The organism is Methanosarcina sp. MSH10X1 (assembly GCF_004099695.1).
Lineage (GTDB): Archaea > Halobacteriota > Methanosarcinia > Methanosarcinales > Methanosarcinaceae > Methanosarcina.
The window spans coordinates 230,687-272,762 of record NZ_SCHL01000003.1 but is presented as its reverse complement, the minus strand read 5'-3'; the positions used below and the strand labels follow the sequence as shown (position 1 = coordinate 272,762).

At 43.9% G+C, this 42,076-nt stretch carries 36 protein-coding genes (1 of these 36 only partly in view); 16 read left to right on the top strand and 20 right to left on the bottom strand.

Translation table 11 applies throughout. The features are described 5' to 3' along the window. Positions 1 to 83: 83 nt before the first annotated feature. The 10 genes from mtbC to cobD form a co-directional block, all read right to left on the bottom strand. Positions 84 to 734, bottom strand: a complete 651-nt coding sequence (gene mtbC / locus EQO05_RS04485) for a dimethylamine corrinoid protein MtbC (RefSeq protein WP_128504153.1) — start codon at positions 732 to 734, stop codon at positions 84 to 86. Between the two features lie 588 nt (positions 735 to 1,322). Next, entirely contained in the window at positions 1,323 to 2,837 is a 1,515-nt protein-coding gene (locus EQO05_RS04480) for an APC family permease (protein ID WP_128504151.1), read from the bottom strand. A gap of 397 nt (positions 2,838 to 3,234) precedes the next feature. Beyond that, a complete protein-coding gene (locus EQO05_RS04475; RefSeq protein WP_370273566.1) occupies positions 3,235 to 3,609 on the bottom strand; it encodes a hypothetical protein in 375 nt (124 codons plus the stop codon). Between the two features lie 124 nt (positions 3,610 to 3,733). Further along, positions 3,734 to 4,696 carry a SufD family Fe-S cluster assembly protein gene (locus tag EQO05_RS04470; protein ID WP_128504149.1) on the bottom strand — a complete coding sequence of 321 codons (963 nt, stop codon included), beginning with the start codon at positions 4,694 to 4,696 and terminating at the stop codon, positions 3,734 to 3,736. A gap of 2 nt (positions 4,697 to 4,698) precedes the next feature. After that, entirely contained in the window at positions 4,699 to 5,382 is a 684-nt protein-coding gene (locus tag EQO05_RS04465) for an ATP-binding cassette domain-containing protein (RefSeq protein ID WP_240664321.1), read from the bottom strand. 76 nt (positions 5,383 to 5,458) lie between these two features. Then, positions 5,459 to 6,064 carry an NTP transferase domain-containing protein gene (locus tag EQO05_RS04460; protein WP_128504148.1) on the bottom strand — a complete coding sequence of 202 codons (606 nt, stop codon included), beginning with the start codon at positions 6,062 to 6,064 and terminating at the stop codon, positions 5,459 to 5,461. Continuing rightward, positions 6,049 to 6,891: an adenosylcobinamide-GDP ribazoletransferase gene (gene cobS / locus EQO05_RS04455; protein ID WP_128504146.1), complete on the bottom strand. Its 843-nt coding sequence runs from the start codon at positions 6,889 to 6,891 to the stop codon at positions 6,049 to 6,051. Before cobS ends, EQO05_RS04460 begins: the two co-directional genes overlap by 16 nt. Positions 6,892 to 6,908: 17 nt before the next feature. Further along, positions 6,909 to 7,451 (bottom strand): alpha-ribazole phosphatase CobZ, encoded by a 543-nt coding sequence (gene cobZ, locus EQO05_RS04450; RefSeq protein WP_128504145.1) that lies wholly within the window; start codon positions 7,449 to 7,451, stop codon positions 6,909 to 6,911. Between the two features lie 139 nt (positions 7,452 to 7,590). Continuing rightward, complete coding sequence (locus EQO05_RS04445; RefSeq protein WP_128504143.1) at positions 7,591 to 8,577, bottom strand: cobalamin biosynthesis protein; 987 nt, start codon at positions 8,575 to 8,577, stop codon at positions 7,591 to 7,593. Beyond that, on the bottom strand, positions 8,574 to 10,064 hold the full coding sequence (cobD, locus tag EQO05_RS04440) for a threonine-phosphate decarboxylase CobD (protein ID WP_128504141.1): 1,491 nt from the start codon (positions 10,062 to 10,064) through the stop codon (positions 8,574 to 8,576). The genes EQO05_RS04445 and cobD overlap by 4 nt, the downstream gene beginning before the upstream one ends. A 546-nt stretch (positions 10,065 to 10,610) precedes the next feature. Here cobD and hisS point away from each other — a divergent pair. Continuing rightward, on the top strand, positions 10,611 to 11,840 hold the full coding sequence (hisS, locus tag EQO05_RS04435; RefSeq protein WP_128504139.1) for a histidine--tRNA ligase: 1,230 nt from the start codon (positions 10,611 to 10,613) through the stop codon (positions 11,838 to 11,840). A gap of 599 nt (positions 11,841 to 12,439) precedes the next feature. Here the strand turns inward: hisS and EQO05_RS04430 are convergent. Then, complete coding sequence (locus EQO05_RS04430; protein WP_128504137.1) at positions 12,440 to 13,336, bottom strand: C39 family peptidase; 897 nt, start codon at positions 13,334 to 13,336, stop codon at positions 12,440 to 12,442. Between the two features lie 1,137 nt (positions 13,337 to 14,473). On the opposite strand from EQO05_RS04430, the gene EQO05_RS04425 reads away from it, so the two are divergent. The 6 genes from EQO05_RS04425 (at position 14,474) to EQO05_RS04400 (ending at position 19,761) form a co-directional block, all read left to right on the top strand. Continuing rightward, positions 14,474 to 15,241: an SDR family oxidoreductase gene (locus EQO05_RS04425; protein ID WP_128504135.1), complete on the top strand. Its 768-nt coding sequence runs from the start codon at positions 14,474 to 14,476 to the stop codon at positions 15,239 to 15,241. A 564-nt stretch (positions 15,242 to 15,805) separates the two neighbouring features. Further along, positions 15,806 to 16,300, top strand: coding sequence for a hypothetical protein (locus tag EQO05_RS04420; RefSeq protein WP_128504133.1), 495 nt, complete (start codon positions 15,806 to 15,808; stop codon positions 16,298 to 16,300). 19 nt (positions 16,301 to 16,319) lie between these two features. Beyond that, entirely contained in the window at positions 16,320 to 17,015 is a 696-nt protein-coding gene (locus tag EQO05_RS04415) for a hypothetical protein (RefSeq protein WP_128504131.1), read from the top strand. After that, positions 16,990 to 17,613, top strand: coding sequence for a hypothetical protein (locus EQO05_RS04410; RefSeq protein WP_205793686.1), 624 nt, complete (start codon positions 16,990 to 16,992; stop codon positions 17,611 to 17,613). Before EQO05_RS04415 ends, EQO05_RS04410 begins: the two co-directional genes overlap by 26 nt. A gap of 106 nt (positions 17,614 to 17,719) precedes the next feature. After that, a complete protein-coding gene (locus EQO05_RS04405) occupies positions 17,720 to 19,021 on the top strand; it encodes a hypothetical protein (protein ID WP_128504129.1) in 1,302 nt (433 codons plus the stop codon). Between the two features lie 281 nt (positions 19,022 to 19,302). After that, positions 19,303 to 19,761 carry a 30S ribosomal protein S15 gene (locus EQO05_RS04400; protein ID WP_128504127.1) on the top strand — a complete coding sequence of 153 codons (459 nt, stop codon included), beginning with the start codon at positions 19,303 to 19,305 and terminating at the stop codon, positions 19,759 to 19,761. Between the two features lie 198 nt (positions 19,762 to 19,959). Here the strand turns inward: EQO05_RS04400 and EQO05_RS04395 are convergent, their stop codons facing one another. The 6 genes from EQO05_RS04395 to nadC form a co-directional block, all read right to left on the bottom strand. Beyond that, entirely contained in the window at positions 19,960 to 20,742 is a 783-nt protein-coding gene (locus EQO05_RS04395; protein WP_128504125.1) for an ABC transporter ATP-binding protein, read from the bottom strand. Next, complete coding sequence (locus EQO05_RS04390; RefSeq protein WP_128504123.1) at positions 20,739 to 21,821, bottom strand: iron ABC transporter permease; 1,083 nt, start codon at positions 21,819 to 21,821, stop codon at positions 20,739 to 20,741. The genes EQO05_RS04395 and EQO05_RS04390 overlap by 4 nt, the downstream gene beginning before the upstream one ends. Positions 21,822 to 21,837: 16 nt before the next feature. Beyond that, positions 21,838 to 22,980, bottom strand: coding sequence for an iron ABC transporter substrate-binding protein (locus tag EQO05_RS04385; protein WP_370273564.1), 1,143 nt, complete (start codon positions 22,978 to 22,980; stop codon positions 21,838 to 21,840). A 679-nt stretch (positions 22,981 to 23,659) separates the two neighbouring features. Continuing rightward, complete coding sequence (locus EQO05_RS04380; protein ID WP_128504119.1) at positions 23,660 to 24,775, bottom strand: cell division protein FtsZ; 1,116 nt, start codon at positions 24,773 to 24,775, stop codon at positions 23,660 to 23,662. A 129-nt stretch (positions 24,776 to 24,904) separates the two neighbouring features. After that, complete coding sequence (locus tag EQO05_RS04375) at positions 24,905 to 26,164, bottom strand: BatD family protein (RefSeq protein WP_128504117.1); 1,260 nt, start codon at positions 26,162 to 26,164, stop codon at positions 24,905 to 24,907. Positions 26,165 to 26,499: 335 nt separating this feature from the next. Beyond that, a complete protein-coding gene (nadC, locus tag EQO05_RS04370; protein WP_128504115.1) occupies positions 26,500 to 27,324 on the bottom strand; it encodes a carboxylating nicotinate-nucleotide diphosphorylase in 825 nt (274 codons plus the stop codon). A gap of 249 nt (positions 27,325 to 27,573) precedes the next feature. Between nadC and EQO05_RS04365 the strand changes: the two genes are divergently transcribed. Beyond that, a complete protein-coding gene (locus EQO05_RS04365) occupies positions 27,574 to 28,389 on the top strand; it encodes an aspartate dehydrogenase (protein ID WP_128504113.1) in 816 nt (271 codons plus the stop codon). Positions 28,390 to 28,829: 440 nt separating this feature from the next. Beyond that, positions 28,830 to 29,744: a quinolinate synthase NadA gene (gene nadA / locus EQO05_RS04360; protein WP_128504111.1), complete on the top strand. Its 915-nt coding sequence runs from the start codon at positions 28,830 to 28,832 to the stop codon at positions 29,742 to 29,744. Between the two features lie 122 nt (positions 29,745 to 29,866). Here the strand turns inward: nadA and EQO05_RS15425 are convergent, their stop codons facing one another. Beyond that, positions 29,867 to 31,525: a PGF-pre-PGF domain-containing protein gene (locus EQO05_RS15425; protein WP_164888462.1), complete on the bottom strand. Its 1,659-nt coding sequence runs from the start codon at positions 31,523 to 31,525 to the stop codon at positions 29,867 to 29,869. 756 nt (positions 31,526 to 32,281) lie between these two features. Here EQO05_RS15425 and EQO05_RS04340 point away from each other — a divergent pair. Continuing rightward, the gene (locus tag EQO05_RS04340; RefSeq protein ID WP_128504103.1) at positions 32,282 to 33,151 is read left to right on the top strand and encodes a geranylgeranylglycerol-phosphate geranylgeranyltransferase; all 870 of its coding nucleotides are present in this window, start codon (positions 32,282 to 32,284) and stop codon (positions 33,149 to 33,151) included. An 84-nt stretch (positions 33,152 to 33,235) separates the two neighbouring features. Here the strand turns inward: EQO05_RS04340 and EQO05_RS04335 are convergent, their stop codons facing one another. Together EQO05_RS04335 and EQO05_RS04330 are read right to left on the bottom strand one after the other, a co-directional pair. Next, positions 33,236 to 34,468: a methionine adenosyltransferase gene (locus EQO05_RS04335; protein ID WP_128504101.1), complete on the bottom strand. Its 1,233-nt coding sequence runs from the start codon at positions 34,466 to 34,468 to the stop codon at positions 33,236 to 33,238. A 277-nt stretch (positions 34,469 to 34,745) separates the two neighbouring features. After that, positions 34,746 to 35,495, bottom strand: a complete 750-nt coding sequence (locus EQO05_RS04330; RefSeq protein WP_128504099.1) for an RNA ligase partner protein — start codon at positions 35,493 to 35,495, stop codon at positions 34,746 to 34,748. Positions 35,496 to 36,001: 506 nt separating this feature from the next. Between EQO05_RS04330 and EQO05_RS04325 the strand changes: the two genes are divergently transcribed. The 6 genes from EQO05_RS04325 to iorA all read left to right on the top strand — a co-directional run. Continuing rightward, entirely contained in the window at positions 36,002 to 36,436 is a 435-nt protein-coding gene (locus EQO05_RS04325; protein ID WP_205793684.1) for a hypothetical protein, read from the top strand. A gap of 656 nt (positions 36,437 to 37,092) precedes the next feature. After that, positions 37,093 to 37,485, top strand: coding sequence for a co-chaperone YbbN (locus tag EQO05_RS04315; RefSeq protein ID WP_128504097.1), 393 nt, complete (start codon positions 37,093 to 37,095; stop codon positions 37,483 to 37,485). A 320-nt stretch (positions 37,486 to 37,805) separates the two neighbouring features. Next, complete coding sequence (locus tag EQO05_RS04310; protein ID WP_128504096.1) at positions 37,806 to 38,759, top strand: deoxyhypusine synthase; 954 nt, start codon at positions 37,806 to 37,808, stop codon at positions 38,757 to 38,759. A gap of 4 nt (positions 38,760 to 38,763) precedes the next feature. After that, entirely contained in the window at positions 38,764 to 39,429 is a 666-nt protein-coding gene (gene pyrF, locus EQO05_RS04305) for an orotidine-5'-phosphate decarboxylase (protein WP_128504094.1), read from the top strand. A gap of 642 nt (positions 39,430 to 40,071) precedes the next feature. Then, positions 40,072 to 40,875 carry a zeta toxin family protein gene (locus EQO05_RS04300; RefSeq protein WP_128504092.1) on the top strand — a complete coding sequence of 268 codons (804 nt, stop codon included), beginning with the start codon at positions 40,072 to 40,074 and terminating at the stop codon, positions 40,873 to 40,875. Between the two features lie 591 nt (positions 40,876 to 41,466). Then, on the top strand, positions 41,467 to 42,076 hold the 5' end (the start) of the coding sequence (gene iorA, locus EQO05_RS04295; protein WP_128504090.1) for an indolepyruvate ferredoxin oxidoreductase subunit alpha. The gene runs 1,193 nt beyond the window's last position; 610 of the gene's 1,803 nt are visible here — the first part of the coding sequence; the start codon lies at positions 41,467 to 41,469; its stop codon lies off the right edge, out of view.

Below are 42,076 nucleotides of genomic sequence, written 5' to 3'. Positions count from 1 at the left end.
ATCTCTTCCATGATTTTCTCTTTTGTGAGGAAGACGCGTTTGCCGTCTCCCATACGCAAAGCATATTCAGTTGCCATCGATTTTCACTTCCTGACCAGCAGTTCCTTTGCCCTGGCTACAGCTTCGCTGGCATTTTCAGCGTAACAGTCTGCCCCGATCTTGTCAGCCCAGGCCTGGGTTGCAGGAGCTCCGCCTACCATGACCTTTATTCTGTCCCTGAGGCCTTCTTCTTTGAGGAGTTCGATAACGTCCCTCTGGCCCTGAAGAGTGGTGGTCATAAGAGCTGAAAGCCCTATCATATCAGCATCGACTTCCTTTGCCTTCTCGATAAAGTTCCTGACCGGAACATCACGCCCGATGTCGTATACTTCAAAGCCGGCAGACTGGAGCATTGTGGACACGATTGATTTGCCTATATCATGGACATCGCCTTCGACCGTACCGTTTACGATAACTCCCAGTTTCTTTGTCTGAGTTCCTGCAGGCATTTCAGCTTCAAGCAGTTTTACCCCTGCCGTCATCGCATCGGCTGCCATCATCACATGCGGAAGGAAAAGTTTCCCCCTCTCAAAAAGAGCTCCTACCTGGTTCATCCCTGCTGCAAGCCCCTTATCAATTATTTCCGAAGGCTCCATTACTTCTTTTGCCTTATTTACGGCATCAATCACTCTATCCTTTTTACAGGAAACGATCGATTCTGAAAGTTCCTGAAGTAACTCTTCTTTACTTGCCATTTCAACCCCATTTTCCAGATCTTTGTTTTATTTTTAAAAGCCTTTATGAATCTTTATAGCCCTCATAAAATAGAGGGCGTGGTCTTTCCAATTCTAGTTATAGTTAGAAAATTATGCACTGCAGAGCTATGTTTGTCAGGATCTAAGATTTATGCTTGTCAGGATCTAAGCTTTTCAGCTTCAGCATGCATTACTGGATTTAATGATCGAATATTTTCAATCGAGTTATTCCCGAACTACAACTTATATAGCCCCTTACTGCCTGTACAAAACTCTACGTCTGGTTTTCACCCCCTTCTAACCAGATCATGACGTTCTCAAGTGATTCTCTCTACGGGAAAATTCAGTTTTTAAAATCTTCAAGCAAGCCATTCTATTTTAATCCGATTTGAACTGGCAGGACGACGGATTTGATAAAAATTAATATTCTTCTGAAACTCCCCACGTATTATTTTAAATTTATATATTTATTCTTATCTTAGAAACCTTTTTTATGTATTAATTAAAGCTTCCAACCTAAGCAGGTACAATAAAATTTTATTCAGACAGGAATTATCAAGCTTTTTCCGAGGGATACAACTAATCAGGTCAATGTTCCGATCTGGCTTCCTCTCTGTGGGATTCCTGCTGTGTATAAAACCAGAGTGGAATGTATAGTGCCAGCACAATAAAACCGACAAACGTGGATGTCCATCCTATTTCAAGGCTGTTCAGAAATACGATACCTATAAAACAAAGGGGAAGGTTGAAAAATCCGAAAGCTAGCGCAATGAATTTCCAGCCTCCCGGAGCTTTGAAAGGCCTTTCGAATCCCACAAGTTCTGGATCCAATTTTGCTTTCACGTACGCAAACAGGCTGATACCGTTGGCACAAACATATCCTATGGCTGATGCAGCCAGAATTGCTGTAGGAGTCTTAAAGAATATAAGTGCCATATTAAATATCGCTATGACCAGCATTGCGAGAATGGGAGTGCCATGGGAATTTAGTTTCCCGAATATCTTCGGCAGGTTGCCCTCTATTGCCATTGAGTGCATTGCCCTGGCAGACCCAAGAAATGCTGTTTGTATAATCAATATCATAGCCGCAACCAGCATGATAATAGCTGCCAGCGTGCCTATCGGGCCAAAGGCTGCCCGGGCCACAGGAAGCATTGGAGAAATCGGTTCTGCAAGGATCCCTTCAACTCCCAGTGTTCCGGTAACTGCTGCCTGGACCAGGACGTATGAGAAGAAACATATAATGCCACAAGAAAACAGGGCTTTTGGCACGTCGGAATTCGGCTTTTTATACTCGGGACCATAGATAGCTGCCGTTTCCCATGCACATGCACTCCATTGAGCCATTGCAAAAAGTCCCAGCAGAATAAGAATATGATTCAGATCCCATGCCCAGTCTGCCGGGAGCCAGGTGTCTGTTATATTGGCAAGCTCAAAATCTCCAGTAATGAACGGAGCCAGTGTAATTGCAGCAAGTGGAATTAGGGAAACAGCTGCCAGTATATACCCAATAAACGCTCCGGTGGAAAGCCCACGATAACTAACAAGGATAAGAGCAGAAAAGATCACAGCACCCGATATAAGTGATAGATGAAACTCAGTGAATGTTGCAGCAAGTGAAGGGATCAGGCCGTGGAGATAGGTTCCTATAAGGATGGCAAAAATAGCAAGCACGGGATTCCATGCAAACCAGTAGCTCCAGGCACTAAAACCTCCTATGAGTTTCCCTTTGTCATATTTTTTTTTCTCTCTGCTTTTAAACACATTCTGTGCGAAGCCCGGGAGACCCGAAGCCTCAGGAAATGCTGTTGCGAGTTCCCCGTAAGCCAGATTCTGCATGAAACCCTGAAAAACCGATAATCCCCAGATTATAATTGCAAATGACCAGACCCAGTTAGCAAAATATCCGATAGATGGCAGTATCAGCAACGGGACGCCTATAGCAATAGCCAGTCCCTGCTTCCAGTCGATTGTTCTTTCAAGCGTACCGGGCTCACAGACAACTTTGGCACATTGTTCGGCGCGGCTCCGGTCAATACCTTCCCCGGTAGCCTTGCCTGTCTCCCCTGCTTTTTCTTCGTCATTGATAGTTAATTCCCCCATTTACTTACCGGTAATTATCATTGTACCTGTATTCTTATTATTCTATTTTTTCATTTATATTTTAATCCAATAAAATCAAATATAAGACTCTCAGATGAATGATTTGGGCTGCACCTTTAATGTTAAAATTGCCAAAAACAAGACCATTAGTAAGGTATTAAATAGCGATAAAAATAACGTACTCTATCAGGGGCACGTTCTATCAAGGATAATATGGCGATTTAAGGAGTATGAAAAATAGCAGGATAAGTATTACTCGTTAACACCTGTAAAATTGCCTTGAAAATAATTAATGAAAATAAAGTGTCAGTAATAGCTGAAGCAATAGGGTGGCCAGGGAGGCAGCATTCGGGAAGGCGGCACAGCCTGGTAAATCGTTTACAGCGGGCTGGACTAATCAGTCGTTATCCATACCCACGGTTTCTCCTACCGCAAGCATAAGTTCTCCATAAAGCAGTTTTTCAAGGGTCTCGGCTACGTATTTCCTTTGCTGGTATTTCTGGATATCTTCATGCATCCTGAGGTCAGAATCTACCTGGACGCGCAGGAGAGCAAAATGAAAGGCTTTTTCGTTCTTTATCTGCGCGGTATAGAAGGTTTCCAGCAGGTAAGGGAGTTTATGAGGATCTTCTATAGCTTCACTTAAAAGCAACATCTCTTCAGGAATATCCTGGTGATGTGAGGATATATCTTTTTTCCCTGTAATAAGCTGCAGGTTTTTTTCGGAATAGCTTTTCTCGAGGATAATAATTTCGCCAATTATATTTCCCACCTCTTCCCAAAATTAAGTTCAGGTTCATGGAGCGGGTTCCGGGATAAGCTCTCAATAGTCCCGGACTCTCATACTCAAAGAATTACTTTTAAGCAAGGTTCCGTGAGAAGGGAATAAAAAGGCTTCACGCCAGCATTCCCTTCACAATTACATCAATCGCGTCGTCTTCTTCAAGACCGCGAGCCATGAGGGTTTCAACTTCTTTTTTATCCACACACCCGATTGCAGCCTCGTGGGTTACCTTTGCCAGAGGGTTATCAACACGTACAATGGGAACAGCTTCGGCTCTAGCATTGCCCTGGATAACCTCCATACAGTCCACATGCCCTCTGGCTCTCGGGGCATGACCTTCGGTAATCCCCCTGAACTCCGATTCTGCGTTATCGGTAATTGCCAGCCGGCTTTTAATTACGCTTCTGGCATTTTCCCCATTAAGGGATATTTTTTCTAGGATTTTTATTTTGTCATCCTTTTTCCCGTAAACCTTGGTAACCATCTCACAGATAGCGTCTTTTTCGGCATCCACACTGTAGTCGAACTCCAGATACCCTACTCTGCCCGAGATCAGCGAGAAGTTAGTATAGTAACTGCCTCCTTCTTCTATCCTTACATGAGCTTTCGGAATCACCTGAATTCCTCCATGGGGGCCGTGGAAGTGGGTTTCCGTATACTTCAATGAGGCATTTTTCCCTATAAGCATTTGAGCATCCATTCTATGAATAACTTTTACAGCATTAGGGAATGTACAGTGTGCGATAAGCTCAACAGCCGAGTCTTCTTCGGCTACGAAGTTCATCTTTATTTCCTGAAGCCCATCCTCAGGGATAAGCCCGAAGCAGAGGTGGACAGGAAGCGGAATCTTGTACCCTTTTTTAATGGTCATTTTAATGTCCACTCCGTGTTCTGTCTCCTGTCTCTCGAGCACGATTCCTTCTGTCCCGTTCGCATTGAGCACCTTATTCCCGCTTACCACAAGGCTTGCAAGTTCATGCTTATGCAGGACTGCAGCATCTCCCCCGGCTGCCGAATAGGCTGCGTCCATATTTTCGATTTCGCTGGAAAGCGTATTAACGGTTATCTGGGTCATTTTCAGGCCGCCTTTGGTGGAGATACCCTGTTATCGCAGGGTATGCACCTGTTTTTGAAAAATTCGCTGATTTCCAGGGGGTCTCCGCTCCTCAGGATAGACCCTTCACACATCAGGGATGCTTTATCGGAAGCGGCTGCGATTTCCTCCCTGTGTGTAATCACAAGTACCGAGGAACCGTTTTCCTTTAAGGTCCGGATCAGAGCCACGATCTCCTTTAAGGAGACAACATCGATCCCGGAGTCAGGTTCGTCGAGAATAGCAAGTTTCGGTTTCATTGTAATTATGGACGCCAGTTCTATACGCTTCCTTTCGCCTCCGCTGAGCGCCTCACCAACTTCCCGATCCAGGTATTTTTCGGGCTTAAGGTCAACTTTCCTCAGGGCTTCTTTCAGTCCCTCTTCAGTTATGCCTCCATTGGCTTTTGCACCGATTGCCAGGTAATCCCTGACCCTGAGCCCTTCAAAACGGGCAGGCTCCTGCCAGGCAAGGGTAATGCCTTTTCTTGCACGTTCGGTTATTGAAAGCTTCGTAACATCTTCCCCATTAAAAATGAGGCTTCCTTCCTCGTGTTCATAACCCTGGAGTCCCATCAGGGTGTAGGCAAGTGTACTTTTTCCGGCACCGTTTGCACCGATAATGCTGTGAATTTCCCGGTCGCCTACCTCAAGATTGACCCCACGCAAGATTTTCTTCCCATCACGGCTCAGCACCAGGTTTTTTAAAGATAGAATCTACAACACCTCTAGTAAGTTTTTAGTTTTATTCCTGCAGCAAATCCCTGCAGCGCTGCAGATCTTTGACGGTATTTACATTTATTGCTAGTCTGGGATTATCAAGTATCAGATTAAAGTCTTCCTGTTCGTTTCGGATTTGAGAACTGTCCAGAATATTAATTCCGGCAGGTACTATCAGCTTCCCATCCTTATTGAAAACCGTATCCGGCCTGATTCCGGCTCCCTTGCAGGTGTTGATCGGAACATATACCGACAGTGCCGGCTTTCCTTCCTCTCTATATTTCTCAATTACCGAATCGATGAGTTCGGGATTTATCAGGGAAAGGTCTGACATAATAATCATTACAGGGCCAGTTGTTCCTGCGGTTTCTACCGCATAGATCATATCCCCTACGTAGTTTCCGCCAAAAGTCCTGATTACGGGGACTTCTCCTTTGTAGCGCTCCTGAAGCATGATTTCGGTCTTCGGGGTAACAGGTGAGACCGCTACAAAAACCCTGTCTATGCCCTTTGCGGCTCTCAGGGTATCTATTACGTAGGCTATGAGTGGTTTTCCAAGCAATTCAACACACGGCTTTTCTCCCATTCCAAGCCTCTGTCCGAATCCCCCTGCCATTACAATAGCGTCCATTCTAAACCTCCCATATATCCGTTAAATGAAAGTTTGAGGATAACTGCGAGAATAATGAGAGCAGTCACCCTGCCGATTTCGTTTGCAGTACCGATTCCGTCGCCATTCAAACCGCCGAAATGGGCATAGCTCCGGTTAAGGATTACCAGAGCCGAGATACAGGCACCCAGATAAGGCAAAAGTCCTATCCATCCGAAGGGCAGAAAACAAACAATGGCTCCGAATATGAAGCCTATCAGGAAATTTTTTCTTGTTGCTCCGTTTATAGTCATGGCTCCAAGGCCAGGGTAAGCCTGTTTTTCCCGTGGAGGTATTGGCTTCCCGAAGGCAGCGATAGTTAGCATGGATTGCTTTGCGCTGACCTCTGCAATAAACATTGACGCAAACATTAAAACCGGAAGGTCGGGCCCGAAAATAGCCAGACCTCCTTCCTGGACTGACCTTATGGAGCCGTAGAGGGTAAGCAGCAGCAGCATACAAAAGGCTGCTCCTCCTGTCCCAAGGGTTGTATCCTTCAGGGCTTTGAGCTTTTTCTCAATGGACCCATGAGCCATAAAACCGTCCCCGATATCAGTAACTCCATCGAGATGGTTAAAGCCTGTAATATAATATATGAACCCCATAATAAGGGCTGCAAGCACAGGTCCGGGAAATACCACCTGCCCTATATACGCAATCGACCCTATGAGAAGCCCGAGGACAGCTCCCACTACAGGATAGAAATAGATCTTCTTCATGAGCTCATCGATCCCTTCCATGCTGATTCCTACAGGAATCGTAGACAGGAAGCCAAAGCCCGATTTAAAAGCCAGCAAATATGAATTCATTGAATATCGCCTGTTTTTCAATCCTTTCTTTCAAACTCTGCCATACCTCTTGAATACATGCTGGAGGAGACGCCTCCTATAAGGCCCCCGATGACATCATCCATAAAAGGCCCGAGCTTTGCAAGGATTCCGGGCTTCTGTTTGTCATACCTTACAAACTCAAACGCCCCTTTGGAGCCGCTGATATAAGTTGCAATACTGGTGCCAAGCACTTCATCTGCAATTATAAAAGTAAGGTCCTTTTCATAGGCACTTTTGCTGAGATTCGGGAGGGTTCCTGCCCTGCCTTCTCGTTCCAGCAGGATCCCGGAATAGATCAGAAGGCAGAGGTTCGGGTCCGAGAGCGCGTACTTGAGTTCCCTTTTGAACAGAGCGTCGGCTTTCTCCCTGGTTTCAAGCCCAGGATGGGGGATGTACATTTCCAGAGCCGTATCTGTAAGATCCTGAATACTGATGCCTTCTTCAGCCAGGATGTCGAGGATATCGACTGTAGCTTTTCCTTCTACTTTCTCAGGCTGCCCTTTTTTCAGGTCCCTTTCCTCAATATCGGATAACTTCATATGATCACTTCGGGGTTGTTAAAACGGTTATATTAAACTTCGAAAATCTTTAACAACATTACATGGCTTTTCCAGGAGACCTGCTTCCACATGAAGTTCTGGTTATCTAACGGAACTGGCTCCGGCGGCAAAGGAAAAGTCACGGATACAGGTGTATCCCTGCTATCTGGATTACTGCCGCAAAGGCAGCAAGCGAGAAGCCTGATGCAACTGCTATTAGTTGGGATACCCTTTTTATATCTTTTACTTCGGTAGGGGGATATAAGGCCCCAAGTATGTAATTCTCAGGTTTTTCAAGTTTTACTCCGAGCGCTCCAGCAGTAGCTGCCATGGGATAGCCGGAATTGGGGGACGGCGTCTTCATTCCGTCTTCAAGGGCGCTCTTTATGCTATTCAGGGGGGAAATTCTTCCCAGCTTTTTCGGGAGCAGAGCCACTATAAAGGCTGCCGCAAAAATGAATATAACGGAGATCCGGGCAGGAATCCAGTTCAGTACATCATCGGATTTTGCCGAGAAGTATCCGAGTTCCCTGTAAGGTTCGGTTTTGTATCCTACCATGGAATCCAGAGTACTTATAGCTTTAAATGCATATGCAGCCACAAGCCCGAATTCTCCGAACAGGGCATAATAGAAGAGTGGACTCAGGATGCCGTCAACATAGTTCTCGGATACGGACTCAATAACTGCGGAAGACATCTGGGTTCTGCTCAGTTTAGAAGTGTTCCGGCTTACATATATCGGCAGCAGTTCCCGGACTTTATCAAGCCTGTTTGCTTCAAGGTGCCCATAAATCTCCCTTGCAGGGCTGAGCAGGCAGTTAATGGCAAAAGTGGCTTTCAGAAAATAAGCTTCGAGAAGGAGTGCAAGCACCCCTGGAATCCCCGGAAGGGCTGCAATGTAAAGCACGGAGTAACCCAGCAAAGCTGCAAAAAAAATGCAGCATAGAGCCATTGCAACTCCATAGATTTTCCTGTGGGTCTGAGGAGCTGCGTTTTTCAAAACATTGATTAATTTTCCTATCCATACGACCGGATGTACGGCAGCAGGCGGTTCCCCGAAAACTACGTCTATGGCTGCTGCAAGCAGAAGTACGAGAGCAAGGTGCCCGCTGTCCGGCACAATCATAGAATGGGCTCCATAACTTTCTTCCAGGCAACTTTTACAAGTTCGTCCGTGTCTCCTTCCTGCATAAGGCAGTCAAGAATTTTCTGGGCTATTTCCGTATTGTGAACCAGATGGCAGTCAACGCAGCTCCACACCCTGCCGCCTCTTGAGCTCTGGATCCATTTTCCTCCTGTGCGTTCGTTTTCACAGGGATAGAACGGACAGAAGCAGAAGGTACAGTTCTGGCCTTCGAAATGGCAGGGATAGTATTCGCAGGTTTTCCTGCCTCCTATGCCTTCTTCAGAAGCCTTTTCTATCACATTCTTCAGTTCGCTTTTCGCCTGTTCTTTGCCCCACTGGGTAATCACATCCCCGATTGCGGCAATCAGCCTGTCATTTTCTTCTGCGGTCCGGACCGCGACTCTTATATAGTCCTTTCCAAGGCCGTGGAAGGACGAACAGTCCCTTACAAGAACTCCGCGAGCTGCCAGGCGTGCACTTAACTCAGTCGAGTCAAGCATGAACTTACTGATATTGACAAAGATAAAGTTTACATTTACTTCTCCGGCTTTAAAACCCCTTATCCTGTCGAGTTTCGCTTTAAGTTCCTCTCCTTCTTCCCTGATCATCAACCTCGCTTTTTTCAGGTACGGGTTTTCGATTCCGCCTTCAATATTAAGAAGCGCAGTTCCCATAGCATTTGCCACGGTTCCCAGGTTCCAGGAAAGCCTTGCAGTATCCAGGATTTCAGCCACTTCAGGGGAAGCTATCCCGAAGCCCATTCTGATTCCGGGGATTGCAAAGTCCTTTGTAAGGGAACGCATGACAAAAACGTAATTATTGCTTGCTGCCAGGTCGGCAACGCTCTGTGCAGGGTCGGAAAGTTCGATAAAAGCCTCATCCACGAAAAGAAGGGTTTTATGCCGCATGCAGCGTTCGGCAAGGGCTTTGATTTCTTCCCGGGTACGGATTTTTCCTGTGGGGTTATTGGGGTTGCAGATATACAGAATTTTTGCTTTTTCCAGAAGCTCGTCAGGAAGGATTTCAACCTCATCCTGGCTCGGGTATTGCAGTTCTGCTCCCACAATCCGGCACTGCATCTCATATTCTCCGAAAGTGGGCCAGGGGAGAAGGGCTATATCTCCTTTCTCAAGCACACATTCCGCTACAAGTCTGACAATTTCCGTTGAACCGTTGCCCGGAATTATGTTTTCCGGGGTTATTCCGAGCCCTACGAACTTTGCAGCAGCTTCCTTAAACTCAGGGTACCTGTTGTCAGGGTATTCGGCAAGTTTCTTAAAGCCGTTTTTAAGAATTTCATCAAAGTTCAATCCGCTTTCCGGATGTTCAAAAGGGTTTCCCAGGGGATTAAAGTTGGCACTGAAGTCAAGAATTTCGCTTTCAGGAATCCCGTAAGTTTCAGATGTTTCCTGAATTAACCCTCCATGCCTGCAGGGCTTCAGGTCCAGCAGATGCTTCCTTAAAGGTACACTTCTTTGCTCTGACACGTTGATCGCAAATATTTAGTGTGAATCATGTATATTAAGCTGCTTATTATATTATTCAAACTAAACATGCCTTTATTTGCTTTACGATTATTTGATTGCGAAAACTTCTGCTTCTGGAATCCATTCTACTTTATTTTACAGAATAAATATATTAACCTAGCCTTGTTTCTTTATTACTCAGTGCTTTTCTCAATATTCTTTTTCTTGCTGATTTCATATAGTATCGAAAAAGTAAAATAGCTTGCTTTTAACTAGTACAATCCAGAATCATCCAGAATCATCCAGAATCATCCAGAATCATCCAGAATCATCCAGAATCATTCAAGACCATTCAAAACCATTCAAAATCATTCAAGACCATTCAAAACCATTAAAATCGTTCAAAATCGTTCAAAATCATTCAAAATCGTTGAAAAAAGAGTTTATCTTTCATTAGCAAAGAGCATATCTTTCATTAGCAGCATGCCATAAATTAAAAATTTATAAACCCTGATTTGAAATTCAGCAAATCAGGAATATATTTGAGACCATCAGGTGCATTTAAAAATGACAGTCAACAGACCAAGAGGGACCCGGGACTTTTTACCTGCCGATACTGCCCGGAGAAGGTACGTGGAAAGTGTTATGCGAGATGTTGCCCGCAAATGGGGCTACAGTGAGATCATTACGCCCACGTTTGAGCATCTTGACCTTTTCACCCTGAAGTCAGGGGAAGGAATCGTAGGGGAACTCTATAACTTTAAGGATAAAGGCGGCAGGGAAATGACCCTCAGACCCGAGCTTACCGCCCCTGTCATGCGCCTGTACGTGAACGAACTCCAGTCCTTCCCGAAGCCCTTAAAGTTATTCTACTTCGAAAACTGCTTCCGTTATGAGCGCCCCCAGAAAGGTCGTTTCAGGGAATTCTGGCAGTTCGGGATCGAACTTATAGGCAGCGGAAAACCTGATTCCGATGCCGAGGTTATCGCCCTTGCCGACGCCCTGTTAAAAGCCGCAGGCGTGAAAGGCGACATGAAACTCGGAAACCTTGCAGTCATACGCACGCTCCTGAACGGGCTTGAATCCGAGATCGTGAGCAAGGTCATGCGCCTTGTGGACAAGAAAGAGTATGCAGGCCTTGAAGCCCTGCTTGAGGAAATCGGAGCCGAAGAACAGCTTAAATCTGACCTCTTCCACCTGATCAAGCTGGAAGGCAAATATATCCTCCCGGAAGTAATAAAAATCGTCGGAAATATCCCTGAACTGGTAAGCTTTGAGAAAACCCTCCGGCTTCTCGACGCCTACGGGGTAGATTACTCCCTTGACTTCGGGATCGCCCGCGGGCTCGACTACTATACAGGCATGGTTTTTGAAGTCTATGCCGAGGGCCTCGGCGCCCAGAAACAGGTCTGCGGCGGCGGCTCCTACCAGCTTATCCAGCTTTTCGGCGGCGGAGACGTCCCTTCAACCGGCTTCGGAATCGGCTTCGACCGGATTATGGAAATCTGCCCCCTTACCCCGCCTTCCCCAAAAACCCTTGTCCTCATCTCGAAACCTGACGTCCATCTCGAAGCCATAGGCTTTGCAAACGAATTAAGAAAACACGTCCCTGTCCACATAGACCTCATGGAACGCAATTTCAAAGCCCAGCTTTCCTATGCAAACACCATCAACGCCGACTATACGGTCATAGTCGGGGAAAAAGAACTCGAAGCCGGAAAACTTACGCTGAGGGATATGGTCTCAGGAGAACAGGAACTTCTGACGCTGGAAGAGATTATTGAGAAGGTTGCTTAAGAGTCGGGATAAGACAATTCTTTTGAGATTGTCTTAAAACTCGATTAATTTCTACAATTGGATACTGGATATTTGACTTAAAATCGTAGAAATGTTCCAAGCTTCAGGTGTGAATTTATCGCATAGTCAAATACTCTCTAATACCCCAATTGTGGATCAAATTTAGGTTTTACACTATATGTAGTGCCTTTTTGGTACTTACTAATCTCATTTTCAAGAACTGCTCATTCCATCAGCCACTTTCCTATATTCTTTATTTTCTAATTAGAGAAACCTAAAACATAGCAATAAGACTCAAAAATATTGCTAAAACGAATCTTCTAAGTCCGAAATATTATAAAAAAACAATCAAAGAAACAGCAACGTTAAAGATTATTAATTGTAAATGCATACTTCAGAAAACAAGAATTTCAAAGGGTTAATCTTGAGATACTTGACTTTAAAAAATATTGACCTTCAAGGAGCTAACCTTTGAGAGGTTAATCCTCGAAGGGCTAATTTTTAAATGGCTAAACTTGAAGGAACCGACTTTTAGAGATTGGTCTTAAAGCCAAATTCTCAAGAAACTACTTTTAGGGTAACTTATCTTTATTGACAATTCAATGATATATCCTGATACCGTAGATTGCTTTTGCAGGGTCCTTATTATAATGATCACTCAATTTTGATTTTCCGTAAATTGGATCATTGATATAATAAGTCGAACCTGAATAACCTGTGATCACAACGAAATGAGGATTACTATCAGGCTTAACTTGTGCAATAACAGGGTGGCCATTATTAATCTCTGTATTAATTTTATTTAAATCTGCGGGGATGCGTTTGTAATCAATTCGGCTTATAAACTTAACTTTTCCTTTACTTATACCTGGAGCATTCTCCCAAATAACGTCCCCTCCGCTGTATCCATTATTTTGTTTTAACCAAGTGTTCAGATTCTTGGGATCCGTCTGAACTGCATAATACTTGAACACCATTGAAACAGATGTAATTGCACATCCTGCACTTCCTATCGTATTTCCTTTTTGCGAATATCCCAGCTTTTCGGCAGACCATCTGGAGTCCGTTTGTAGATAAAGGGGAACATTAAGCTTTTTTTCTGCCGTTGTAGAAGTATCTACAGTAAATCCATACTTTTGTCCAAGCTTGGTCAAGTCTTTCTGTCCTGGTATTCCGTCACAATATCTTGCCGCGGAACCAAGGGACTCCTGCCATTTCTTATATGCTTTGATAGTAGTGGTACCATAGCTTCCATCATATGCATATTTACTGCTAAGCAATCCTTCTTCAGCCAAAGCGACTTCAACGATCTTCACATCATCAGCTGCCCCTGGAGTTGTTCCACCCTGAGCTCTGGCGGGATCAAGTTTTGCAGCTTGTTGAAGAGCTGACAATGAAACAACTTCGGCTGCGCTTGCTGCCGAAACTGTTAATGATAATACAAAAAGGACTAACAGTCCAGCTGCCATTATTTTCTTGGTTCTTTTGTCAACCATTTTCTTAATTCACCTTTTACTGTCTTTATAGAATCCATAACATTTCTCTATGGGTTCTTCTCTAGTCACAATATTTGTAAGAGAATTGTAATGCTAATCACAGATTCGATGGAGTAACTAACAAAGTCATTATTCGTTCAGATGCAATCACAAAAGCCAATCTCAACCACTGTTGTCAAGATCAACTCTTCAGGAACAAAACTTAGCTAGACTTTGATAATTTTCCATAGTTAACACTAGGTCAGAATCGATACGCAAAGATCTTTTTAAAAAATAGACATTCGTATATTGTTTTCCCTTTAAAAATTCTAAATAGAAATTAATTTTTTAAAGGAAAGTGATTTAAACTTTAGGTATTATAACGAATATTGACTACGTTATACGACGAAGATCTATTCTTTGTCCAGAAGTCTTTAGGCAGGCATCGGGTCCGGCAACCTGATGCCGCTAAACTCTTTTACTCATTTTTGATTTTTTTTCAAATCACCTCAAAAAATGTTTCTGTGAAATAACTATAAAGATCCTTCGGTCTTAAAAAGATAAGAATAAATATATAAACGATTACTTAATTATTCAAATAGTATTTAGGAATTTTTTATGAAATGGTTGATTATAAATAGCTTAATATATGGGCCTTAACCAAAAGATTAAATATCTATTAACGAATATGAAAAATAGAAATAATACTGCGTATTGGATTTCAAAATTCTCCACATGTCTAGTTTTTTTATCTTTACTTCGAGTAAATTCCCTTTGAGGTTCATCTCTCCATTACCTTATAATGCATGCAAACAATCTATAAGGCTTTTAATATTTAAAAAAGATCTATGTAAACCTGTATTTTTTCCAGTTTTTGCATATGGTCGGCCAGAAAGCTTTTATTTCTGTCGTCTATGTAATATCTGACTTGACAAATGACTTCACAAATATAGATAAAATAGCCTATCATTAACCTATATACAGACTCATTCCATTTCTAAAGGCCGCTAAACGTGCGTTATTTATAAAGAATTTATAAAAATTTACTCTCAAAGTTTATATAGAGCCGATACCAGATTTTATAAAGTCTCTGAATAAAATGTAATTTTGGGGATTAATACAGAGTCTATATTTTACCTAAAAATAAGGGGAGTTGTAATGAAAAATCTATTTGATTTAACAGGAAAAGTTGCAATTGTAACAGGGGCTTCTTCTGGGCTTGGAGTGGAGTTTGCAAAAGCCCTGGCAAATCAGGGTACAAATCTTGCTTTAGTCGCACGCCGGGAAGAAAAATTAAAGGAAGTGCAGAAAGAAATAGAAAAACTCGGTGTAACCTGCCGCTATTACGTATGTGATGTAACGCAGACCGATCAAATTAAGAATGCTGTTGAGCAGGTGGAAAAAGACTTCGGTAGAATCGATATCCTTGTAAATAATGCCGGGCTCGGGCTTGTTGATAGTGCCGAAAAAACAACAGATGAAATGTGGCGCCAGATGGTTGATACCAACCTGAACGGGGTTTATTTCTTTGCCCGCGAGGCCGGGAAGGTAATGTTGAAGCAAAAATACGGAAGAATAATTAATATCGGATCGATCCACTCAACCGTGTCAATGAAAGGGTTACCGGTTACAGCTTATTGCGCTACAAAGGGCGGAGTATTAATGCTTACTAAGGCCCTGGCAACTGAATGGGCAAAAGAAGGCATTACGGTTAATGCAATCGGTCCCGGATACTTTGCGCTTGGAATGGCCGAAGGAATTGTCGCTGATCCGGAAATTTCGAAAGTCATTGAATATATGTCTCCGATGGGTCGTGCAGGAAAATCAGGGGAGCTTGATACGACAGTTCTTTACCTGGCATCCGATGCGTCGACATTTACTACAGGTCAAATAATTACAGTTGACGGCGGCTGGACTGCACTTTAACGCAAAAAGCTATTGTTTTCAAATGTATAAAATGTTACAGGATAAAAACTGGAGGATTCTCTTCCAGACATTACTTTATTTACTTTTCTAATATTCTGCCCGAAATTAAGTGATTTTCTAAATACTTTTGGAGACACAGTACATGATTCTTGTATTTTTTAATTGTTAACCTGAACAGTAAAAATTTTTTTATACTAAGGCAGACTAAATTCATTATCTCCGAACTTGGAATTTTTCCGATGTTCGTGATAGGAGGCTAATAAACGGCTAATCACAGTCTACTAGGCTTCTTTGGTCAAGCTTTCTTTTCAAGAAAGGTTGGGAGGCAAATTTACGGCTAATAACAGTCTACTAGGCTTCTTTGGTCAAGCTTTTTTTTCAAGAAAGGTTGGGAGGCAAATTTACGGCTAATCACAGTCTACTGGACTTCTTTGGTCAAGCTTTCTTTTCAAGAAAGGTTGGGAGGCTAATTTACGGCTAATAACAGTCTACTGGACTTCTTTGGTCAAGCTTTCTTTTCAAGAAAGGTTGGGAGGCTAATTTACGGTCAATGAAAATCCTGTTTTGCCTCGTCGGATTGGAACTGACGAATCCGCTGTTACTTCGCTTCCTTTCAGGCTTACAGTTTCAGGCATCCTTTTTGCTGTAATTTTACTTCTCTCCTCCGTTTACCTTTTTGATTTTCTGGAAGAGGCAAAGGAAAATGCAGCTCTGGATGAGATTTCGAGGCTCACGGCTGCTGCCGAACAGCTCTCGCTGCATGGGGAAGGAAGCGAAGTTTCCCTGGATCTCAGACTGCCTGAAGGTGTGAGCGTGGATTTCGGAATTCTGCCCGGCCGGCAGGACAAATGGCCTGAGGATGCTAATGATTACTGTGTCCGTATGGGAGAAAAGGCCACTTTCTATTGTTCGGACGCCTCTTTCTCAAACTCTGGGCTCAACGGGCCTGTATCCCTCAGTTCAGGCAAGCACAGGCTTCTTCTCTCAACGGAACTCGAACCAGGTTCAGGAAGGTTATTCGTGCTTATCTCTGAAAAAGAGGCTCTTAAGAAACTCTGAAATCTGAAGGAGGTCTACTGTGAGGGATTTTACTCGTGACAACTCGGCATGGGCTGATTTTCTAATTTCAAAGGCAGCCCTCATTCTCGCAAGTGCTGTACTTTTTATGGCACTTTTTCATCTGGTAGCTGGCTTTAAGGAACTTGAAACGCAGGAACAGCTCGATTTTCTGGCCCGGGACTTTAAAGCCGCAGTAGACAAAGTCGGATCAGGGAATTCGGAATCGGATTATTCAGGGTCGGATTATCTCAAAGTGGGCGCTCAGCAGGATTTTCAGGATGAGTTTCGCGGCTTATCCCTGGATGAATTTCAGGATAAGTCTCAAGAGTCTTCCTATTGTTTTGAGAATACGGAAATTTTCAGGAACCTGCCTTTTTCGGACGATATATTGGTAAGAGTCTCGGGAGAATATGTCTGTGTTGAAGCTGTATCCGGGGAACGGAGCTTCAGGGCTGTAAGGCCCTTTGCTTTCAGGGTCTTGCCTTTTAACGAATCCGTGCTCCATGAGAAACTCAACACGAAGTTTGGAGCCATGGGTGATGAAGATACTCCTCTTACAGCCGATTATTCAGAAATTGAATTTTTTCTTCAGACGCTGGGAACAGAAGGAGCCGTCCTTAACCCGAATGAGAACATCTCGTTAAAGAAAAAACTTATTTATATAAAGGATGGAGAGGAGGTCGCTGCTTTTGGTTGCGTTCTTGTGTATCAGTGACCGGTTTGAAAATTTGCTTAACGAGCTGTCCCAAAGTCCACTGCTGGCTGTAAACCGATTCAAAAATATCACAAAGCCTGCAAAGAAAACGTGCACGTTACTGTTCAGGGATGAGCGAGGAATGCTTGAACCGCATGCCGATCTGCTCTCCGTAGCCCTTGCAGTAATAGGTTTTATGGTTTTTGCAACCCTGATGTCGCAGACCTATTTCGGATATGAAGACCGTTCGTTTGCCCTGGAAAATTACGAGAGCGCTTCCCTTCTTGCCCAAAGCCTGGCAGACGACCCTATGTTGAGAGCGGGAGGCTCAGGCTTGCTTTCGGCAGCAGCTATTGATACCCTTTCTGGCCCCGCCGGAGCAAGTGAAAGAGCAAGGCTTTTTGCAGCTTTTTCCGGAAATTATCGGTTTCTGGTTGAAATCAAAACAGGGGATGGTCAGTGGAGCTGGCAGATCGTACCTGACAACATCGAACCTGAAGCCTATGCCGGCGGCAAGGAAAAAGTCGCAGCCTCTGTGCCCATTGTTATCAAGCTGAATCCAGCACAATCCGTGCCTGGAATCCTCACGGTGGTGATCTACAAGGCTGCATGGACATGACGAAAAGTAAGTAAAAGACATAATTTCTTAGAGGTCAGGCTGTGGCATGAAAGTAAGAGAAAGTAAGAGAAAGTAAGAGAAAGTAGGAGAAAGTAGAAGGGATCGCATGAAGGAGAGAAAAGCCGGAAAGTCAGTAAACGGGAATCGGAAATCGGGAATCCGAGAACAGAATGAGGTGAGAGATTTAAGGATCGCTGAAAGCCCGGAAGAACCCCGAAGGAAAAAAGGAAATTTGGCTGCGGAGTGCTCAGCTTATTCCACGGTTTTTGACGCCCTCTTTTTGCTTGTTCTGATTTCGCTTGCCAGCATTGTGCTGATGCCTTCCATGCAAGCCGAAAAACAGTATTATGCAGCCGGGTATACCACTTCTTCGGAACTTGATGTTTATCTGCTTGAGTCGTTTCTCTCCTGTAAACTTGAAGATTTCGAATACGGAATCTCTCCTCTTGAAGCTCTTAATATCTCTATACCGCAAAATTCGGTTGTGGAAAATTCTTCTCACGCCCTCTTCGGGAAAGAGCAGAAACACAGGACTTTTGCCGACCTGGTCTCTGAATATCTTTCCCTCTCCCTGACGGTCCGAAATAATGATTCCTCAGTTTTTCTAAATCCTTTTGCTTCTGACTACTCCTCGCAGGATATGGAAGCCATCTCGGCATATCTTGACCAGAAGGCTGCAGGAAGATTTTCTTATCGATTTGAAGCTTACTGGCGCCCCTTAGAAGCTTTTCCTCTGCAAAGTGAACTTATCATAGGAGAAGAACCTCCCGCAAATGCAATCCGACAAAGTACAGAACTTTCCATGCCCCTTTACGCCAGCGCTCCTTCAAAAACTGTCCTGCTTGCCTGTATCAACGACTCCGTGCTTGAAGCTTCTTTTAACTCCTCAGATGAAAACGCCGGTAAGATGCTCTTTGAGGCTTTCAATGCCTCTCTTGACGTGGCAGCCCTTGAAGGAGCAGAGGCGGTCACTGGATTGCTTTTCCCCTCGGATTATTTCGGGTCGGTTTTCGGGGAGGAAACCGAGGAATCTTTCCAGACCATGCTTTATGGAGTATCGGAAGAGCCTGTACAAGGAAAATCCGGAGAAGAGGCTTTTGCAGCTTATTTTTCAGATATCCTCAAAGCCGGATTTCCGGTTGAACCCACAGCTTTCCCCGAAAACGCAGCAACGGCTGATCTTCCTTTACTTCAAGACCTGATAACCGGGCACATAAGAGATCAAATCAGAACCGGACTTGAACAGGAATTTTCAGGTGAGATCAACGAAACAGTTTCTTCCATCCTTGAAGCTGAAAATATTCAGGAAGCCCGGAAATATAGGGACGAGCAAGTTGAATCCCTTCATGGGCAGATAAGTCCTGACGGGGCAAGAATAGTTTTGAGCTTCTGGGATTCTGATTCATAAAGATCAAAGGCATCTTTTCCCAGAGTTTTTCCAGCGCCAAAGAAAGCCCAATACCTCCTCTTCTCAACACAAAGTATATATGTCATGGTGCGTTCTCTAGTGATGTTTTTACCGAGAAATTTACGCTTTTGCAGGAGTTCCTGAAAAGCCACGCAGCAGTTTGCTGTGGCGGATTAAAATCTCCCGATCGATGTATTGGTCCGTTATAGTCGGTAAAGATATAACTTCAGCCCGAAGACTTCTCTTCAGGCATCGATCAATTGATATCAGGAGAAATAATTATGGCAAAAATGCATACCAAAAGAAAAGGTAAGTCCGCATCCACCAGGCCAAACAGAACCGAGCCGCCTGAGTGGTGCAAGATAAGTGCAGACGAAGTTACTACAATCACCCTCGATCTCTGGAAACAGGGTGTCTCCACCGCCGAAATCGGAATGACTTTAAGGGACCGCTACGGAGTTCCTGATGCCAAGCTTATCACAGGCAAGAAAGTCACAGCCATTCTTAAGGAGAACGATGTCGCTCCGAACGTTCCTGAAGACCTTACCAATCTTATTGTAAAGGCTCTGAGACTCAGGAAGCACCTTTCCATTAACAAGAAAGATGTCCACAACAAGCGTTCCCTTAACCTTACTGAATCCAAGATCAGAAGGCTCGTTAAGTACTACAAGCAGGAAAAGGTACTTCCGAGAGACTGGTTCTACAAGCCCGAGACTGCAGAAATGATGATTACCAGGTAAAACCTGGAAATCTTTTTTTCTCTTTTCTGTTTTTCTGTTTTGTTTTTCTGTTTTTCTTTTCTGTCTTTTCCGACAGGCGTTACTTCGCTGGAAAGTCGCACCGAAATTTTAAGACTGCTGGTTTATTTTCTTCCTTTCCCGATTGCTTTTGAAACGATTGCTGACTTTTTCTTGAAGGAATTCCAGTTCTGCCCGATTTTAAAGGTTATTTACGAGTGCCACTTCAGGGCTTTCGGGAACCACGCACCGCATACCTGCAATCTCTCCGATAACTACAGGCAGACCGTATACCTCCTCGATTACCTGAGGCGTAATAACTTCGGCTCCTCCGTGTGCGTGAACCTTTCCTCCCTTCAGGAGAATAAACCGGTCCGCATATCTCAGAGCCTGGTTAAGATCGTGCATGGTCATTACAGCTGCAATCCCGTGCTCAAGGACAATCTGCCTGATAATGGCAAGAATCTCAACCTGATTTCTCAGGTCAAGGCTGCTTGTTGGTTCGTCAAGAAGGAGGACTTTTGGTTCCTGTACGAGTGAACGCGCGATTGCGACTTTCTGGAGTTCGCCCCCGCTCATCTCATCGATATAAGACAGGCGCAGTTTTTCCATGGAAAGCAGCCTGAAGACCGAATCTACTATTCGAAGGTCTTTCTCAGTAATATCCCATTTGATATGTGGGCGTCTTCCGAGCAGGACTGCATCAAAAGCGGTAAGCCTTCCGGTTTCCACACGCTGGGGAACATACCCGATAAGGCGTGCGATTTCCATTGTTCCAAGGTCGAAAAGGTTATTTCCGTCAAGATGAACCGCTCCTCCCTTTGGGTGGAGAATCCTGTTAAGGCATTTTAACAGCGTGGTCTTTCCAACCCCGTTGGGACCAAGGATTGCTACAACTTCCCCTTCCTCGATAGAAAAGGCAATCTCGTGAAGAATTTTACGGTTTCGATACAGGAATTCGAGTTCTTCAACAGCAAGAATCATCGTTTGTACCCCCTGAGAAGTAAGTAAATGAAAGCAGGTGCACCCATGAAGGCAGTAAGTATGGAAACGGGAAGCACGTATGGTGATATTATTAGCCTGGCTGCGGTATCCGATACCAGAAGCAGGATTCCTCCAAGCAGGGTAGAGCCGGGGATCAGGTATTTCTGATCATCGCCTATGACCCTTCGAACCATATGAGGACAGATCAACCCTACAAACCCGATAACCCCAAGAAAAGCAACAATCACTGCCGAGACCAGGGCTGCAACTACCATGCCTATTAACCTTATCTTTTCCACATCGACACCGAGACCTTTTGCGGTCTCATCACCTGCATCTATTGCATTGTAGTTCCAGCAGTTGGCAATGAAGAATAGGATTGCTAGCAGCACAACGCCTGTCATTATTTCAAGTTCCAGCCAGTTAATCCTGCCCACGTCTCCAAAAGTCCAGAATACGACTGCTGCAAGCTGGGTATCGTCAGCAAAATACTGGAGAAACATCGTGCCTGCGGTAAAGAGGGACGAAAGCGCAACTCCTGCAAGCACCATTACCTCGGGCGAAGCTCCCCGAATTTTCGAGATTAGCAGGATCACGCCGGTTGCAAGGAGGCAGAAGAGGAAGGATGCCATCGTTGTCAGGTAGGGATTGTTTATTATGACGGCGTCTGCAACTGTGGACTGTACCTTCCCGGTACCCAGAACTACCACAGACACTGCGGCTCCGAAAGCGCCGGCATTTGAAATTCCAAGCGTAAACGGAGACGCGATCGGATTACGCAGGATAGACTGCATAACAACCCCTGCGACTGAAAGTCCGGCTCCTGCAACTATTGCGGCCAGAGCCTGAGGGAGCCGGATGTTCCAGACAATCCTCCATATGTTTTCATCGGATCTGGTCATGGGTTCTTGACCCAATAGCGTCTGAATTACCTTATAAAGAGGGATTTCCACCGCTCCTACTGAGATTGAGTAAACAAGCATAAAGAAGAGGAGCAGGAGCCCCCCCATGATCCAGAAGTACTTTCTGCGTACATATAAGAGATAATCTTCCGGAACTGCTCCGCTGGCAAAATGCACCTGTTTATACCCTCCATCATAGTGGAATCTGTTTGAATCCAAGGTTGTTGTACTGACCGTTCAGGTCCGTGAATACCGGCTTTCCAACAAAGAAAGTGTATATCTCGTCAGCTTTTGCTTCCGGATCAATGTCTTCAAACCTTTCCGGATAGAGCACTTTTCCTACAAAGTAAGCATTTGCAAGCACGGATTCATAGTTGGTGCTGTAGAAGTTGTAGGGAATTACTCCATAGACTTTGCCATTCTTTGCAGCCGAAAGTCCTGCAAGGGATGCATCATTTTTGAGTTCTCCGATTGCACCTTCATTACCAAGCTGGAGGGTGCCTACGTCAATAAATATATACTCGGGGTCCCAGGCCACAAGTGCTTCTTTGGCAACATCCGCATGCTCTGTACTCACTCCGGCTGCAACGTTATTTGCATTTACCCAGAGGAACGGCGCATAAGTAGGTTCCGTGGAGATTATTCCATGAGCGCCTGACAGACTCACTCCACCAATATAAACGGTTTTTCTTTCGGATTCCGGAATGTCTGCAGTCCTGCTTTCCAGATCATGCATGGTAGCGTCGATATAATCAATTACTTCTTCTGCCCTTTCCTGTTTGCCCACGGCATCGCCCATCATCCTGAGAGAGCTATACATCTCGTCTCTCTGTTTCTCATTGTTCAAAGACCCGTAGGGGAATGAGATCACAGGTATGCCGGTCTTACCCTGAAGGGCGTCGGCATCAGCAGCGGTAGGATCCGAGGCTTGTCCAATTGTACTGCTTTTCAGGATAATCTCGGGGTTAACCTCAATTATCTTCTCAGGGTCATCTTTGCCTTTGGCTTCTCCGATAAGGGGGTAATCTTTAAGCTGGGGATTTGCAATAGCGTAGGGACGGCCCTCTATTTCGTTTTCCTTTTTCTCCATGCTGTCTACGCCTGCAATATAGTCTTCAGCCTGCAGGTACACAAGGTAGCGCAGGCAGCCAGCTCCCGAGCAAACGACCCTTTCCGCATTTCCGGGTATGGTAACTTCCCTGCCGAACCCGTCCGTGATTGTGAGATCTGCTGACTCTGCTACCTCACCGGTATCCACAACTGCTGAAGCTTCTACCTGAACCGGTGCTTCCGAATTATCACTTGAGGCGGAATCTTCCGCGCATCCGGAGGTCATTACCAGAGCAGCAATAAGTAGACCTATTAAAATAATTTTATTTAATTTGTTACTATAATTTAATTTCATGTTACCATCCTCTGTAAATAGAGAGTAAAAGTATTACATATAATTAACTAAATTTACCTGTTTATTGTTTAAGTCTTAACATCATGCATAATTTAGTGATTTATTATGATCTTTAAACCGGAATGAAACTAAACCTGCTGCATAACTCGAACCTGGCTTGCCCCCAATCGCTTGAATTAATAATCTTTGATTGCTTCTGTTTTTGGCGGATTGATGCTTGTAAGTATTAACCCGTAAGCTAATCCGCAAGATTGCTGGTTAAAAATTGGGTAAAAATTCGCTAAATTGCTAGTAAAATTGAATAAAGATCTGCTAATTGCTAGTAAAATTGAATAAAGATCTGCTAATTGCTAGTAAAATTGAATAATATCAGAAAAATAGATGGAAATTAATAGAGATCGGATAGAAATTAAATAATACGTTATTCATAAATCTCTTCCCAAAAGAGTTACGCTAGATAAATAAATTCGCGTTTTTAAGAGATATTTAAATTTCTAAAAGTTTGAACCGGGAGCCGGGACGCTTTCAAAAGTGGATTTCTTAAAGTCCTGTTAAAAAGGTAATCTTCTTGCCTGTTAACCTGAAACCTCAAAGTGAGAAATTCCTTAGTTCAGTATTCAGGTTCCAGTCCCTCGATCCGCGAGAAAGTTTTGTCAAGCTCGGCTTCTTTTTCTACCCTTTGCTTTTTTTCTTTTTCCTGCTGGATTGCTTGGATAGCTACACCGTACAGCTTTTCCATTTCACGGGCTGACTCCAGGGTAAGTACGGACAGAACCTGAGGAAATTCACCGCTGCGCACGATTATTCCCTTAAAGACGTGTCCTATGGCTCCTGAGAGCTTTTCGATTTCACCTGAGATCTCATCTACATTCAGGTACTTACGGTCGCCTCTTATAATGATCATTGCCCGGCTTGCTTCCTCATATATGTCTGTGGAAAAGAGAAGCCCTGACGGAGAGAGGGTATTCTGGATTGCGGTTTTAATGGATGTTTCCCTCTCAGCCCTGTAAAAGCCCATTGTAGCAATCCCTGCTCCCCCGCTCATAACAGATTTAAAGTCCCCAAGGTCCGTAACCATCATCATCTCACTGTCAAGGGCATCGAGCAGGAAAAGAATGCGTTCGGTAATCATGTCATTGATACCGTCGTACGCCTCCTGAATGCTTCCTCCGATATTTTTAAGGTACTGGTTATCTGCAAGGATTATCCCATCGGCTCCGCTCTGTCGGATTTCCCGGATCGAAAAGGCGGTATTTTGCAGATAAAGCGTTCCTTCCTCCCTGAAAGGAAGCACAACGAGACAATAAACAGGATAGTTGTACCGGGCTTTCATTTCTTTTACGAGCAGAGGAGTAAAAGAAGAGCCAGTCCCTCCCGATGCCGAGGTTATCACGAAAGCGATATCAAAATTGCCCCTTTCTTCAATCTGCCGCATTATTCTCTCTTTTTTGTCCTCAAAGACCTGCTTCCCTATATTACGGTTTGCACCTACGCCGTGCAGCTGCTCGATATGGATTCTATCTCTGGCTTTCGTAAATTTCATTTCCTTAAGATCATTAATTGCAGTGTTCAGTGCAAGAGTTTCCACATGGCTCTTGAATTTCTGTCTGGAATAAAACCTTGCAAGCTTACTGCAGCTTTTCCCCCCTCCCAGAGCGTGCCGGTTAATGGAATCAAGAATCCTGTTCCCACATTGCCCGTTTCCTATTACCAGTATATTGAGCAAAAAACTCCTCCATTTCAAGGGTATTTTATACTTTTCCTATCCGGAGTTATTTATCAGCTTTTTCGGTCAAGGTTTCACTCCCCAGGCTTCACCTCGAATGGCTTTTCTCTAATATTCCAACCCAATTATTTAATATCGGTATTCTTTATGCTTTCTATATATATGAACGCCAGCAGCTGCAAGAATAATGGTAGAAATTACAATATACAGCGGATTTTTAATGAGAAAATCGAACTTTCCTTCTTTCACATTGATGCTCAGTGCGGTCGAATTATTGCTCTTTTTCAGGTTTACTGCTTCTATGCCGTTATTATATTCATAAGAAAGTTCGGAACTTATGTTATAAGTGCCAACTTCTTTTGCTTTTAATGTGTACGTGAACTCTTTATCGTTGTTGGGCTCCAGGGTTTCAATGTATACCCTGGGGGTTCCATCTACGGTCTCAATGTCTTCTCCACCTTCCACATACTCAAAGCTTTCCGGAATAAGGATATCAACACGGACAGCCTGCGCAGGGGCATTACCTTTATTTTTCAGGATTATGGTTGAGATTATTTTCTCATTTCTTTGTACGGATAAGCTGTCAACGTTCAGTCTGGCTTCAACATTTGCACGCAATTTATTTCCTTCACTTACGTTTATGGAAGGCGTGTTAGAAGAAGCCTTATAGGTCTGGCCAGCACTGTTGGTGTAACTTGCATTAACAGCTTTGAGCTCGAAGGCGCCTGCATCGGTTGCCTTTAACTTATATATATAGACGAGCGTTTCAGGGACCGATTCCCCATAACCGATTTCAGGAATGGTACCGGAGACTTCATATGTGGTTTCTTCCAGGACAAAATGTTCCTGCTTCGGATCCGCAAACGAAACGTTATGTGCAGTATCATTTCCTGAGTTTTTTGCCTTTACAGTAACGGTTACGCTCTCTCCGAGTTTTATTTTTGATTTATCTGTACTTTTTGTTATCACGACCTCGGGATCGCCTGCAAAAACCGCTTCAGAGCGGCCTTTTTCAAGGAGCTTGTTTGTATAAAGGTCTCCTGTGCTGTAGTTTGACATTGTTATTTCAACCGTAACTACTCCGCCGCTATGTACCGACTTCAGGCGCATCTCGACTTTGCCCTTTTCCTCAAAACTGAAATCTGCATTCTTATTCACACCCAGCAGGCCGTCTGTTACTTCCTTATCCTTCTCATACACATAATATGAAGCCGTATTGGCTTCAGGAAAGATATCAGTGATTTCGATCACGTAATTATTAAGCTGGTATGCCTGCCCGTCCTTAATGTTCCCTTCATACACGGCAGTTTTTGCCGATGCTGCGCTGCCCGATACCAGCAGAATGAAAAACGCAAGTAACAAAGTTATATGAATCCTTTTCAGTTTCACTTCTTTACCCCAAAGACCTGATAAAAAAGCCTGTCTACAGCAGGTTATTACCTGAATGTTTTAGATAAGCTGTTTTAACAGTAATCCTACTCCCTTGACCTTAAATATCTTCAACAAAAGCAGATATAAAGTTTGTGATCTTTTCTTTTTCTTCTCTTTAAAAGAAAAATGTGAGAATGAACTTTTAAACCTGTGAATTCGGTTGCAGAACGAATTCTAACGATAACGGATCCTGTTCCTTACCTATTAATAACATGGATTTTATGATTTTCCTGTCTCTCTTATCTCCGTTTTTATATTTTATATTCCTTCCCATGACTTCCTGAAAAGAACTATCAACTGACTATCTCCAGGCTGAGATCTATCCAGCTTGATTTATGGATAAGAGAACCCATGGATATTACATCCACTCCTGTTTTTGCATAGCTCTCAAGATTTACCTGGGAAATCCCTCCGGATGCTTCTACAATAACGGATTCTCTAAGTCCCTTTCCTTTAAGTATATCCAGCGTTCTCCGGACAATTTCTGGCTGCATGTTGTCCAGCATTATAATATCGGCTCCGAGTTTTGCAGCTAACACGGCGTCTTCTGCAGATTCTACCTCAACTTCTATCTTCCGGGTGAAGCTGGTGCTTTTTGCGGCCTCAATTGCGGCTTCTATTCCCATCAGTTTGACGTGGTTATCTTTAATCATAAGCGAATCTGAAAGGTTGAACCTGTGGGTGTCCCCTCCACCTGCGGCTACAGCCAGTTTTTCGAATTTCCTTATGCCTGGAGTGGTTTTCCTGGTGCAGGCTACCCTTGTAGTCTCCGAGTATCTCCTTACCGTATCAACACAGGCTCTGGTAAGGGTTGCAATCCCGCTAAGGTGGCCCAGGAAATTAAGCGCAAGCCTCTCTGCTCTCAGAATGGATACAGCTCCTCCCTTTAGCCTGAAAATTATCTCGCCTTCTTTTACCCGGTCTCCATCCTTAAGTGTGGTTTCAGCCTGAATCCCAAGATAGGAAAAAATCGATCCGGCTTCTTTAGTTCCGGCAATGATACAGGCTTCTTTAGTAAAAATAATGGCTTCTACAGGTCTGTCCGGGACAATAGTACACGAAACATCATCGTAACCCAGGTCTTCTTCTATAAAGCTTTCAACTTCTTTAATAAACATGTTTTACCCTGCTATGTTATGTTCCCCGAATTTATAAGAGGTACGGTGCCTTTGCTGCCGGATTCCGTATAAACCGTTAAAGAACGGCAGGTTTCTACTAAAGAGGTCTAGCAGAAGATTTAAAGATAGGGAACGGAATACAGTATCCCTGTTCTCGGGCTTATGAAGCCTGTCGCTAGAAATAAGCCTAAAAATAATTTAAACCTAAAGATAATTTCAAATCTATTGACTGTTTCTCAGGAGACTGGAATGCTGAAAATAGGAATTATTGGTTGCGGATTTATTGGTGGACAGATTTGCAGGGCTATTGATACTGGGGCTGTTAATGCGGAGTTGTATGCTCTTTCGGACTCTTCTCATAACAAAGCCCTTGAACTTGCAGCCTCCCTGGAAAGGTGCAGCCCTGGTTATATGGGAATTGAAGAATTACTGCAAAATGTAGATCTTGTTGTAGAAAGTGCCTCTCAGAGTGCTGTCAGATTCATAGTACCCAAGGCTCTGGAAGCCGGATGTGACGTAATGGTGCTCAGTGTAGGCGCGCTTGCAGATGAAGAGCTCCGGAAAAGGCTCTTCAGGCTTGCGGAACAGCACAACTGCAAACTCTATTTCCCCTCAGGTGCAGTTGCCAGTATAGACGGCATTAACTCCGCGTCTGCAGCAGAAATTTCCTCAGTTACCCTCACCACCAGAAAACCGCCTCTGAGCCTCGCAGGAGCTCCTCATATCGAAGCTCTGGGAGTAGAGCTTGAAAAGATCGAGAGAGAAACCCTGCTTTTTGAAGGGACTGCCTCGGAAGCCGTTAAAGCCTTCCCTGCAAATGTAAACGTCGCAGCCACGATAAGCCTTGCAGGCATAGGCTTTGAGCGGACGAGGGTGAAGGTAATCGCCGACCCTTCCCTGACCAGAAACGTGCACGAGATAACCGTAGAAGGCGAATTCGGTAAATTCTTTACCAGAATCGAAAATGTTCCCTCCCCGGAAAACCCGAAAACCAGTTACCTTGCAGCCCTTTCTGCAATCTCAACCCTGAAAAAAATCCTGAACCCGGTCCAGATAGGAACCTGATATGGCAGAAAAGATAAGAAATTAACTTGCCGTCTCACCCGATTTTTAGTCTGGAATGCAATATTCCTCACCCGGGTACATCTGAACAAAAAAAGAAAACTACTCACTCATAAACTAGTCAGCCTGAAGAGGAAAGCTAGCTAACCTAATCCTTAATATTTTTAGACGCATGTTGGGCCGTCCTCCCGGACTGTACTCGGGCGAGACTGGACTCAGGTGGTTCACAAATATTATATAGTGCGGGAGAGTTAAGCTCCTAAGTTCTCAGGAGCAAATGACACGTTTGAAAAAAAGAACACGCTGGATAGGATTTCCGTTGCTGAACTCTTTTTTCGTCTATTTCCCTGTTATTAAATTAAAACTGGATTATTTCAAACTGATCTTCAATCTCAGACCCGGACCTTATTTTCCGGATCTTATTTCAAAAACCAGGTGGTCCAATGCAGCAAGCAGAGCTTATCGAAAGGATCAAAGAACTCAAACTAAAACGAAATGCAGTAATTCTTGCTCATTATTATTCCCGTCCTGAGGTTCAGGATATTGCAGATTTTGTCGGAGACTCTCTCGGCCTGAGCCAGGAGGCTGTCCATCAGACTGCTGATGTTATTGTCTTTTGCGGTGTCCATTTTATGGGAGAAAGCGCTGCAATTCTCTGTCCGGATAAAACTGTCATTTTGCCGGAAGTCGATGCCACCTGCCCTATGGCAGATATGGTGGATATCGAAGGTCTCAGAAAAGAAAAAGAAAAGCATCCTGATGCCCCTGTTGTCTGCTATGTTAACACCTCGGCTGCTATCAAGGCTGAATCTTATATCTGCTGTACGTCTGCAAATGCCGTTGAGGTAGTAAACTCCCTGGAAGCCGGTGAGGTTATCTTTGTGCCAGATAAAAATCTGGCTGCCTACGTTGAAGCCCGGACTGACAAAAAAATTATTCCCTGGGAAGGGCACTGCCCCACTCATCATCAGATCCTTAGAGAAGATGTCCTGAAAATGAAGGAAAAACATCCTGAGGCTAAGTTTATTGCACATCCTGAGTGCCGCCCTGAGGTTCTGAAGCTTGCAGACCATATAGCAAGTACGCGAGGGATGGTAACGTATGCAAAAAACTCCCCCGCAAAGGAGTTTATCATAGGTACGGAATGCGGACTTCTCCACGGCCTCCATAAAGCGGCTCCTGAAAAGAAATACTACTGTATTTCAGAATTTGCCTGCTGCCCGAGCATGAAAATGATCAATCTTGAAAGAGTTCTGATATCCCTTGAAACAATGCAGAACAGAGTGACTGTTCCCTGCGATATCAGGGTGAGGGCAAAAAAAGCGCTTGACCGTATGCTAGCGGTAAAAATCCGATAAGAAGCCAGTGCTTTAAACCTTGCTGTTTTTCATGGTTTACTCAAATTGTTATAACGAGAAAAAAATAATGAGGAGCAGCGAAAATAAAAATCTCACATACTCCATCTGATTTTATTCCTTTCTCAAATCTTTTTCTTTAATACGCAATATCCGGCAATAATCATGAAGAGCGGTAAGGAAATTGCCATAAATACTCTGGCTGTTCCCATAGGATTCTTGATTCTACTATTCTCTCCGGCGTTTCCGTACAGAGCCGCCCTTCCTTCGCTTCCAAAGCTTCTGAGGGTTTCATGTATTTTATTAGCGCCCCTGATCTCTTTTCCATTCCCGGCATACTCCGTTATTGCAAAGAAGGAATAGCCAGGGGTCTCAGCTTCAAAGTAAACGTAACTATCATCTTCTCTGACCTTCTCCGTGTAAAGAGGCTGCCAATCTTCATCATACCTTTGAAGGGTTATAAGGGTCTCATTAATACTCTCATCTTTAATCCACGACTTTTCAACTTTAAACTCTATAAGCCCGTTTCTGATGGAAGTAGGAAGTCCTGCCCCTTTATCTCCTATCCAGATATTTACATGCTTATATACCGTGCCGGAAGGAGATGTCGGGACTAGAGTGGATTGGCTTTTAAGTTCCTCTACAATTGTCGTCGTTCTCCTGAATGTCTTCTTTGGATCAAATTTGATATAAGTAATGCATGTGACATTTTCCACAAAATCAAACTTTACAGGATAACCACTCATAACACTTCGAGTGGCAAGTTCCTTGACGGCGATATTGCTCACGTCCTCGCTGGAAACCAGATTCATTCCCCAACCGCTAGAAGACGAGCTGTCAGAAGAGGACGAATTGTTTGAGGAAGATGAATTTGTAGAAGAGGATAAATTGGTAGAAGAGGATGAACTACCGGAAGAAGAATTGGAACCCTCATTTTGAGTACTGGAACTTCCGGTATCTGAATTCTTACCTGAACTCTGGTTACCTGAGTTCTGGGTATCAGAATTCCCTCCATCTGAAGTTACGGTGTCCGGTTTTTCTGTGCCTGAATTTTCTGTGTCATCCGTATTTGAGTTTCCACTGTTTGAACCGGAATCTCCTGTGTCCGAGCCTGTATTCAAATTCTCGGTGTCTGAGTCTCCATCATCTGATCCGGAACCTGAATCTCCACTATCTGATCCGGAGTCCGGATTCCCACCATCTGAATCGGGGTCTGAATCTCCATCATCTGGTCCGGAACCTGGATTTTCATTATCCTGACCGGCGTCCGAATCCCCTCCGTCTGAGCCGGGATCTGAATCTCCATCATCTGCTCCGGAGCCTGCATCTCCATTATCTTGATCGGAACCCGAATTCCCACCGTCTGAATCGGGATCCGAATCTCCATCATCTGGATCTTCGTTGTCGGAATCTGAGTTCCCACTGTCCGATCCGGCGTCCGAGTCTCCATTCTCTGACCCGGAATCTGAGTTTCCATCATCTGAGCCTGTGTCTGAATCTTCATTCTCTGACCCGGAATCTGAGTTTCCATCGTCTGAACCAGAGTCCGAATCTCCATCATCTGATCCATCATCTGATCCATCATCTGATCCATCATCTGATCCATCATCTGATCCATCATCTGATCCATCATCTGAGCCGGAATCCGAGTCCCCGTTATCAGACGTTAAGTCTCCGGTATCTGAACCTGAATCTCCTGTGTCTGAGTTTGCTGCATCTAGATTTGAGTCTCCGCTATCTAAACTTCCACTATCTCCGGGTTCCTGGTATACAGCAGATGCCATGCCGGAAATCGCTCCAGGAATTATTAGCATTATCACTAATATATAAATCAAAAAACTAAAAAAATCAGTTTTCATTTTTATTGGCCTCCACCCACACATAAGTAAATAGAAGTTTCCGGTACTTTCTTAACTTATTGAACGCTAATTATCTAACTCATAAAGATAAAATTTAAGATCTTGAATAGGTAAATCTTTTCCAATAGATGCCTGATCCAGTACATTTTCTGTTTCTATTAGTATCCTGATTTGCTTAAGATCGAAACAGACTCTATTTAAGCTCCACAGGCATTGCCTGCATTTGCTTTTCTATTGAAACTGGCTAACCCTCAATATATATCAAAGGGGAAAACGGCAAGACATAAAACCCTGTCTTACTTAATATTATCTTTTTGATTAGTATGTTACCTTAAAGTTACTATAAATTTCCTTTGATTCAATATCCGTGCATCCATCTGTGAAGTTTTCTCTTACATCGCACAATTTTAAATAAATACATCGGAGAATTCAATAATTCGAGAGATAGATAATATGGATCTTTCCACTTTCGCGCTAATCGGATTTCTTCCTTCTCGAAGCTGTCTTTCTCCATCATATCGACTCAGGGTTGACAGTAGCTTTATTCTCTGTAGCTTTATTCTCTAATACCAACCTTTACATGGCAACTCTCTGAAAAACTTCGATTTCCTGCGATCCTGAGGCACAATTCGGGTGGAAAAATCCGATACCTTTAATACTTTATAATACTGCTTTCTTCTAATGTCTGCAGGCGTACGCATATACCTGGAAATTATGAGATACGGTAACTGCCTGATGGCGGGTTTTGCAGCCGTAATCGGAACACTGATAGCTTTTAATATCCTGACCTCGGATGCTCCTGGCTCTTATAACCCTGAAGAATTCCCTTTCCTTGCTTCAGGCTTTATATTCCTGGCCGTATTCGCGATTTCAGGCGCAGGAAATACTATTAATGATTATTTTGACATCAGGATAGACTCAATAAATCGCCCTGACAGACCTATTCCTTCAGGCAGGATAAAATTAAAGGAAGCCCTTTATTTCTCTTATTTACTGTTTGCTCTGGGGACGCTTCTGGCTTTCTCAATCAACCCTATTTGCGGGTTTATCGCACTGTTTAATTCCCTGCTGCTTATCTTCTATGCAAAAACTCTCAAAGGAACTCCCCTTTTAGGAAACCTGAGCATAGGTTATCTCACAGGCTCAACCTTTCTATTCGGAGCCTCGATTTTCGGGTTTGAAGGATTAAAAGCCCTTTCCGTACTCTTCCTGCTTGCAGCCCTTGCGATTACTGCCAGAGAAATTGTAAAAGATATTGAAGACGTGGAAGGGGATAAAATGGAAGGAGCAGATACCCTGCCTCTCAGGATAGGAGCGAAAAAAGCAGGCTATATGGCAGCGTTTATTGGATTTGTTGCTGTATTTTTAAGCCCTCTTCCCTACCTCATGTCTATACTTGGTTCACGTTATCTTTATCTTGTTCTTCTGGCAGACCTGGGATTATTTGCAGCCATATACCAGATTCTGGTTCGGAACAATCCTGCGAAATCTTCAAAAATGTTTAAAATCGGTATGTTCTTTGCTCTTATTGCTTTTATTGCCGGGGTATAATCCGTCCCCGGCTAAGCTGATTCAAAACTTTTTTTCTGAAATGGTTTATCAAAAATGCATAAAGTTTTCCCAACTGAGCAGTTCTCAGCAGACAGGGCATTTTCCTGCAACCAGTTCCATTGAAAAAGCCTGTATATTCTCAAGTTCCTTTTCCATTACTTCGGCTGCTTCCTTTTCCACTTCGCTGGCAGACCCTTTCTCCATTATCAACTGAGCAGTTGCAATCTGAGGCTGGTCGATTGGAGTCCCTATCTCACTCAACAGCCAGACATACACTTCGGAAACATCAGGCACTTCTCTATAGATCCTGGCTGCAATCCTGTGGGAAAGAAGGTTGTAAACCTTTCCTATGTGGCTCACAGGATTTTTACCTGCTGCCGCTTCACTGCTAACAGGACGGTTTAAGGGAATTATTCCGTTTACGCGGTTTCCGCGCCCTACCTGCCCGCCGTCTGCGTCTTCTGCAGAAGTGCCGGTTACAGTGGTATAAATTCCCCGTAGCCCTCTGCCCGGAATATCCAGAGTGTTCAGGGAAGCCGTCGGTTTCAGGCACATACAGGCTTCGAACTCAGTCCTTGCCTTCTCTGCAAACCCGGCAGAAAACTCCTCTATCCGCTCATGCAATTCGATCTTTTTCTTGAAATACTCTTCTTCAGATTCAACAAACCTGTCCACTAGCGGCATTGCAACGGTCAGGTGCATATCTTCCCTGTGCCTGAGCCCCATAACTTTTATGTCTTCTCCGGATTCAGGATATTCCTTTTTGAACTTTCTTGAATTCAGGTACCGCTCACACTCAAAAACAAGCCTTTCAGTAGGGCTCAAAGGCGCATATCCGACTGCTGCGGAAGTATCGTTTGCTCCGAGAATCCCCTCTCCCCTGCTAAAGATATCCGTAAGTTCTGCAGAACCTTTTTTTAGTTCTACCTGGTAAATGAGATTCTCAGGATCCACAAAGCGGAGGTTATCCTGAATCCATTGCTGTGCCGTACTGACCGCAAGCTCAGGCACGTCAATTTCTATTCCCTGCGCTTCAAAAGTCGCCCTGTCCCCGATGATAAGCCTCATAGGGCTTAAGATTCTGCCTCCTTGAAACTTTCCTTCCACTTCTCCTGCAACAAGCATGCCTTTGTCGATATTATAGTGCAGGATAGTCCCGAAAGTTTCAAGGTATTTCTGGCTCAGGCTCACTGAAATTTGTTCCATGACAGCATCGCAGATATAGTCCGGATGCCCCAGCCCCTTTCTTTCGACAACCTCAACTCTCTGGCGGTAAACCTCAGACGCTTTTAATTCTTCTATAACTATATTTCTCAAACTCTTACCCCCCAAGTTCCTTAAAGGCACGGTTTCCTTAAGGCAAATTCCATTAAAGGTGTTAATCCCATAGATTGATACCGATTAATGGCACTGTTTCTTACTGAAATTCGAATTTCGGTAACTCAGCCTGAAGCTAACTCCCCTGATTAATTTTTCCAGGCTTTTTGTCTGCCCTGTTCAAGATTTTTATTCTATTAAGTCCCAGTCCTCTTATTATTAAATTATTACTCAGCAACCTTTTTATTTTTATTATTAAGGCATCGAGATAAAGCTATTAAATGAATTCTAATTCTTCCGATGATCCTTTTTTGCTTTTGTTTCCGCCTCCGGGCTCGGGTTCTTTTTCACTTTCCGGAAGATGCCTAAGATATTCTTTCATCATCATCGGAAATGTGTTTGCAGGCACAAAGCGGACTCCAAGCTGCTCCGCCCACTTTTCAATCCCATAATCGCTTGCAATGACTGCAGCGTCAAGCTCCTTGGCAAGGATGAGAACATCAATATCAGGAGCACTATCAAGAATCCCATATCTCAGGGCAGCGCGATACTTGTTCCGGAATTTGCCAATAATCCCCCCGATTACTTCCCTTTCAACCTCTTCCTTATACTCTTTCTTCTTATTTTGCGGATTCTCCATGAAGAGGCATTCAGTAGCTGCCTCCCATATTGCGTCTTCTGCAACTCCCATGCCCCGGTTAATCCTTTCCCGCATGTAAGCAACATATTCATGAAAAATCTGGGAAGTTACATTAACTCTATACCGGTCAGGAGATTTCTTCACAAGCCAGGTGTCTATTTTAGCCATAACCTCCCGGTCACAGCCATTGCGGCTTGCGAATTCATACATCTCTTTATACACTGACGGATAGGGGACGTAACAACTTATCCCGAACTGCAGGCGAGCATCGGCTATCAGGTCAAGAATTGCTTTCATTCCCTCGCAAAGGGAAGCGTAGCCCATAACCTCACGTGTCTGCAGATCCGTTAATGCTGTAGTGTCCAGCACAAATCTCTGCTTAAGCATTTTTTCGAACCCTTTTGAATAATCTTCTTTACCCGTCTTATGTATTGATCAAGGAACAATAAAATTCTTTGTTTTATTCTCTTTATTACCAACTTTTTATTTTTTTTCTGTTTTTATGCATCTTCCTCTTTATTCTATTATTCACCTGGTTTCTGGTCAAAATCAATAACTGTATATAGTTTTAGGTCATATATTTCCATAGGGAAGTTAAAACCAGAGGCTAGAAAGCGGTTTAAAACGCATTTTACTAAGTGTCTTCTAATGTTGTTTCGATCCGAATGCGAAAAGTGTTTCTGAAACAACATCAACATAAATATTATTCTGTTATTCCGTATTGTTTGCTTTTCCAGCTCTGGGCCGATCTTCTCTAAGTTGTTGTGTGTGTCGGGTAATGCCGGCAGGTAAAATACAACTCAATAGTATGAAAGATTGAGCCGGATTGGACAGCTCAAAATAGCCTGATTCGGTATGAGTAAGGGTAATAAACTGAAAATGGGGTATATGATTTGAGTGCAAACACGGAGATATTGAAACCCTGTGTAGGCTCAGCACAGGGCCTGGCGAAAAATCCTCTGAATAAGGGAGGCGACACAATGAAGGAGTATTGTAATATTTGTGGTCGGGAATTGCTGGAAGACGTACTGGTTGTGGATACTAGCCTGGATTTGAAACCAATAAAGTTCAAAGAGGTCCACGGGGATAAGTCCGATCTGATTTGCATTGAGTGTGCGATTGACTCGGTTGAAAATCCACCCTTTGTATGTACGAGATGCGGGCAGCCAATAGAATTCAACGAAAAGTTCTATGTATTCAGGGAGGCAACCACAAAGCCGGGCGGCCCCAAAGTCGACTTTAAAGAAACATGTCTTGACGACAGATACATCTGCAGCACATGTTTTTGCGAAACAATGAATCCTGAGGGCGAAGAAGAGAGAATTTAAACGGGAACCCGTGTGAAACTTAATTTCCTCTCCCTGAATTTTTAATCTATGGGCAAGAATCGGGTGCAATTCTGGGAAAACTGTCCGGAAATTGCGGAACTGGTTTCTCAGTCCTTCCACCAGCTTTTTCTAATTTACTCTAATCCCTTTTTCTTTATTTTTCTTTTCTTTATTTTCCCTTTTTATTTCCCTTTTCTATTTTCATTTTCCTTTTTATTTCCTTTTTCTTTGTTTTTCTTTTCTTTATTTTTTCTTTGTTTTCCCTTTTTATTTCCCTTTTCTATTTTTATTTTTCCCTTTTTATTTTATTTTCCATTTCTATTTTTATTTTTTTTATTTTTCATTTTTTTCTTTATTTTCCTTTACTCCTGTTATCTTCTATTCTTTCTATCCTTTTTATTCCTCTTCCTTACCTATCTGAAATTTCCGGGTTTGAAAAAAGCAGTTCCTCAGGCATATCTTTTATTAGACTTTTCCGTAAAAGTATGAACCTTAATTTTATGAAGCATAAATATTAATCTTATGAAAATAGAGAATATTGATCTAATAAACAGAATCCTGCAGACAGAATCCGATAAAGGAAAGACTGACTTGCCAGGACCGAAATTCTATTAGTTTTATCCTGTCAAATTATCAATAACTTCGGGGGTAATCGATTGAATGGAAGCAATGTGATAGAAATTGGAGATATAAACTGGGGAGAAGTAGTAGAAAGCTCTAAAAAGCCGGTTGTCGTAATGTTCTATAGCTCTACCTGCCCTTACTGCAAAGCTATGGAACCTTATTTTATTAATTATGCAAGAGAATTCAAGAACTCGGCAGTTTTTGGACGCACAAATATCGAAACAAGTCCGTGGACTGCAGAAAGATATGGAGTCCAGGGTACGCCTACGTTTAAGTTCTTCTGTCGCGGAAGACCTGTATGGGAGCAGGTAGGTCAGATCTATCCCTCCATACTGAAAAATGCAGTTGAAGATGTGATTAATTACGGAGAGGAATGTATAAGTAAAAGCACTCCAATCGGTCAGAACATTACGGGATATGCCTGATCTGCAAATCAGCGGTCCGGACTCCTTTTTCCTTTTTCTTTTACCTGGAGGTCTTCTTTCTTACAGGCCCGAACTCATTGAAAGTAACCTTAATTGAAGCGAGGATGATATACTTACTTTTCCGGAAATTCCTCAACTACAATTTTCTAAGGAATCTTTTTACTATGTTTCTTAGAAGAGAAACTTCTCAGAAGAGAAGGTTTATGTATACAGACATGTTCACATAAATCATTTCATATCAGTACTCCAGTTTAAATGTGGACCTGTAACTACTCTTTCAATAATCTCCTAATTTAATTCTGTAACCTTGAGGAATAAAAATGGATTTTGAAACTTCTTCTAAAAATCTTACAACTCCGGTCAGGGGCGCGAAAATAACTGCGGATATGACTGTAGACGAACTTGTAAGGGAATATGGCGGCTGCGCCTTTGGAGCAGGCAGGCTGGCTGAAGCCGTGGATATCTATTATGAGATGCTGGCTTCTGAAAAAACCACGAAATTTTTCGGGCTTGCAGGGGCAATGACTCCTGCAGGCATGAGAAATATTGTCGCAGATTTGATACGTGACGGCCATATCGACGTGCTTGTCACGACAGGGGCGAATATGGTGCATGACACCGTTGAGGCTCTGGGTCTTCACCATTATAAAGGTACAGCCTGTGCAAATGATATCCAGCTCAGGCATGACTGCATCGACAGGATCTATGATGTTTACCTGCCTGACCAGCACTTTACGGACCTTGAGGAATTTCTGCAGGGCATCTACGCCGGGCTTCCGCAGGAAAAGCTCTCTATCCGGCAGGTGCTCACCGAGATAGGGAAAAACCTTGATGACAACTCCTCTATCCTGAAAACCGCAGCAGAGATGGGCGTGCCTGTGTATTGCCCTGCCCTTCAGGATTCAGTAATAGGACTTCAAGCCTGGCTATATAAAGAAGGAAATCCTCTGCATGTGGACGCCTTTGCTGACATGCACGAGTTTATGGAAATCTGCTATGGGGCTGAGAGTGCAGGTGCCCTTCTTCTTGGGGGCGGAGTTCCGAAAAACTACATCCTTCAGTCCATGCTTGTAACTCCCAGGTCCTTTGATTATGCAATCCAGCTGACTATGGACCGTCCTGAGACCGGCGGCCTGAGCGGGGCAACGCTTGATGAAGCCCAATCCTGGGGAAAGGTCGGAGAAAATGCAAAGTCCGTGACCGTGTATGCAGATGCAACTATTACTCTCCCGCTCATGGTTGCTGCTGTGCGTACGCGTCTTTCAAAGAGGTGATTTTATGGAAAGGAAAACCTGTATGATTCTTGCCCTTGACGTTTCCGACAGGGAAGAAGCGCTTGAAATCGCAGAAGCCGTTTCGGAATTCGTGGACGCTATAAAGGTAGGCTATCCTCTGGTCCTGGCTACCGGGCTCGGGATAATCAGGGAACTTGCTGAGTTTGCGCCTGTAATAGCCGATTTCAAGGTTGCCGATATTCCCAACACAAACCGCCTTATCTGCGAGCAGGTCTTTGAAGCAGGAGCCGATGCCGTTATAGTACATGGTTTCACAGGCAGGGACAGTCTTGATGCCTGTATCGAAGTCGCCTCCGAGTACAGGAGAGATGTGTTCGTGGTAAGCGAGATGAGCCATCCGGGTGGAGCCGAATTCCTGCAGCCAGCAGGAGAAGCAATCGCAAGGATGGCGGCTGAAGCAGGAGCATTCGGCCTTGTTGCTCCGGCGACCAGACCGGAAAGAGTAAAGATTATAAGGAAAATTGTCGGAGATAAACTCACCATTATCTCGCCCGGAGTCGGCACCCAGGGAGGAAAGGCATCGGATGTTATTGCCGCAGGCGCAGACTGGGTAATCGTAGGAAGGAGTATCTACAAAGCAGAATCTCCAAAAGAAGCTGCCCGGAAAATTGCTGCCGAAATCGAGGCCGAAATAAGGGGAGAAAACTGAAACCGAAAGCAAATTAAAGACAGATTTCTTTTTAAGGCATATTTGTCTTAATATTTTTTCTGATATCTATTTCTTATATTAACCGCCTATATTGTCTGATATCAATTGGGTGCCTGTGATGAAAAATTGTGCTGATTTCATGATGAGCCCTATGAGTTCTGAGGCACCAAATTTGTTCATTTTTATGCAGATTAAGAGCCGAGGTATACAGGGAAGAAGCAGCTTCCAGATTCTTGAGCTGCCCCGAAAAAAATCAAAACATGTGCCATTATATACCAAAAGTTCATAATATTTGTTAGGGATTCGCTCACCCCATTGCGTCCTGCACGCAAGGACCGGAGAGGGTTTTTTTAATCGTTTACCCTCCCATAACCACCTGTTAATCTCCATTTAAAAACGGAATTTTTTTCAATGTCTGGTATCTAATTCCTGACTTTTGTCCTATCGCTTTCCATCCGTTATTTTGCTGTCACGATTCTATGTAACTATTCGAAGTTTGACAGGTTTTTCTTATATCTCTTTCTTTCCGTCTTTTCTCCTTATCTTTCCTGATATCTCTTTTTTGACCCTACTGCTCAGAAAATGTTTAAAGAAAGTATTTTTAATTTAGCAGGATAAATTACTGGGTTAGGTGAATCGGATATGAGAATAGCAGTCTGCGGGAAAGGAGGAAGCGGAAAAAGTACGATTTCGGCTCTCCTGGCAAAGGAAATGGCAAAAACTAAAAACGTGCTTGTGCTTGACATTGATGAGTCCAATTACGGGCTGCACAGCCAGTTAGGAATGGCAGCTCCACGGGACCTTATGGAGTATTTCGGAGGAAAGAAAGGTTTTAAAGAAAAGCAGAAAACTGCTCCGAAAACCACCCAGTTCTGGGGGCTTGCAGCAAATGGGGGTACTGCGGGGCAGCCGGCACAACAACAGTCCCGGTTTTTTAAGAATAGGTGGAGTTTTTCCGACCTCCCTCCGGAATTTGTTGAAGAAAAGGACGGAGTCAGGCTGATGGCGGTTGGCAAGATCCATAATTATGGGGAGGGATGCGCCTGCCCAATGGGAGTTCTGACCAGGGAGTTTCTTGAAAACCTGGATCTCGGGAAAGACGATATCGTAATCGTGGATACGGAAGCCGGCACCGAGCATTTCGGGCGCGGGGTTGATAAGGACTTTGACCTCATTCTCGTGGTTGTAGACCCTTCCTACGAATCCCTCAGGCTCTCAAAGAAATTCGATGAATTTGGTGCCCAGTGCGGGTGCAAAGTTTATTTTGTGCTTAATAAGGTTGAACCGGATATCAGGGAAGAAATGCTGGCATCGGTGAACTGCGTGAATGTTGTGGCTGAAATCCCCGAAAAAAGAGAGATCTTTAAAGCATCCCTGAAAGGCAAAGAACTTGATTTCGAACTGGATGAAATAAAAAAGCTTGCAGAATTCCTGGGAAGAATGTGAATTTCCGGTAAAATTGAGTTACTCATCCATGAACAGGGCAGTAAGCGAACCTTTTCTGGTTCCGCTACGCCCCTTTTTTATAAGTCCTTTACTGGCGGCGATCCAATCCTGAACACTCCCAGATTTTAGGCCGTTTAAGGCACGGGCTTGACCGCGACCCGGCAGTCTGGCAAGTTCGTTTATGGTTTCTGCTTCTTCCCCCCTGATCACCTGAGGAAGGTGAATGCGCTCGTTTTTTCAGGACCCTTTATATTTTCCGTTTTGTCAAAAGTATAAACTTGATTGCTTCTCATTTTTCCTACCCGTTAACTGATCGCAAAAGAAGGAAACATCAGAGCACTTATCCGAAAGTATATTATTGATCGTGTTATTTCAATAATGCAAAAGTTTACCTGGTTTCGGACGGCAGGTCTAGTTGCCGGACTGTCCTTACTGAACTTCAAATCTCATTGAACTTCAAATCTTAATAAACTTCAAGTTTGCTGGCATTGATCAAGAGGAATGCTTAACCACTGAAGCAAACGAGTAAAAATATATTTAATCTGTTATCTTGACAGAAATTTTCCTGTTTAAGTGCTGGAGACAAGAATTATGACAATGCGTGAGTACATGCTTGGAAACGTGGCAATCGCCCGCGGGCTTCTTGAAGGCGGCGTGCAGGTTATTGCAGGCTATCCCGGAACCCCCTCATCGGAGATTATAGATACGCTTGCGTGCCGGGAAGCCCGTGATTACCATATAGAATGGTCGGTTAATGAAAAGGTTGCAATGGAAGTTGCAGTCGGAGCTGCCTGGGCAGGCGTCCGCTCGGTTGTGACGATGAAACATGTCGGGTTAAACGTTGCAGCCGATCCCTTTATGACGCTTGCGTATGCAGGGACGAAAGGAGGGCTGATTGCAATCGTTGCCGATGACCCGTCCTGCCATTCCTCCCAGAATGAACAGGATACGCGGCGCTATGCCCGGTTTGCCCTTGTGCCCTGTTTTGATCCCTCAACCCCTCAGGAAGCCAAGGATATGCTTCCCTATGCTTTCGAGTTTTCTGAAAAATTTGAAGTCCCTGTAATCTTCAGGCCCACGACCCGGATCTCGCACGGGAAATCGGATATCGAGCTCGGAGAGATCCCGGTGGAAAAACCGGCTCCTCATTTTGAAAAACTTCTGGACCGCTGGGTCATGCTTCCGAAGAACGCCCGCTCAC

Coding starts and splice junctions, on each gene's coding strand:
- hisS (WP_128504139.1), top strand. CDS start 10,611: ATGACAGTCAACAGACCAAGAGGGACCCGGGACTTTTTACCTGCCGAT.
- EQO05_RS04445 (WP_128504143.1), bottom strand. CDS start 8,577: ATGATTGTGCCGGACAGCGGGCACCTTGCTCTCGTACTTCTGCTTGCA.
- EQO05_RS04395 (WP_128504125.1), bottom strand. CDS start 20,742: ATGATTCTTGCTGTTGAAGAACTCGAATTCCTGTATCGAAACCGTAAA.
- EQO05_RS04310 (WP_128504096.1), top strand. CDS start 37,806: ATGGATTTTGAAACTTCTTCTAAAAATCTTACAACTCCGGTCAGGGGC.
- EQO05_RS04330 (WP_128504099.1), bottom strand. CDS start 35,495: ATGCTTAAGCAGAGATTTGTGCTGGACACTACAGCATTAACGGATCTG.
- cobS (WP_128504146.1), bottom strand. CDS start 6,891: ATGAATTCATATTTGCTGGCTTTTAAATCGGGCTTTGGCTTCCTGTCT.
- EQO05_RS04430 (WP_128504137.1), bottom strand. CDS start 13,336: ATGGTTGACAAAAGAACCAAGAAAATAATGGCAGCTGGACTGTTAGTC.
- EQO05_RS04460 (WP_128504148.1), bottom strand. CDS start 6,064: ATGGACGCTATTGTAATGGCAGGGGGATTCGGACAGAGGCTTGGAATG.
- EQO05_RS04340 (WP_128504103.1), top strand. CDS start 32,282: ATGTCTGCAGGCGTACGCATATACCTGGAAATTATGAGATACGGTAAC.
- nadC (WP_128504115.1), bottom strand. CDS start 27,324: ATGTTTATTAAAGAAGTTGAAAGCTTTATAGAAGAAGACCTGGGTTAC.
- pyrF (WP_128504094.1), top strand. CDS start 38,764: ATGGAAAGGAAAACCTGTATGATTCTTGCCCTTGACGTTTCCGACAGG.
- mtbC (WP_128504153.1), bottom strand. CDS start 734: ATGGCAAGTAAAGAAGAGTTACTTCAGGAACTTTCAGAATCGATCGTT.
- EQO05_RS04385 (WP_370273564.1), bottom strand. CDS start 22,980: ATGACCTCCGGATGCGCGGAAGATTCCGCCTCAAGTGATAATTCGGAA.
- EQO05_RS04365 (WP_128504113.1), top strand. CDS start 27,574: ATGCTGAAAATAGGAATTATTGGTTGCGGATTTATTGGTGGACAGATT.
- EQO05_RS04300 (WP_128504092.1), top strand. CDS start 40,072: ATGAGAATAGCAGTCTGCGGGAAAGGAGGAAGCGGAAAAAGTACGATT.
- EQO05_RS04480 (WP_128504151.1), bottom strand. CDS start 2,837: ATGGGGGAATTAACTATCAATGACGAAGAAAAAGCAGGGGAGACAGGC.
- EQO05_RS04400 (WP_128504127.1), top strand. CDS start 19,303: ATGGCAAAAATGCATACCAAAAGAAAAGGTAAGTCCGCATCCACCAGG.
- nadA (WP_128504111.1), top strand. CDS start 28,830: ATGCAGCAAGCAGAGCTTATCGAAAGGATCAAAGAACTCAAACTAAAA.
- EQO05_RS04470 (WP_128504149.1), bottom strand. CDS start 4,696: ATGACCCAGATAACCGTTAATACGCTTTCCAGCGAAATCGAAAATATG.
- EQO05_RS04425 (WP_128504135.1), top strand. CDS start 14,474: ATGAAAAATCTATTTGATTTAACAGGAAAAGTTGCAATTGTAACAGGG.
- cobZ (WP_128504145.1), bottom strand. CDS start 7,451: ATGAAGTTATCCGATATTGAGGAAAGGGACCTGAAAAAAGGGCAGCCT.
- EQO05_RS04405 (WP_128504129.1), top strand. CDS start 17,720: ATGAAGGAGAGAAAAGCCGGAAAGTCAGTAAACGGGAATCGGAAATCG.
- EQO05_RS15425 (WP_164888462.1), bottom strand. CDS start 31,525: ATGGCATCTGCTGTATACCAGGAACCCGGAGATAGTGGAAGTTTAGAT.